General features: G+C 34.2%; 56 protein-coding genes and 1 tRNA gene (2 of these 57 only partly in view). 42 read left to right on the top strand and 15 right to left on the bottom strand.

The features are described from left to right. On the top strand, positions 1-1,588 hold the 3' portion of the coding sequence (locus AC5ZCW_RS05450) for an amidophosphoribosyltransferase (protein WP_496118371.1). It extends 311 nt beyond the left edge of the window; 1,588 of the gene's 1,899 nt are visible here — the last part of the coding sequence; its start codon lies off the left edge, out of view; the stop codon is at positions 1,586-1,588. A gap of 843 nt (positions 1,589-2,431) precedes the next feature. Here the strand turns inward: AC5ZCW_RS05450 and AC5ZCW_RS05445 are convergent. The 4 genes from AC5ZCW_RS05445 to AC5ZCW_RS05430 all read right to left on the bottom strand — a co-directional run bounded on the left by AC5ZCW_RS05445 (position 2,432) and on the right by AC5ZCW_RS05430 (position 5,803). Beyond that, the gene (locus AC5ZCW_RS05445; RefSeq protein ID WP_091490394.1) at positions 2,432-3,043 is read right to left on the bottom strand and encodes a superoxide dismutase; all 612 of its coding nucleotides are present in this window, start codon (positions 3,041-3,043) and stop codon (positions 2,432-2,434) included. Positions 3,044-3,182: 139 nt separating this feature from the next. Next, a complete protein-coding gene (gene pth, locus AC5ZCW_RS05440; RefSeq protein WP_496118369.1) occupies positions 3,183-3,860 on the bottom strand; it encodes an aminoacyl-tRNA hydrolase in 678 nt (225 codons plus the stop codon). Positions 3,861-4,129: 269 nt separating this feature from the next. After that, a complete protein-coding gene (locus tag AC5ZCW_RS05435) occupies positions 4,130-4,741 on the bottom strand; it encodes a 50S ribosomal protein L25/general stress protein Ctc (RefSeq protein ID WP_111368498.1) in 612 nt (203 codons plus the stop codon). 120 nt (positions 4,742-4,861) lie between these two features. Beyond that, positions 4,862-5,803 carry a ribose-phosphate pyrophosphokinase gene (locus AC5ZCW_RS05430; protein ID WP_177211423.1) on the bottom strand — a complete coding sequence of 314 codons (942 nt, stop codon included), beginning with the start codon at positions 5,801-5,803 and terminating at the stop codon, positions 4,862-4,864. A gap of 288 nt (positions 5,804-6,091) precedes the next feature. On the opposite strand from AC5ZCW_RS05430, the gene AC5ZCW_RS05425 reads away from it, so the two are divergent. Beyond that, positions 6,092-6,171, top strand: a tRNA-Leu gene (locus tag AC5ZCW_RS05425). A gap of 37 nt (positions 6,172-6,208) precedes the next feature. Here AC5ZCW_RS05425 and AC5ZCW_RS05420 read toward each other — a convergent pair. From AC5ZCW_RS05420 to AC5ZCW_RS05385, 8 genes are all read right to left on the bottom strand, one after another. Then, on the bottom strand, positions 6,209-6,679 hold the full coding sequence (locus AC5ZCW_RS05420; protein WP_343540590.1) for an OsmC family protein: 471 nt from the start codon (positions 6,677-6,679) through the stop codon (positions 6,209-6,211). Positions 6,680-6,754: 75 nt separating this feature from the next. Then, positions 6,755-7,633, bottom strand: a complete 879-nt coding sequence (locus tag AC5ZCW_RS05415; protein WP_496118366.1) for an alpha/beta fold hydrolase — start codon at positions 7,631-7,633, stop codon at positions 6,755-6,757. A 169-nt stretch (positions 7,634-7,802) separates the two neighbouring features. Beyond that, positions 7,803-8,987, bottom strand: a complete 1,185-nt coding sequence (locus tag AC5ZCW_RS05410) for an aldose epimerase family protein (RefSeq protein WP_496118364.1) — start codon at positions 8,985-8,987, stop codon at positions 7,803-7,805. Between the two features lie 139 nt (positions 8,988-9,126). Then, on the bottom strand, positions 9,127-10,635 hold the full coding sequence (gene araA, locus AC5ZCW_RS05405; protein WP_111368490.1) for an L-arabinose isomerase: 1,509 nt from the start codon (positions 10,633-10,635) through the stop codon (positions 9,127-9,129). A gap of 153 nt (positions 10,636-10,788) precedes the next feature. Next, complete coding sequence (locus AC5ZCW_RS05400; RefSeq protein WP_133523616.1) at positions 10,789-11,490, bottom strand: L-ribulose-5-phosphate 4-epimerase; 702 nt, start codon at positions 11,488-11,490, stop codon at positions 10,789-10,791. Next, a complete protein-coding gene (locus tag AC5ZCW_RS05395; RefSeq protein WP_496118361.1) occupies positions 11,474-13,165 on the bottom strand; it encodes a ribulokinase in 1,692 nt (563 codons plus the stop codon). Before AC5ZCW_RS05395 ends, AC5ZCW_RS05400 begins: the two co-directional genes overlap by 17 nt. A gap of 307 nt (positions 13,166-13,472) precedes the next feature. Next, entirely contained in the window at positions 13,473-15,452 is a 1,980-nt protein-coding gene (locus tag AC5ZCW_RS05390) for a glycoside hydrolase family 127 protein (RefSeq protein ID WP_496118360.1), read from the bottom strand. 9 nt (positions 15,453-15,461) lie between these two features. After that, positions 15,462-17,000, bottom strand: a complete 1,539-nt coding sequence (locus AC5ZCW_RS05385) for an alpha-N-arabinofuranosidase (RefSeq protein WP_496118359.1) — start codon at positions 16,998-17,000, stop codon at positions 15,462-15,464. A 397-nt stretch (positions 17,001-17,397) separates the two neighbouring features. Between AC5ZCW_RS05385 and AC5ZCW_RS05380 the strand changes: the two genes are divergently transcribed. Continuing rightward, positions 17,398-18,087: an NUDIX hydrolase gene (locus tag AC5ZCW_RS05380; protein ID WP_343540598.1), complete on the top strand. Its 690-nt coding sequence runs from the start codon at positions 17,398-17,400 to the stop codon at positions 18,085-18,087. Positions 18,088-18,169: 82 nt separating this feature from the next. On the opposite strand, the gene AC5ZCW_RS05375 is transcribed toward AC5ZCW_RS05380, so the two are convergent. Continuing rightward, on the bottom strand, positions 18,170-19,162 hold the full coding sequence (locus tag AC5ZCW_RS05375; RefSeq protein WP_496118357.1) for a GntR family transcriptional regulator: 993 nt from the start codon (positions 19,160-19,162) through the stop codon (positions 18,170-18,172). A 107-nt stretch (positions 19,163-19,269) separates the two neighbouring features. Between AC5ZCW_RS05375 and AC5ZCW_RS05370 the strand changes: the two genes are divergently transcribed. The 5 genes from AC5ZCW_RS05370 to AC5ZCW_RS05350 all read left to right on the top strand — a co-directional run bounded on the left by AC5ZCW_RS05370 (position 19,270) and on the right by AC5ZCW_RS05350 (position 25,582). Next, the gene (locus AC5ZCW_RS05370; RefSeq protein WP_496118356.1) at positions 19,270-20,322 is read left to right on the top strand and encodes an aldose epimerase family protein; all 1,053 of its coding nucleotides are present in this window, start codon (positions 19,270-19,272) and stop codon (positions 20,320-20,322) included. Between the two features lie 29 nt (positions 20,323-20,351). After that, a complete protein-coding gene (gene galK, locus AC5ZCW_RS05365; RefSeq protein WP_496118355.1) occupies positions 20,352-21,512 on the top strand; it encodes a galactokinase in 1,161 nt (386 codons plus the stop codon). Between the two features lie 16 nt (positions 21,513-21,528). Continuing rightward, positions 21,529-22,590: a UDP-glucose--hexose-1-phosphate uridylyltransferase gene (locus AC5ZCW_RS05360; protein ID WP_496118353.1), complete on the top strand. Its 1,062-nt coding sequence runs from the start codon at positions 21,529-21,531 to the stop codon at positions 22,588-22,590. 250 nt (positions 22,591-22,840) lie between these two features. Then, on the top strand, positions 22,841-24,526 hold the full coding sequence (locus AC5ZCW_RS05355; protein ID WP_343540604.1) for a sodium/sugar symporter: 1,686 nt from the start codon (positions 22,841-22,843) through the stop codon (positions 24,524-24,526). 276 nt (positions 24,527-24,802) lie between these two features. Next, positions 24,803-25,582, top strand: a complete 780-nt coding sequence (locus tag AC5ZCW_RS05350) for an L-fucose dehydrogenase (protein WP_496118351.1) — start codon at positions 24,803-24,805, stop codon at positions 25,580-25,582. 147 nt (positions 25,583-25,729) lie between these two features. Here the strand turns inward: AC5ZCW_RS05350 and AC5ZCW_RS05345 are convergent, their stop codons facing one another. Continuing rightward, on the bottom strand, positions 25,730-26,626 hold the full coding sequence (locus AC5ZCW_RS05345) for an AraC family transcriptional regulator (RefSeq protein ID WP_496118349.1): 897 nt from the start codon (positions 26,624-26,626) through the stop codon (positions 25,730-25,732). 171 nt (positions 26,627-26,797) lie between these two features. Here AC5ZCW_RS05345 and AC5ZCW_RS05340 point away from each other — a divergent pair, with 171 nt between their 5' ends. The 4 genes from AC5ZCW_RS05340 (at position 26,798) to AC5ZCW_RS05325 (ending at position 30,716) form a co-directional block, all read left to right on the top strand. After that, positions 26,798-28,453, top strand: coding sequence for a UxaA family hydrolase (locus tag AC5ZCW_RS05340; RefSeq protein ID WP_496118347.1), 1,656 nt, complete (start codon positions 26,798-26,800; stop codon positions 28,451-28,453). Between the two features lie 39 nt (positions 28,454-28,492). Next, the gene (locus AC5ZCW_RS05335) at positions 28,493-29,257 is read left to right on the top strand and encodes an SDR family NAD(P)-dependent oxidoreductase (protein WP_111378815.1); all 765 of its coding nucleotides are present in this window, start codon (positions 28,493-28,495) and stop codon (positions 29,255-29,257) included. A 258-nt stretch (positions 29,258-29,515) separates the two neighbouring features. After that, complete coding sequence (locus AC5ZCW_RS05330) at positions 29,516-30,370, top strand: fumarylacetoacetate hydrolase family protein (RefSeq protein ID WP_111423052.1); 855 nt, start codon at positions 29,516-29,518, stop codon at positions 30,368-30,370. A 10-nt stretch (positions 30,371-30,380) separates the two neighbouring features. After that, positions 30,381-30,716 carry an L-rhamnose mutarotase gene (locus AC5ZCW_RS05325; RefSeq protein ID WP_496118344.1) on the top strand — a complete coding sequence of 112 codons (336 nt, stop codon included), beginning with the start codon at positions 30,381-30,383 and terminating at the stop codon, positions 30,714-30,716. Between the two features lie 226 nt (positions 30,717-30,942). On the opposite strand, the gene AC5ZCW_RS05320 is transcribed toward AC5ZCW_RS05325, so the two are convergent. Beyond that, positions 30,943-32,193 carry an NAD(P)/FAD-dependent oxidoreductase gene (locus tag AC5ZCW_RS05320; protein ID WP_496118342.1) on the bottom strand — a complete coding sequence of 417 codons (1,251 nt, stop codon included), beginning with the start codon at positions 32,191-32,193 and terminating at the stop codon, positions 30,943-30,945. A 101-nt stretch (positions 32,194-32,294) separates the two neighbouring features. Between AC5ZCW_RS05320 and flxA the strand changes: the two genes are divergently transcribed. The 30 genes from flxA to AC5ZCW_RS05170 form a co-directional block, all read left to right on the top strand. After that, positions 32,295-33,815, top strand: coding sequence for a flexirubin biosynthesis tyrosine ammonia-lyase FlxA (gene flxA, locus AC5ZCW_RS05315; RefSeq protein ID WP_496118340.1), 1,521 nt, complete (start codon positions 32,295-32,297; stop codon positions 33,813-33,815). Between the two features lie 40 nt (positions 33,816-33,855). Next, positions 33,856-35,064 carry a WG repeat-containing protein gene (locus AC5ZCW_RS05310; protein ID WP_496118338.1) on the top strand — a complete coding sequence of 403 codons (1,209 nt, stop codon included), beginning with the start codon at positions 33,856-33,858 and terminating at the stop codon, positions 35,062-35,064. A 95-nt stretch (positions 35,065-35,159) separates the two neighbouring features. Then, a complete protein-coding gene (flxB, locus tag AC5ZCW_RS05305) occupies positions 35,160-35,891 on the top strand; it encodes a flexirubin biosynthesis SDR family reductase FlxB (RefSeq protein ID WP_343540614.1) in 732 nt (243 codons plus the stop codon). Between the two features lie 181 nt (positions 35,892-36,072). Next, the gene (locus tag AC5ZCW_RS05300; RefSeq protein ID WP_496118336.1) at positions 36,073-37,308 is read left to right on the top strand and encodes a beta-ketoacyl-[acyl-carrier-protein] synthase family protein; all 1,236 of its coding nucleotides are present in this window, start codon (positions 36,073-36,075) and stop codon (positions 37,306-37,308) included. Then, complete coding sequence (locus AC5ZCW_RS05295) at positions 37,301-37,555, top strand: acyl carrier protein (protein WP_008465907.1); 255 nt, start codon at positions 37,301-37,303, stop codon at positions 37,553-37,555. The genes AC5ZCW_RS05300 and AC5ZCW_RS05295 overlap by 8 nt, the downstream gene beginning before the upstream one ends. Next, entirely contained in the window at positions 37,556-38,437 is an 882-nt protein-coding gene (locus AC5ZCW_RS05290; protein WP_496118334.1) for a lysophospholipid acyltransferase family protein, read from the top strand. It abuts the gene before it with no gap. Positions 38,438-38,721: 284 nt separating this feature from the next. Next, positions 38,722-39,624 (top strand): NADPH-dependent FMN reductase family protein, encoded by a 903-nt coding sequence (locus AC5ZCW_RS05285; protein WP_496118332.1) that lies wholly within the window; start codon positions 38,722-38,724, stop codon positions 39,622-39,624. Between the two features lie 17 nt (positions 39,625-39,641). Next, positions 39,642-40,775, top strand: a complete 1,134-nt coding sequence (gene darB / locus AC5ZCW_RS05280) for a dialkylresorcinol biosynthesis protein DarB (protein WP_496118330.1) — start codon at positions 39,642-39,644, stop codon at positions 40,773-40,775. Then, on the top strand, positions 40,775-41,203 hold the full coding sequence (locus AC5ZCW_RS05275; protein WP_496118328.1) for a hotdog family protein: 429 nt from the start codon (positions 40,775-40,777) through the stop codon (positions 41,201-41,203). The genes darB and AC5ZCW_RS05275 overlap by 1 nt, the downstream gene beginning before the upstream one ends. A 9-nt stretch (positions 41,204-41,212) precedes the next feature. Then, complete coding sequence (locus AC5ZCW_RS05270; RefSeq protein ID WP_496118326.1) at positions 41,213-41,680, top strand: hotdog family protein; 468 nt, start codon at positions 41,213-41,215, stop codon at positions 41,678-41,680. Continuing rightward, entirely contained in the window at positions 41,673-42,002 is a 330-nt protein-coding gene (locus AC5ZCW_RS05265) for a hypothetical protein (RefSeq protein ID WP_496118324.1), read from the top strand. The genes AC5ZCW_RS05270 and AC5ZCW_RS05265 overlap by 8 nt, the downstream gene beginning before the upstream one ends. A 2-nt stretch (positions 42,003-42,004) precedes the next feature. Continuing rightward, the gene (gene DarG / locus AC5ZCW_RS05260; protein ID WP_496118322.1) at positions 42,005-42,409 is read left to right on the top strand and encodes a flexirubin biosynthesis protein DarG; all 405 of its coding nucleotides are present in this window, start codon (positions 42,005-42,007) and stop codon (positions 42,407-42,409) included. Further along, positions 42,410-43,408: a BtrH-related acyltransferase DarH gene (gene darH, locus AC5ZCW_RS05255; RefSeq protein WP_496118320.1), complete on the top strand. Its 999-nt coding sequence runs from the start codon at positions 42,410-42,412 to the stop codon at positions 43,406-43,408. A gap of 63 nt (positions 43,409-43,471) precedes the next feature. Further along, on the top strand, positions 43,472-44,170 hold the full coding sequence (locus AC5ZCW_RS05250; RefSeq protein ID WP_008465897.1) for an ABC transporter ATP-binding protein: 699 nt from the start codon (positions 43,472-43,474) through the stop codon (positions 44,168-44,170). Then, positions 44,160-45,443, top strand: coding sequence for an ABC transporter permease (locus AC5ZCW_RS05245; protein WP_343540627.1), 1,284 nt, complete (start codon positions 44,160-44,162; stop codon positions 45,441-45,443). Before AC5ZCW_RS05250 ends, AC5ZCW_RS05245 begins: the two co-directional genes overlap by 11 nt. After that, on the top strand, positions 45,418-45,867 hold the full coding sequence (locus AC5ZCW_RS05240) for an acyl-CoA thioesterase (RefSeq protein ID WP_496118317.1): 450 nt from the start codon (positions 45,418-45,420) through the stop codon (positions 45,865-45,867). Before AC5ZCW_RS05245 ends, AC5ZCW_RS05240 begins: the two co-directional genes overlap by 26 nt. A gap of 102 nt (positions 45,868-45,969) precedes the next feature. Continuing rightward, a complete protein-coding gene (locus tag AC5ZCW_RS05235) occupies positions 45,970-47,121 on the top strand; it encodes a beta-ketoacyl synthase N-terminal-like domain-containing protein (RefSeq protein ID WP_496118316.1) in 1,152 nt (383 codons plus the stop codon). Between the two features lie 79 nt (positions 47,122-47,200). Further along, a complete protein-coding gene (locus AC5ZCW_RS05230) occupies positions 47,201-47,818 on the top strand; it encodes a 3-oxoacyl-ACP synthase (protein ID WP_496118315.1) in 618 nt (205 codons plus the stop codon). Positions 47,819-47,820: 2 nt separating this feature from the next. After that, positions 47,821-48,078, top strand: coding sequence for a phosphopantetheine-binding protein (locus AC5ZCW_RS05225; protein WP_111378796.1), 258 nt, complete (start codon positions 47,821-47,823; stop codon positions 48,076-48,078). A 138-nt stretch (positions 48,079-48,216) separates the two neighbouring features. Next, positions 48,217-49,416 (top strand): beta-ketoacyl-[acyl-carrier-protein] synthase family protein, encoded by a 1,200-nt coding sequence (locus AC5ZCW_RS05220; RefSeq protein ID WP_496118314.1) that lies wholly within the window; start codon positions 48,217-48,219, stop codon positions 49,414-49,416. Beyond that, entirely contained in the window at positions 49,416-50,477 is a 1,062-nt protein-coding gene (locus AC5ZCW_RS05215; protein WP_343540633.1) for a beta-ketoacyl synthase N-terminal-like domain-containing protein, read from the top strand. Before AC5ZCW_RS05220 ends, AC5ZCW_RS05215 begins: the two co-directional genes overlap by 1 nt. Positions 50,478-50,569: 92 nt before the next feature. Further along, positions 50,570-51,259 (top strand): polysaccharide deacetylase family protein, encoded by a 690-nt coding sequence (locus tag AC5ZCW_RS05210; protein WP_496118313.1) that lies wholly within the window; start codon positions 50,570-50,572, stop codon positions 51,257-51,259. An 80-nt stretch (positions 51,260-51,339) separates the two neighbouring features. Further along, complete coding sequence (gene lolA2 / locus AC5ZCW_RS05205; protein ID WP_496118312.1) at positions 51,340-51,966, top strand: flexirubin biosynthesis/transport protein LolA2; 627 nt, start codon at positions 51,340-51,342, stop codon at positions 51,964-51,966. Further along, positions 51,932-52,567, top strand: coding sequence for a flexirubin biosynthesis protein LolB2 (gene lolB2 / locus AC5ZCW_RS05200; protein WP_496118311.1), 636 nt, complete (start codon positions 51,932-51,934; stop codon positions 52,565-52,567). Before lolA2 ends, lolB2 begins: the two co-directional genes overlap by 35 nt. 37 nt (positions 52,568-52,604) lie before the next feature. Then, positions 52,605-53,201: a porin family protein gene (locus AC5ZCW_RS05195; RefSeq protein WP_496118309.1), complete on the top strand. Its 597-nt coding sequence runs from the start codon at positions 52,605-52,607 to the stop codon at positions 53,199-53,201. A 2-nt stretch (positions 53,202-53,203) separates the two neighbouring features. Next, on the top strand, positions 53,204-53,815 hold the full coding sequence (locus AC5ZCW_RS05190; protein WP_496118307.1) for an outer membrane beta-barrel protein: 612 nt from the start codon (positions 53,204-53,206) through the stop codon (positions 53,813-53,815). A gap of 5 nt (positions 53,816-53,820) precedes the next feature. Beyond that, the gene (locus AC5ZCW_RS05185) at positions 53,821-54,192 is read left to right on the top strand and encodes an ApeI family dehydratase (protein WP_496118306.1); all 372 of its coding nucleotides are present in this window, start codon (positions 53,821-53,823) and stop codon (positions 54,190-54,192) included. A 2-nt stretch (positions 54,193-54,194) separates the two neighbouring features. After that, a complete protein-coding gene (locus tag AC5ZCW_RS05180; RefSeq protein WP_496118305.1) occupies positions 54,195-54,680 on the top strand; it encodes a hypothetical protein in 486 nt (161 codons plus the stop codon). A gap of 16 nt (positions 54,681-54,696) precedes the next feature. Next, on the top strand, positions 54,697-55,869 hold the full coding sequence (locus tag AC5ZCW_RS05175) for a DUF2062 domain-containing protein (protein ID WP_496118303.1): 1,173 nt from the start codon (positions 54,697-54,699) through the stop codon (positions 55,867-55,869). A 79-nt stretch (positions 55,870-55,948) separates the two neighbouring features. Continuing rightward, on the top strand, positions 55,949-57,671 hold the start of the coding sequence (locus AC5ZCW_RS05170) for a 1-acyl-sn-glycerol-3-phosphate acyltransferase (protein WP_496118302.1). It continues 1,955 nt past the right edge of the window; 1,723 of the gene's 3,678 nt are visible here — the first part of the coding sequence; the start codon lies at positions 55,949-55,951; its stop codon lies off the right edge, out of view.

Below are 57,671 nucleotides of genomic sequence, written 5' to 3'. Positions count from 1 at the left end.
GAAAGAGCTAAAAGCAAATATTCCTTATGTTGGAGAATTGTTTTTAGGTCACGTTCGCTACGGAACTTTTGGAAAAAACAGCATCGAAAGTGTTCACCCATTTTTGCGTCAAAGCAACTGGATGCACCGTAACTTAATTTTGGCCGGAAACTTTAATATGACTAATGTTAAAGAACTTTTCGAAAATCTAGTTGAATTAGGACAGCATCCAAAAGAAATGGCTGATACTGTTACTGTAATGGAAAAAATTGGTCACTTCTTAGACAAAGAAGTAATGCAATTATATCAGGACTGTAAAGCTGAAGGATATTCTAAAAGAGATGCTTCGCCAGTAATTGCAGAACGTTTGGATATTGCTAAAATCTTAGCTCGTTCTGCTAAAAACTTAGACGGAGGTTATGCTATGGCAGGTTTATTAGGTCATGGTGATGCTTTTGTTTTTAGAGACCCGGCCGGAATTCGTCCAGCTTATTTTTATCAAGATGACGAAGTTGTCGTTGTAGCTTCTGAAAGACCCGTTATTCAAACTGTATTTAATGTTCCTTTTGAAAGTGTTCAGGAAATTGACCCAGGAAATGCGTTGATTATCAAGAAAAACGGAACAGTTTCTATGAATCAAATCTTGGAACCAACAATCAAAAAAGCTTGTTCGTTCGAAAGAATTTATTTCTCAAGAGGAAGTGATGCTGAAATCTACCAAGAGCGTAAAGATTTAGGAAAATTAATTTTACCTGCTGTACTTAAAGCAATTGACAGCGATACAGACAACACTGTTTTCTCTTATATTCCAAATACAGCCGAAACATCATTTTATGGTTTAGTGGAAGCTGCTCAGGATTTCTTAAACCAGAGAAAAAACAATTATATTCTTGAAAATAGAAATACATTAACAACAGAAACCCTTCAGGAACTTTTAGCTGTAAAGATTCGTACAGAAAAAGTCGCGATTAAAGATGCTAAACTTAGAACTTTTATTACTGAAGATAGCAGCCGTGATGATTTAGTAGCGCACGTTTACGATGTTACTTATGGTGTAATTAAACCAGAAGATAATTTGGTTATTATCGACGATAGTATTGTTCGTGGTACTACATTGAAAATGAGCATCATTAAAATGATGGATCGTTTAAAACCAAAACGTATTGTAATCGTTTCATCTGCTCCACAAATTCGTTATCCGGATTGTTACGGAATTGATATGGCAAAACTAGAAGGTTTAGTTGCTTTTAGAGCAGCACTTGCTTTATTAAAAGAAAGAAACCTTTATCATATTGTAGATGAAGTTTATGCAAAATGTAAAGCTCAAGAAAATTTCCTTGATAAAGATGTTGTAAACTATGTAACAGCAATTTATGACCAATTTACAGACGAGGAGATTTCAGATAAAATTGCAGAAATGTTAAGCTCGCCGGAAATTAATGCTGAAGTAAAAATCATCTTCCAAACAGTTGACGATTTGCATAAAGCATGTCCTAAAAATTTAGGTGATTGGTATTTCACAGGAGATTATCCTACTCCAGGTGGAAATCGAGTTGTAAATCGTGCTTTCATGAATTTTTACGAAGGAAAAGACGCTAGAGCGTATTAATAAAATACTAATAAAAGGTTAAATTGTGCATTTCATCGGTTTTTTTTGCCGTTCATCCTATTTCTTTGGTGAAGTTGAAAAGCTATGATACTTTTGAAATACCATAACATTAGTAGGTTAAGTTTATGGTAGATTTGGGGCAAAAAGGGTGGAAGCAATTCCACCTTTTTTATTGGAATAAACTCAAACTATTTATAAACAGCCGATTATATCTCTTCATCGGATTTACTTACCTTTTATCTGAAAATTTTTCTTCACAAGAATAACTACCATACATTTACTAGACCATAACATTAGTAGGTTAGTTTATGGTAGATTTGGGGCAAAAAAGGCGGAGTAACTTCCGCCTTTTTTATTTTTAATTGTAATTGATTGAAAAACAGCTGTTTAAATACTTTTCATCGAGTATAATTGCTTTTCATCTAAAAATTTTTCTTTATAAAAATTACTGCCATACATTTACTAAACCATAACATTAGTAGGTTAGTTTATGGTAGATTTGGGGCAAAAAAGGTGGAAGAAATTCCGCCTTTTTTATTGAAATAAATCTAGAAAATTTTAAAAACTAGCAACACAGGTCTTTTATCGGATATACTTGCCTTTTATCTGAAATGTTTCATTCAAAAAAATATCTGCCATACCTTTACAGAACCATAACATTAGTAGGTTAAGTTTATGGTAGATTTGGGGCAAAAAAGGTGGAAGAAGTTCCACCTTTTTTATTTTCTTTTTTTTTTCAGAAAAAAAGAAAATAGAGTGCAGAATAAAGACTTTTAAAAATTGAGCATAAAAAAAAGACGAACCTATGGATCGTCTTTTTTCTATATTCTATGCTCTATTTTCTTATTTATCTAAAGCAAATCTTCTAGCAACTTCTGTCCAGTTAATTACACTGAAAAAAGCTTCAATATAATCTGGTCTTCTGTTTTGGTAGTTTAAGTAGTAAGCGTGCTCCCAAACATCCATTCCTAAGATTGGAGTTCCACCGTGACCAGCAACTTCTGGCATTAATGGATTATCTTGATTTGGAGTACCTACAACTTCTAATTTTCCTCCTTTTTGAACTGTTAACCAAGCCCATCCAGAACCAAATTGCGTTGCTCCAGCTTTAGCAAATTTTGCTTTAAATTCTTCGAAAGATCCAAAAGAAGCTTCAATTGCAGCCAATAAATCTCCTGTTGGCAATCCTCCTCCGTTTGGAGACATTACAGTCCAGAATAAATTGTGGTTGTAGAAACCTCCACCATTGTTACGAACAGCAGCGTTAGATTTATCTAAGTTGATTAAGATGTTTTCGATTGTTTTTCCTTCTAAATCTGTTCCAGCGATAGCCGCATTAAGATTTGTAGTATAGGCGTTGTGGTGCTTTGTATGATGGATTTCCATTGTACGTGCATCAATATGTGGTTCTAATGCATCGTATGCATAAGGTAATTGTGGTAATTCAAAAGCCATGATATTCTAATTTTTATGGTTTATAATAATTTATTCCAAATTTAGACATTTAACTTTGGAATTGAAAATACTATTTCGTTATAATTGAATTAAATTCATTGATAATTTACATTTTTACAACATAAACACCTGAAAATCTTTATTTACCATTAAATGTTGTCATTGTGTTTTCTAAACCAGCTGTTCCAAAAGTTCTAATAATTTCTGCTGAAGTTTCTAAGCGTTCTGGAAGTTTTGCTTCTTCTTCAGCGGTCCACTCTCCTAAAACATAATCTACTTGCTGTCCTTTTTTGAATTCGTCACTGATACCAAATCTGTAGCGTGTATAATTTTGAGTATTTAAAACTAAATTAATATTTTTCAACCCATTATGACCACCGTCGCTACCTTTTGGCTTTATTCTAATAGTTCCGAATGACAGGTTTAAATCGTCTGTAATGACCAAAATATTCTCCAGCGGTATATTTTCTTTATCCATCCAATATTTCACCGCCTTACCACTTAAATTCATGTAAGTATTTGGTTTTAAAAGAAAAAAAGTTCTCCCTTTAAATTTGTATTCAGCCATTGAACCTAATTTTACGGTTTCAAAAGAAAGTCCTTCTTTTTTGGCTAAAAAGTCTAGTACTTTAAATCCGATATTATGTCTGGTGTTTACGTATTCGGCTCCGATATTTCCTAATCCTACGATTAAATATTTTTTACTCACGTTTTTTATATTGTTTTTTTGGCGTTCGTGAACCTCCGGTTTCATATTGTCTTCTATGTTCTCTTCTTTTGATGGCGATGAAAACAGTTTTGTTATCCATTTTATCATGATTACAAAAGTAACATTAATTAGAGAAATGTGACAATTGGATAATTAGATAATTTAAAAATGTGACAATTAGATAATTGACTGTTTGCCTATGATTTAACCGCAAAGATCGCAAGGGTTTTGCGCTAAGAACGCTAAGAAATAGCTTTTACTGAGAGTTACAAAGAACACAAAGACTTCGACAAAAAAACTCAGCATCTTAGAAACTTAGCACCTAAAAAAAAGCCCCAATCGTAAGATTGAGGCTTTTTGTATTGAGTTGAAAAAAATTATTTTTTCTTTCCTTTTGCAGGAGCTTTTGCAGCTTTTGCAGCCTCTTGAGCAGCTTTCATAGCAGCACGAGAGATTCTTACTTGACAAACAACAGTGTTGTCTGGGTGCATAATTTTGTACTCTGGTTTTCCAACTTTAGTAACGTATAATTTGTTACCCATTTCAAGTGGAGTGATGTCAGCTTCAACGAAATCAGGAAGATTTGCTGGTAAAGCTTTAACTTTTAATTTACGTTGGTTTAAACGTAAAACACCTCCCGCAAGAACACCTTTAGATGTACCAACGATTTTTACAGGAACTTCCATTGTGATTTCTTTATCATCAAATAATTGGAAGAAGTCAATGTGTAAAATTTTGTCAGATACTGGGTGAACTTGGATATCTTGCAAAATTGCATTGAATGATTTTCCTTTTCCAAGTTCGATCACAACAGTGTGAGCGTTTGGAGTGTAAACCAAGTTTTTGAATGCAGTAACGTCTGCTGAGAAGTGTACTGCCTGGTTTCCTCCGTATAAAACGCAAGGTACCTGTCCAGCATTACGTAAGGCTTTAGTTGACACTTTGCCCACGCTTTCTCTTTCTGATCCTTTAATTGTAATCGATTTCATTGTAAAAAAATATAGTTATTAATAAAATATTCTATTTTGCTGTAAGCTTTAAGCAATATGCTTTAGGCTTTTTATGCAAAGTATATAAGCTTACGGCCTAAAGCCTACAGCTTACTGCTTTTACATAATAAATTTTCCACTGATGGAATTGTTGTGGTGAACCATCTGCATAACCTCAGCAAATAGAGGTGCACAGCTTACCACTTTTATCTTTTTTGATTCTTTCTTTAACGGAATAGAATCTGTTACGATTAATTCTGTTAGTTTCGAGTTTTCAATTTTCTCGTATGCTCCGCCAGATAAAATAGCGTGCGTACAAATTGCTCTTACGCTTAGCGCTCCTTTTTCGATCATTAGGTCTGCCGCTTTCGCTAAAGTTCCTCCTGTATCGATCATGTCGTCTACTAAGATTACGTTACGTCCTTTTACTTCACCAATTAGTTCCATAGTGTCGATAACGTTGGCTGCTTTTCTTTGTTTGTAACAGATTACTACATCTGATTCTAAAAACTTAGAGTAAGCATATGCTCTTTTTGAACCTCCCATATCTGGAGATGCAATTGTCAGATTTTCTAACTTTAAACTTTCTACGTATGGTAAAAAGATTGTAGATGCAAATAAATGATCTACTGGTTTTTCAAAGAATCCTTGAATCTGGTCTGCATGCAAATCCATTGTCATGATTCTTGTTGCTCCTGCAGCTGTTAGTAGATTTGCTACTAATTTAGCTCCAATTGGAACTCTTGGTTTGTCTTTTCTATCTTGTCTTGCCCAACCAAAATAAGGCATAACAGCTGTAATATGTCTTGCTGATGCGCGTTTTGCCGCATCAATCATTAACAACAATTCCATCAGATTATCTGCACTTGGAAAAGTTGAACATACGATAAATACTCGTAAACCTCTAATTGATTCTTCGTAAGACGGCTGAAATTCTCCATCACTATACGTTGACATCGTTACTTTTCCTAACGGAATTCCGTAATCTTTTGCAATTTTTTCTGCAAGATAAACACTTTGTGAACAAGCAAAAATTTTAGCTTCTGGTTCTAGGTGCGACATTGTAATTTGTTGTTTTATCCCGTTACTTTTAAAAAAATTCAACTTTATATTTCAATAAAGCAGAATGTGTATAAATGTCTCGGATGTAGTTAGTTGTGTGTGCTTCGTTTTAACGAGCTGCAAATTTATAAAATTTATTGAACACTGAAAGCAAAAATTTAAGTATTTTTAGTAGTTCGTTTAAAATTATTTTTTACATTTGCACCGTGTTAAAGGAATGACGCCATTTATGACTTCATTCTATTGCGCTAAAATAATTGATTTATCATTTATTTTTTCGTCTGCTACGCCCGGATGGCGGAATTGGTAGACGCGCTGGTCTCAAACACCTGTGGGAAACCGTGCCGGTTCGACTCCGGCTCCGGGTACATAAAAACCTCTTCTTAACGGAAGAGGTTTTTTCTTTTATACTACTTCACAACTTGCATTATGCAAAACAGGAAAATTGCAGGAATTAGCAATAAAACACAATTGATTTGCTTTTTTATGAAGTTCTAAAGCTAATCCGATTTGGTCTGGATTTGAGATTTTTACTTTCGGATATAATCTTGCTTCTACAAAACGACCGCTTCCGTCTGGATTTACTTCTAATGTTGCTTCTGCATTGTCTGAATACTCCAAAACTTCTATTCCGTTTTGTGAGCAAACATATAAATACGACATCATGTGACAGGAAACTAAACTGCTTAACAATAAATCTTCTGGATTATATAATGAAGGATCTCCTTTAAAAGCTTTTGCTGCCGAAACAGGTAAAATTGGTTTTCCTTCAATTTTAATTTGATGACTTTTACTATAGAATCTTTTGGAAGAATCTATTGGGTCTTTTTTGGAAGTCCAATTTACTTCAGCTTTGAATAGGTGTTTGAAAGTCATTTTTTTGTTTTTTAGCCATGAATTACATAAAGTTGAAATTCATGGCTAAAATAATACAATTCTCTTGATCTAATTTTATTTACCCCATTTAGTAAAATCTGAATCTGGTCTTTTAAAAGGTTCTGATAAAAACTTATTTGCTATTGCATTAAATACTTCCGGACTTGAAGCCGGCGCAAAATGAGTTTCTCCAGGCATAATGCATAACTGTGCTTTTGGTATATTTTCGAAAATTTCAACTGTATGCTCATTTCTGATTACGTCTCTATCTCCTGCTATTACAAGCACTTTTGCTTTAATTTTTGATAAATCTTTTGCTACAATATTAGGCTGATCTGCTAAAAGTCCAGAAATTTGTTTCAATAGATTCCAGTTCTCGCTAGTGTCTTTTTCTTTAATTTTTGCACTAAACAGTTTTCTCTCGTTCTGCAGACCTTTTATCGCCCATGAATAAATAGCAGTAGAATCAGGTCGTAAATTGGCACCCATCGCTACAATTTTTTTTATTTTTGACTTCCCTGAAATACCCATTTGCAATCCAACAATTCCTCCATCACTCCATCCAATAATACTTATTGAATCCAGTTTTAAGTGATTAACTAATGCTTCAGTATCTTTTGTCATTTGGACAAATGTTAAAGAATCCGTTTTCAACTCTGATTTGCCATGTCCTCTACTATCGGCAGCAATGACTCTGTATTTATTTTTAAAATAATCAATCTGATTTCCCATTGTCTCAATACTTCCACTATTTCCATGAATCAATAACAAAGGTTCGCCTTTTCCGTATTCTTCATAGTAGATTTTAGCACCATTGAGTTCAACAAATTTTCCGACAGTGGAATTTTTACCATAAGGCGTATCAAATTTAAAATTCATCTGAACCTGAGCGTTTGCTATTACACATACAGAATAAGCTAATACGGCCATTAGCAATTTGACTGGTTTCTTCATAAGTAAGTTCTTTTTAGGATAGTTATTTCTCAAATGTAAGAAAGATTCTAAAAAATTAACAAAATACTTATCGAAAGCATTCACTCTAATATTTACAAAAAAAAAACCTCGAAAGCACAAGCTTTCGAGGTTTTTAGAGAATTACTAAACTAATTAACAGATTCTAAAACTATTTTTTTACTGAGAATTTAAAAGTAGTTTTAGTTTTATAATTTTCTCCCGGGTTTAAAACCGTTGTTGGGAAATTTTTCTGGTTTGGAGAATCTGGATAATGTTCTGTTTCTAGACATAATCCTGTTCTGTGTGCAAAAGTCCCTCCATTTGGCATTGGCAAAGTTCCGTCAAGGAAATTTCCAGAGTAGAACTGAATTCCAGGCTCGTCTGTTGTCATTTCCATAACTCTTCCGCTTGCTGCGTGGTATACCTTTGCAATAATTGTTTTTCCTTTTTCAGGGTTATTCAACACCCAGCAGTGATCATAACCTTTTCCTTTTTCTAATTGGTCATTTTTAGCATTGATGTCTTTTCCAATTAATTTTGGAGTTCTGAAATCGAAAGGCGTACCCGCAACATCTTCTAATTTTCCTGTCGGAATCAAATCTGCATCTACTGGAACTAATTTATCTGCATTTAATGTCAATTCGTGATCTAAGATCGTTTTAGTAAAATCTCCAGATAGATTGAAATATGAATGCTGTGTTAAGTTAACAACCGTTTTTTTGTCTGTTGTTGCCTCGTACAAAACTTCTAATTGATTATCATTTGTTAATGTATAAGTCACAAAAACTTTTAGGTTTCCTGGATACCCTTCTTCCATATCTTTACTTACATAAGATAATTTTAGAGAAGCGTTTTCGCCAGATTTAACCTCATCTGCTTTCCAAACCACATTAAAAAATCCTTGCGGACCACCATGTAAAGCATTTGGTGCATTGTTAATTGCCAATTGATATTCTTTTCCATCTAATGAAAATTTCCCTTTTGCAATACGGTTTCCGTATCTTCCAATTAATGCTCCAAAAAACGGATTTTCTTTTTCGTATTGCGCCAAAGAATTAAATCCGATTACTACATTTTCTGAAACACCTTCTTTATTTGGTACTTTCAAATCTGTAATTCTACCGCCAAAAGTGATGATGTCAACTTCCATCCCGTTTTGGTTTTTCAGTTTATAACTTTCGACTTTTTCTCCTTTTGCAGTAGTTCCGTATTCTGATTTTTCAATTGTAACTAAATCTTTTCCTTCAGTGGCAACTTTTTCTGTATCAGCTTTTTTATCGCTTTTACATTGAACTAAAACAATAGCAGTTCCAAGCAAGCTTAGTATGAAAAGAGAGCGTTTTAATACATTCATAAATGATATTTTTTGGTTTGTAAAAAGTTAAATGTTAGATGTAAAATGTTAGACGTGAAATTTAATCATTTTAAAAATGTAAAAATTACCTTTTTAAGTTTTTTCACATTTTACATCTTACAAATTACGTTTTACCGCCTTACAGGCCGTGTTGAAATAAATGAAAATATGCTTCGTTGGCGTTGATTTTATCTTTGAATTCTCTTACAGTTGTTTTCTCATCAATTACCAATAATTCGATTCCAGCGATGTCTGCGAAATCTTCCATATATTCTGTTGTGATAGACTGGCTGTAAACCGTATGGTGCGCTCCACCAGCCAAAATCCAGGCTGTTGCTGCAACTTCTAAATTTGGTTTACAATCCCAAAGAACACGTGCAACTGGCAATTTTGGTAATTCTGCCATTGGTTTCACAGCTTCCACTTCGTTTACAATTAAACGGAAACGAGTTCCCATATCAACCAAAGAAACATTAATTGCATCTCCTGCAGGTGAATTAAACACCAAACGTGCTGGATCTTCTTTTCCTCCAATTCCTAAAGGATGCACTTCACATGAAGGTTTTCCGTCAGCAATAGATGGGCAGATTTCCAACATATGAGATCCTAAAACGTATGATTTTTGTGGTGTGAAATGGTAGGTGTAATCTTCCATGAAAGAAGTTCCGCCTTCCAAACCAACACACATTACTTTTAAAGCTCTTACCATTGCAGCAGTTTTCCAGTCTCCTTCTCCACCAAAACCATAACCATCGGCCATTAATCTTTGTGTTGCAATTCCTGGTAATTGTTTCCAAACTCCAAGGTTTTCAAATGTATCTGTGAAAGCGCCGAATCCTCCTTCTTCAAGGAAAGCTCTTAATCCTAATTCGATTTTAGCAGCTTCAACTAATGAACTTCTTTGTGCTCCGCCTTCTTTTAAAGAATCTGTTAAGTTATAAGAAGACTCATAAACTGCCAATAAATCAGCTAATTGTTTGTCTGTTACTTTCTCGATATGTTTTGTAACATCTGAAGAATCATATCCGTTTACAGACATTCCGAAACGAATTTGAGCTTCAACTTTATCGCCTTCTGTAACGGCAACTTCACGCATATTGTCTCCAATACGAGCTACTTTTAAGTTTTGAAGTTCGTCCCAACCTAAAACCACTCTTGACCAGATTCCTAATTGTTTTTGAACTCTTTGATCTTCCCAGTGTCCAACCACAACTTTACGTTTTTTGCGCAATCTAGACATGATGAAACCAAATTCACGATCTCCGTGAGCCGATTGGTTCAAGTTCATGAAATCCATGTCAATGCTTCCCCACGGAATTTCAGCGTTGTATTGTGTATGCAAATGGCACAATGGTTTTTTAAGGATATTTAACCCGCCAATCCACATTTTTGCTGGAGAGAAAGTATGCATCCAAGCAATAATTCCGATACAGTTTTTAGCTGAGTTTGCTGCTAAACAAACATCTAAAATCTGCGAAGGCGATTTCACCACATCTTTATAAACTACTTTTACAGGAATTGAAGATGAAGCATCTAATCCTTTTGCAATAATTTGCGAATGTTCTGCTACTTTTCTAAGTGTTTCTTCACCGTATAATTCTTGGCTTCCTACTACAAACCATACTTCTTTTTGAGAAATGTCAATCATTTTGTTATTTTTTATTTCAAGTTTCAGGTTTCAAGTTGTTGGAATCTGAAAACTCGATTTGTTATTTTATTGTTTTTTTTGTTTGTTTCAGATTTCAGGTTTCACGTTCCAACAACTTGAAACAAAAAAAACCTGAAACTTGAAACAAAATTTCTATTGTCCGTAATACGAGTCTTTTCCGTGTTTACGGTTATAATGTTTCTTTATTAATGAATCTTTTAATCTTGGTGCGTTTGGATTTATTTGTAAAGTCAGGTATGCCATTTCTGCCACAACTTCTAAGACTTTACTGTTGTAAACCGCTTTTGCAGCATTTTTTCCCCACGCAAACGGACCGTGATTTCCAATTAAAACCATTTCTACTTCTTCGTATGAAAGATTTTTTTCTTTGAAACAATCTAGAATCTGAATTCCAGTATTGTGTTCGTAGTTTCCTTCAATTAAAGAATCTGCCATTGGCGGTGCGCACGGAATATCGGCTGTTAAATGATCGGCATGTGTTGTTCCAAAAATTGGAATATCTTGCTGCGATTGTGCCCAAGCCACAGAATAAGTTGCGTGTGTATGCGCAACACCTCCAATATTTGGCCAGTTTTTATATAAATAAGCATGCGTTTTAGTATCAGATGACGGGCGCATGGTTCCTTCGATAACATTATTGTCAAAATCGACAATTACGATATCTTCGGGTTTTAAATCTTCGTAAGGAACACCGCTTGGCTTAATGGCAAAAACACCATTTTTTCTGTCCACGGCGCTCACATTTCCGAAAGTATAAACAACCAAATTCAATGCATTTAACTGCATATTGGCTTCGTAACATTCTTGTTTTAAATCTTTATATTGAGAGCTCATGTTTCGATATTTTAAGGTTTGGATCTGCAAAAGCACTTAATTTTTCATATCCTAAAAGAAGCTTATGATACGCTTCAACTTTATCTGTCTGAGGGAAATATTCTCCATCAAAATCACTTCCGATTTTTTGGCTTGCTTCAATTACGTTTGGATAAATTCCGGCTGCAACCGCTGCGTAAATTGCCGCACCTAAAGCCGGAGTTTGGTCTGAAGCCGCAATTTTAATTGGCTTGTTTAAAACGTTAGCCAAAGTCTGCATGATAAAAGGAGATTTTCTCGCCACACCGCCAATTCCGATTACGCTGTCGATTTTTACACCTTCTTCTTCAAAACGGTCAACAATTTTCTTCGCTCCAAAACAAATTGCATTTACTAAAGCTTTAAAAATATGTGGTGCTTTTGTTCCTAAAGAAAGATTCGAAATCGCACTTTTTAATTCCTGATTTGCATCTGGAGTTCTTCTACCATTAATCCAGTCTAAAGCAATTGGAAGGCTTTCTGAAACTGGAATTTTCTCCGCTTCTTTAGTCAATTCAACAATTAATTTATCACTGAATTCTTCTCTTAATTGTTCTTTTTGAGCATCATTTAAAACAGAAGAGGTTTCTAATAAATGTTCTGTTGGCCACATTAATAATTCTTTGTACCAAGCCAATAAATCGCCAAAAGCAGATTGTCCTGCTTCTAAACCAATAAAACCAGGAATAACAGAACCATCAACCTGTCCGCAGATTCCGCGAACGGTTTTTGTTCCCACCTCATCATAAGAACCCACTAGAATATCACAAGTTGAAGTTCCCATTACACGAACCAAAGTATTTTCTTCGATTTTAGCTCCAACTGCACCAGAATGCGCATCGAAAGTTCCAACAGCTACAACTGTTTCTGTTGAAAGTCCTAAACGATCTGCCCATTCTTTGCTTAAATTTCCAGCAACTAAATCTGACGTATAAGTTTCATCATATAAATTGCCACGAAGCTGCGCTAAATACGGATGCAGTTTTTCTAAAAATTCAACTGGCGGCAATCCGTTCCAGTCTGTGTGCCACATTGCTTTGTGACCTGCTGCACAACGGCTTCTTTTGAAGGTTTTTAAATCTTTATCTTCAATTAACAAATACGTCATTAAATCGCAATGCTCCATCCAAGTGTGCGCTGCATTTCGAACCGCTTCGTCTTGTCTTGCGATATGAAGAATTTTTGCCCAAAACCACTCAGAAGAATAAATTCCTCCAACATATTTGGTAACATCTTCTCCGCCCCAGCTAACTGCTAGTTCGTTGATTTCGTTTGCTTCATTAATTGATGTATGATCTTTCCATAAAACCATCATGGCATTTGGATTCTCTTCAAAACCTTTTGTTAATGCTAATGGCGTTCCGTCTTTTGTAACTGGAACCGGAGAAGATCCAGTTGTATCGATACAAATTCCTTTTACTAATGAAGGATCTACTTTACTTTCTTTAACAACATTCTGAATTGTAATTTCCAATCCTTCAATATGATCCAAAGGATGTTGACGAAACTGGTTTATAGAAGCGTCACAATATTGTTTGTTTTTCCATCTTTTGTAATGAGAAACATTGGATGCCAATTCTTGTCCATTTTCAGCGTCTATCAGCACCGCGCGAACAGAATCTGTTCCGTAGTCCAATCCTATTACATAATTTTTCATTCTATTTTATTTTTAAAATATTGACAAATATAGATATAATTATTTTATAAGTGTATAAAAAACACTTAACTTAAATTGTATGATTCATTTTTGCTATAAATGCATTAAAACAGCATTTTAGCTTTCAAACAAAAAATAAATGTTAGCAATACATTTATAACGTTGCGATTATTTCAACTTAATCTTTAAATCGTTAATAAATCGTGCTTTAAAATTGTACTGAATTTTATTTTTTTTGCCACAGATTGAAAGAATTTAAATGATTTTTTATTCCTTTTAATCTGCAAAATATGTGACTCTAGAATTTTTATTGATTCTTATAATTCAACCAAACTTTCATTTTTCCAACTCCTCGATTCGACCAAGAATAATACGGAATCGCCTTCAATTTTGAGTTCTCAATTACATTTACTCCTTGCAATAAATTGGCTTCTTTTTTTACTTTGAAAGTATCAGAAGCGTTTACATCAATTTTATCGAAATTATTTTTGTTATCAATTTCTTCAACTGCATAAACTATTGGTCCGTATTCCAGAGAAACTTTGTTTGTATTGATTGCTGCTTTTGGATTTGTTATTACTTCTTGAACTTCCATTGGAAAATTGAGATTAATTCTGTCTCCTTTTTTCCAATTTCTAGTGATTGTGAAATATCCATTTTCTGGCTGAATTGCTAGAGTTTCTCCATTTAAACTTATTGTCGTCTTTTGATCTGAAGCCTTTTTATAACTGTATAAATCTCCTGGCAAAACCTCATTTCTAGACCAACCCGGAACGCGAAGTTTGATTGTAAAATGACTCTCTTTTTTTGGATTAACCGAAATTGCAATTTTTCCGTTCCACGGATAAGAAGTCTGCTGCGAAATCTGTAAATCTGTTTTTCCTAATTGAAAAGACGCATTGTTTGAAGCATATAAATTGACATACAAAACATCTTTTGTTTTTGAATAAATCAATCCTGGAATTGACGGAATAAAACGAATTAAATTAGTTGGACAGCAAGAACAGTCAAACCAGCCTTGCCTTGTACAAGAGCCACGATTCGATTTATAAACTCCGTCTGCTTCTAAGGCATTTGGATAAAAAAATTGTTTTCCGTCAAGCGAAATACCCGATATTAATCCGTTGTACATTGTTCTTTCGATGACATCAAAATATTTTGATTCTCCATATAAATTATGCAATCTATGATTCCAGTATACATCGCCAATTGCGGCACAAGTTTCATTATAAGCTGTTAAATTCGGAAGTTCATAATTTGCTCCGAAAGCTTCTCCATCATGTCTTGACCCTATTCCGCCGGTGATATACATTTTCTTGTTCACCATATTGTCCCATAGATTATTTACAGCATTTTCATAAGCTTTATCTTTTGTCAATGCCGCAATATCTGTCATTCCTGCATACATATATACCGCTCTTACTGCGTGACCTACAACTTCTTTTTGCTGTACAACAGGTATATGATCTTGGGCATTTTCTCCATATAATTTATGATTATTCGGATTGCCTCGATTGTCCAAATAATATTTTGCCAGTTTAAGATAATCTTTGTTTCCAGTAATTTGATACAATTTCAGCAATCCTGTTTCTACAATCTGATGTCCCGGAACACCTTTTACCTGTCCTGGGTTATCGCCAAAAGTTCGAACCAGCATATCGGCAGCTTTTATGGCAATTTCAAGAAAATTGGTTTTGCCAGTTGCTTCATAATGCACAATCGCGGCTTCAATTAAATGTCCCGGATTGTATAATTCATGACTAATCTGCAACGATTCCCAGCGTTTCCCTTCAATAACAGGAACCCAGCTCGCGGGTGGTTTTGCTGGATTTATAGTTCGCCATGTCGTAATATACCCATCTGGTTCCTGACCAACTTTTACAATAGCAATAATCGAATCCAGAACCCTTTCTAATTTCGGGTTTGGCGCGCTGATTAAAGTATTTGATGCTCCTTCTATAATCTTGTAAACATCGGTATCATCAAAAGGCATTTCTCCTCTTGTTGTACCGCTTTTTTGTTTTCCTGCAATTAAAAAATTCTCAAAACGGCCTTCTTCATCGCATTTTTTAATGGCATATTCTATAGTTATTTCCTGAACCCTCTTGATAATCGGAAGCCAAAAAGAATCTGTCAGTTTTACATTTTGAATGTTTACTGGCTCTATTTGATAGCCTCCTTTTAACACAGAAGTTTTATCATTTTGTACAATTTGACTTTTGGTTTCTTTACAGGAAATCAGAAGCAATAGACAAATACTCAATAAGTAAAATTGATATTTTTTCATTTTTCTACATTATTTCCCTTCCAAAACCAATACTGAGTAAGGCGGTAATGTTATTTCCAATTTTCCTTTTTTATTTTCGAATCCTTTGAAAGCCACAGGAACAATTTTGTTCGGATTTTCAAAAGAGTTATAGTCTTGTAGTTTTGAAGCTGTAATAATACTTCCAGTAAAGTTTTTTACCCCCAGATCTTTTACATCAATTTCTATTTTGTTCTTATTTACAGCATCAATATTTACAAGAGAAATATGAACCAATCCGCCTTGGTCTTTTGATGCAGAAGCTGAAACAGCAGGAATGGTTTCTCCATTAAAAGTATAAGATGGCGATTTAAAATCTATAGGAAGTAATTTTGCGTCTTGATGCACACTGTACATTTTCATTACATGATAGGTTGGCGTTGTAATCATTTTGGCTTTGTCTGTTAAGATTACGGCTTGAAGCACATTAACGCATTGTGCTAAATTTGCCATACGAACACGATCTGCATGATTGTTGAAAATATTTAAAGTTGCACCCGCCAAAACTGCATCGCGCATAGTATTCTGCTGATATAAAAAACCAGGATTTGTCCCTTTTTGCACATCATACCAACCTCCCCATTCATCTACAATCATCGCAACTTTTTTTTCTGGGTCGTATTTATCCATAACAGCAGCATGTTTGGTCACTAATTCTTCCATTTTTAAGGCCGACTGCATAGTTAAAAAATACTCTTTTTCAGTAAAATCAACATCAGAGCCTTTTTTATTCCAATTGATTACAGCATAATGATGAACACCAACACCACCAAGCATGCTTAACGGAATGTTTTTCATTAAAACTTCTGTCCAATTGTAATCAGAACTGTTTGCTCCAGACGCAATTCTTGTAATTCCACCTGTATTTCCCCAATCAGACATAAAAGTGGCAAACTTTTTATATTCGTTTGCATAATAATCTGCCGTCATATTACCGCCGCAACCCCAAGCTTCATTTCCAATTCCCCAATATTTCACCTTCCATGGCTCTGTTCTACCGTTTTTTTTACGCAAATCACTCATTGGACTTTTCCCTGCGAAATTTGTGTACTGAACCCAATCGGCTAGTTCTTGAACGGTTCCGCTTCCAACATTTCCAGACAAATACGGTTCCGCGCCAAGCAATTCACACATATTCAAAAAGTCGTGCGTTCCAAAACTATTGTCTTCTGTAACTCCTCCCCACCATTGGTTTACAATTGTCGGACGCTGTTCTTTTGGACCAATTCCGTCTTTCCAATGATACGTATCGGCAAAACATCCGCCCGGCCATCTCAAATTTGGAATTTTTAAATCCTTTAATGCCTTTATAATATCATTCCGAACTCCTTTTGTATTTGGAATTTTAGAAGTGTCTCCAACAAAAAATCCGCCATAAATACAGTGTCCCAAATGTTCTGCAAAATGACCGTAAATGTTCTTGCTAATAGTGGGTGAATCGTTGTTATTTTTTATCGAAATTGTAGTAACCTGAGAAAATGCAAACTGATAAAACAGTGCCATCATCAAAAGGAAAAGTGGTTTTTTCATAATGTGGTTTTTAATAGTAAGTAAGGTTTTCTGTAAGGAAATTTGATTTTTTTTAAGGTTAAAAAAAGATTCAAACAATAGTTAAGTGTGTTTTAAACATTTGTAAATGTAGTTAAAAAAATGACTAATAGTCAATTTAACCATAATTAAAAGCATAATTCTAAACAATTCCTTTAAAATAATTAGAAAGCAATATTTAGAAAATCTCTTCTAATAAAAAACTTTGCACTAAATTTGGTCACTTCTAAGCCGAGCAAAATTTTATCCGCACTCCCCCATAATTACAAAACAAAAAACACTTATTTCGTAACAAACCATAATTAAGTGTAAATCTTACATTAATAATTATGAAACCTTTTAAGAAGTTTATATATTTACCCATCCAAATTAATTATATATGCTAAATAGTTATAGCTCTGCTGATAAAGTTTTACTGGCGGTAGACTGCATCATTTTCGGTTTTGATAATGATGGTCTGAAAATCCTTTTAATTAAAAGAGATTTTGAACCTGAAAAAGGAAAATGGTCCTTGATTGGAGGGTTTTTAAAGCGTGATGAAGTTTTAGATGCTGCCGCAACCAGAATCTTAAATACGTATACAGGTTTGAACGATATTTATATGGAACAGCTGTATGCTTACAGCGAAATTGATCGTGACCCTGTAGAAAGAACCATTTCGGTTTCTTATTTTGCTTTAATTAATATCGAGAACCACAATGCTGAATTGATTAAAAATTACCATGCAGAATGGTTTCCAATTAACGACGCTCCAAACTTAATTTTTGACCACAACGAAATGGTTCAAAATGCTATAAAGAGACTTCGTTACAAAACTTCTGTAAAACCAATTGGTTTTGAATTGCTTCCTGAAAAATTCACCATGCGCCAGCTTTTGGAATTGTACGAAGCTATTCTAAGCAAAGAATTGGACAAGCGAAATTTCATCAGCAAAATTAATTCGCTTGATATTTTAAACAAACTTGACGAAAAAGACATGCAGTCCTCTCGAAAAGGTTCTTATTTATATACCTTTAATAAGGAGAAATACGAAGAAAAACTGCAAAACAACTTTGCACTCAATTTATAAGAGTTTTATTTATTCTCTCGCAGATTTAATGGATTTGACTGATCAATTTTCAAAAAAAATCTGCTAAATCTGCGGGAGAAATTTATAAAGAATTCCTCAATATAAGAGCAGATTTATTTTCGATCTGCTCTTTTATTCCTTTTAGAACCATATCGGCTAGAATTTTTCCCATCAATTCAAAATTGGTCGAAATCGTCGTGATTCCGTTTGCTGCAATTTTCTTCAGTGGAGTTTCATTATAAGATATAATACCAAAATCTTCTCCTAATTTTAAGTTTCTGCCCATTGCATTTTCTATAACCAAAAGCAAATCTCGATCATGAGGAATAATATATAAGTCTCCAAAATCAATAGATTGGTTGCTGAAATCTGAGATAATTTCATAATCGAAACTATAGGCTTGGCAAAATGATTCAAAACCTAATTTCATTCCAGCAGGTTCTCTAAAACCAGGAAAAATCAATATTAGTTTCTTGTATTTAGACAATCGGGATTTGCCTTTCATTAAGCCTTCATAAATATCTTTTTGGTGATTTTGATAAATCGCTGGAAACATTTTTAACTCCGGATTGGTCTGGTCCAAGATAATTACGTCGCTTACTGGTAGGGTTTTTATCGAATCGACGATATCGTTTAAGTTCGTTGGCATGATAATATATTTTGTATAATTCCCGTTGCTATCATTTATCAGTTTTTTAAAAACCTGAACATTAAAATGATGAAAGAAAATATCAACCTGCACATTTTTTCCAATGTTTTTTAAAAACGAATTATAAATATCTTCTTTAAAAATATTCAACTCATCAAAAAGTAAAAAAATCTTCTGAGTTATAGTGATTTCAACACTTTTAACATAATAACCCTTGCCCGGAATAGCATAAATAATCCCTCTTTTCTTCAATTCATCATAAGCCAATAAGACCGTATCTCGAGATAAAGAAAAAGCTAGGCAAACTTTATTGACTGACGGAAGTCGATCACCTTTAGTTAAATTCCCCTCTTCAATCGCTTTTTCGATTGAAAGAATTATCTGCCTATATTTTGGCAACCCAATATTATTTTGAATTGAAATCATGATTACGATAAAGTCATTTTGACTATTATAATTAAAAACTGGTAGGTACTGGTATGCAAATATAGAAAATGTTTCTATTTTTGGATTTCATTTTTGCTAAAAATTATATGGAAATAAAACACATATCGCATTTAAAAGAGACTCACAATTGCAAATTGTTTGGTTTAATGCCCAATAAGGAAGAAATTTATTCTTTTGATTTAGTTAATAAAAATGGAATGAAAGTTCAAGTCATCAATTATGGCGCAACGGTAACTTCGATCCAAATTCCAGTAGACGGAAAGTTAATCGATGTTGTATTAGGGTTTGATAATTTAGAATCGTATTTAGAATCCTATAATTTACCAAGCGCTCCTTATTTTGGAACAACGGTTGGCCGTTATGCCGGTCGTATTCATAATGCTACTTTCAGTCTTGACGATAAAAAGTTTCAGCTAGACGGAAACAATAACGGCAACACACTTCACGGAGGAGTAATGGGATTTGGAAGAAAAGCATGGAGTGTTGTTAATGCAACTTCTGGCGAAAACCCGTCAATTACTTTTGGTCTTTTGAGTGCACATTTAGACGAAAATTTCCCTGGCGAAATGACGGTTTATTTGACTTATACGTTAACTGAAGAAAATGAATTGAAGTTAGAATACAAAGCAACCTCAACAGAAGATACTGTTATCAATTTGACGCATCATAGCTATTTTAACCTTGATGGACACGATGGAAATGTGTTGGAACAGCAGATGTTTATCAAATCGGCAAAAATGCTGGAAACAAATCCAGACAATATTCCAACCGGAAATTATACCGATTTGAACAATCATGATTTTGATTTTAGAACACCTAAAAACTGTCCGTTTCCAATTGACAATTCTTTTGTGGTAAACTCTAAAACTGAAATCGTAGCACAGTTAATCAGTTTAAAAAACAAATTGAGAATGAATGTCTACACCGATCAGCCAAGCGTACATATATATGTTGGTGGAAACTGTTTCGGAAAATTGAAGGGAAAAGAAAATGTAGATTACAATGCTCAAAGCGGTATTTGTTTTGAAACGCAGAATTTTCCAGATGCTCCAAATCAAAATCATTTTCCAAATGCTGTTTTGAGAAAAGGAGAAGAATACACCCAAAAAACGCTCTACAAATTTGAAACCTTAAACTAACTATACAATACCACAATTACGCAACTATAATGAATGATATTTTAATACAAAATACCGTTGCTTTTTTTGAGAAATCTTTCGGATCTACTCCTCAGAAAACGGTACTTTCTCCAGGCAGAATCAACATTATTGGAGAACATATTGACTACAATGACGGTTATGTTTTACCTGCTGCAATTGACAAAGTGATTTGCTTTGCTTTTGAAAAAAACAACACTAAAACTTCCAAAATAATCGCTATCGATTTAAACGAAGAATTTGAAATCGATTTGACTCAAGAAGTAAAACTGAGCGATGTGGTTTGGACAAATTATATTCGAGGCGTTATTAAACAATTGCAGGACAACGGATTTTCGTTTGATGGTTTCAACTGTGCTTTCAGCAGTAATATTCCGGTTGGTTCCGGATTATCTTCTTCTGCGGCTTTAGAATGCGGGATGATTTTCGGAATTAAATCTCTTTTTGATTTAAAAATTGAGAAAAAAGACATTTCGTTATTAGGACAAAAAGCAGAACACTGGGTTGGTATCAACTGCGGAATTATGGATCAATTTTCAAGTGTTCATGGTCTTGAAAACAAAGTAATTCAACTAGACTGCAATACTTTAGATTTTGAATATCATAATGCCGACTTTAAAGATTATTCTCTGATTTTATTTGATTCTAATGTAAAGCACTCTCTTTTTACATCAGAATACAATACCAGAAGAATTGAATGCGAAGAAGGTTTATCTATTATAAAAAACCATTTTCCAGAAGTAAAAACTTTTAGAAATGCTACAGAAGAACAGGTTTTGAGCCTTAAAGATAAAATGACTGAAAAAGTGTTCAGCAGAGTTCATTTTGTGGTAAAAGAAATCAATCGTGTTATCAAAGCGTGCGAAGCTTTAGATCAAGGAAATATTGAACAGTTAGGAAAATTACTTTTTGAAACTCATTACGGATTATCAAAAGAATATGAAGTAAGCTGCGAAGAATTAGACATGCTTGTTGATACAGCAAAAGAAGACAATGCCATTATTGGTTCTCGACTTATGGGAGGCGGTTTTGGCGGCTGCACCATCAATTTAGTTAAAAAAGGACATGAAAATGAGGTTAAGCGTAAGTTTTCGAAGCTTTATTTAGATACATTTGGAATTGAATTAAAATTCTATGATGTAAAAATCTCTAACGGAACAACGCTACTTTAAAACCACACACAGTACAATGAAAAATTTTGACATTAACGAAGATCCGCACAGACGCTTCAATCCATTAATTAACGAATGGGTATTGGTTTCACCTCATCGTGCAAAACGTCCTTGGCAAGGACAAAATGAAACTATTTCTACAGAAGAACTTCCAAAATACGACCCAACTTGTTATTTGTGTCCAGGAAATGTTCGTGCCAATGGAGTCAATAATCCACAATACGAAAGCAGTTTTGTTTTTGAAAATGATTTTGCTGCCATGAAGCAGGACGAAATTATTTTTGAAGACGATATTAAACATACTTTTTTCAAAGCAAAACCAGAGCAGGGAATCTCAAGAGTGGTTTGTTTTTCACCAAGACACGATTTGACTTTGCCAGAAATGGAAATTGCTGATATTGAAAACATCATCAAAACCTGGCAGAAAGAATATACCGATTTAGGAAACATCAAATACATTAACCACGTTCAGATTTTTGAAAACAAAGGGAGTGTAATGGGCTGCAGCAACCCGCATCCGCACGGGCAAATTTGGGCGCAGTCTTCATTACCGACTCAGGTTGAAAAAACACAAAACAGCTTAAAATCATATTACGATAAAAACGAAAGAACATTATTGGAAGATTATGTTAAAGCTGAATTGAAAGCTGGTGAACGTATCGTAATCGAGAATGATCATTTTGTTGCACTAGTTCCGTTTTGGGCAATCTGGCCATACGAAACGATGATTGTAAGCAAAAGAGCCATAAACAAAATCACCAGTTTTACTGCCGAAGAAAGCACCGCTTTCGCGAAAATATTAAAACAGTTAACAACGAAGTACGACAATTTGTTTAATACTTCATTTCCATATTCTTCAGGAATTCACCAATCGCCAACAGATGGTTTACTGCATCCAGAATGGCATTTCCACATGCATTTTTATCCGCCATTGTTAAGATCTGCAACTGTAAAGAAATTTATGGTAGGATACGAAATGTTGGGCGAATCGCAACGTGATATTACACCTGAAAAAAGTGCCGAAATTTTAAGACAGCTTTCAGACGTACATTACAAAAGTCTAGTAAAAGCCCAATAACTTGTTTTTGAATAAAGCTTAAAACTAAAAAAATTTAACACAATTTCAATCAGATAAATGTAAAAAACACATTTACTGATGGTTGATTTATAAATTTTTATTTTACATTTGGCTTCTGCTTTTTTTTTCGCAAAAAAATAACAGAAATAAAACACATCTTGCATATTTAACAAGATTACACAACACAAAAACTGATTTAGAACCAAATAAACAAACAACCCTATAATAATTTTTTAAAATACTACTAACAATGAACCAAAACCTCGCTTTCGCAGATTATGCGGTTTTTATTATTTATTTTATCGTAGTCTCTGTCTACGGTTACACCGTTTATCGCAAACGTAAACAAGACGAACAAGATGCTAAAGCTTACTTTTTGGCTGAAGGAAATTTAACTTGGTGGGCAATTGGAGCTTCTCTTATTGCTTCTAATATCTCTGCAGAACAATTCATAGGAATGAGTGGTGAAGGTTTCTTTTTAGGAATCGCAGTTGCTGCTTACGAATGGCTTGCTGCTGTAGCCCTTATTATCGTGGCCGTATGGTTTATTCCTGTATATCTTAAAAACAAGATCTACACGATGCCACAGTTCTTAAAAACGCGTTACAACGAGTCTACTGCTTTGATTATGGCTGTTTTCTGGCTATTTTTATATGTTTTTGTAAACTTGACTTCTATTCTATATTTAGGGGCTGTTGCTATTAACGGTCTTGCGGGAGGAGAATATCTTCACGCTATTATGATCGGATTAGCTGTTTTTGCTTTATTTATTTCTCTTGGAGGAATGAAAGTTGTAGCTTATACAGACGTTATTCAGGTTGCAGTATTAATCATTGGAGGTTTGGTGACTTCTTATATTGCTTTAACAACTGTTGGACAATATTTTGGAGTGGGCGAAAATGCAATCGCTGGTTTCAAGGTTTTAATGAGAGAAGCTCCTGAGCATTTCAAAATGATTATCCCAAAACCAACTGCCGCATCTTCTCAGCTGGAAATCGATAAATATTTAACTTTCCCTGGATTGCTGTCTTACGCTGCTGGTATCTGGATCATCAATTTAAATTACTGGGGATGTAACCAATACATTACGCAAAGAGCCCTTGGTGCTGACTTACAAACAGCTCGTACAGGTATTTTATTTGCTGGTATGTTAAAATTATTAATGCCACTTATCGTAATGCTTCCTGGTATTGCTGCTTATGTTTTATACACAAACGGACATTTGCCTCAATTAGTTGGAGGAAAAGATGGAGCTTATTCTGCTGTTTTAACCTTCCTTCCAACTGGATTAAAAGGACTTTCTGTAGCTGCCCTAACAGCTGCAATCGTAGCGTCTTTAGCTGGAAAAGTAAATAGTATTTCTACAATCTATACCTTAGATATTCATAAAAAATACATTCAAAAAGAAGCTGGCGAAAAACAACAGGTAAATATTGGTAGACTTGCCGTTTTTGCTGCAATGCTTTTAGCTGTTTTATTTACTTGGAATGACGTTCTAGGAATTGGTGGTGTTGGTGGATTTACTTATATCCAAAAATATACTGGATTCATCAGCCCTGGAGTTTTTGCTATGTTCTTCTTAGGTATGTTCTGGAAAAGAACTACTGGAACAGCGGCAATCGTGGGAGTAATTTTAGGATTCTTATTATCTGTTTTATTCAACGAATATGCTCCAGCTTTATTTGGAAACGACACACTTTTATACACAGCATACTCTAATGGAAAAGGAGCTTTTGAAATTCCGTTCCACATCTGTATGGGATTATCATTCTTATTTACAATGATTGCCATGATTCTGATAAGTTTCGCTGGACCAAAAGTAAACCCTAAAGCATTCGAGACAGAACCTGGAATGTTTAAAGTTAAACCGCAAACAACAGTCTTAATCGTAATTACATTATTGATTATTGTTGCGCTTTATGTTAAGTTCTGGTAATAAATTATCAGTTCTATTCTCTCTATTTTTACAGCTGTTGTTTGTCATGAACAACAGCTGTAAATTTTTAAAAAAGTTTTAAAATAGAAATAAAAGCTACGGACTAAAATGATTCGCTTTATTTTGTCACCCTGAGCGAAGTCGAAGGGCGTTCCAATTGGAATCGGGCTTCGACTTCGCTCAGCCTGACAAAACAGGATTTAAAAAATCCTTTTAATCTTTATAATCTGTGGCAAAAAATATTAAACAGAATTTAAATTATAATATATTAATATCATGCAGTTATCATTAACCCAAAAAATCATTATCGTTACTGGAGGCGCAAAAGGAATCGGTTTAGGAATCGTTAAGGTTTTAGCCGAAGAAAATGCCATTCCGTTTATCGTTGGACGTAACGAAAATGACAACATCAAAGCCGTAGAAGAATTAAAAGCCAGTGGAAAAGAAGCGCACCAAGTTGCCGCCGATTTAACAAAACCAGAAGACTGCAAAAAAGCCGTTGAAGCCGTAATCGCAAAATTCGGCCGCATTGACGGACTAGTAAACAATGCCGGCGTTAATGACGGTGTTGGATTAGAAAACGGAAATTATGAAGATTTCGCTGCTTCACTTCACAAAAACTTAGTGCACTATTATTTAATGGCACAGCACGCACTTCCATACCTTAAAGAATCTAAAGGAGCAATTGTAAACATCGGTTCTAAAACTGCCGAAACAGGTCAAGGTGGAACCTCAGCTTACGCCGCTTCAAATGGAGGAAGAAATGCTTTAACCAGAGAATGGGCAGTTGAATTATTGAAATATAGCATCCGTGTAAACGCAGTAATTGTGGCAGAATGTTACACGCCCCTTTACGAAACGTGGATCAATACTTTTGAAAACAAAGAGGAAAAATTGGCTGCAATCACCAAAAATATTCCGCTAGAAAACAGAATGACAACCGCAGAAGAAATTGCAAATATGGTGGTTTTCTTATTGTCTGAAAAATCAAGCCATACAACGGGACAGATTATTTATGTTGATGGTGGTTATACACATTTAGATCGATCTATTTAATTTTTTTTGCCACGAATTCCACAAATTAACCCGAATTTTTATTTAGAAAATTAATTCGTGGAAATTAGTGCAATTCGTGGCAACTTTTTAATTTTCACGCAGATTTGGCAGATCAAGCAGATTTAATTCTAAAAATCCTTCTAATCTTTATTCCCGATAGCTATCGGGAGTGGCAAAATTAACCTTCGCATTGTTTTTAAAATCTGAAGGCGTAATTCCTTTAACTTTTTTGAAGAGTTTATTAAAGTTTGAAGCTGTTTTATAACCGCATTCATAAGCAATCTCAGACATACTTTTATCCGTTTCCAGCATCAATTTGCAGGCATTCGAAATTCGGATTTCGTGCAGATAATCCACAAAATTCTTTTTCGTTTTTATCCTGAACATTCTGCAGAAAGACGTTCTTGTCATATTTGCGACAGCGGCAATTTCTTCTAAGGAAATATTCTTTTTGTAATTTTTGTTGACATATTGAAAAACTTCCGAAAGACGATCTACTTTCGAATCTTTCTGCATCAAAGAGTAAATTTCGTCATTAATATAAATCGTATCCTGACTTTCGGAAAGAATAGACAAAATCTCAAAAAGTCCAACAATAACTTCGAAGTCTTTTTTAGAAACTAATTTCTCCAGTTTTTTAGCAATCTGTTTATTCGTTTTTCCGATAATCGAAATTCCCTTTCCAGCTTGAAGAAAAAGCTCGTTGATTTTTTGAGTTTCTTTTAATTCGTAAAAAGTCGGTCCAAAAATATCTTTATGAAAATATACGACAATCGAATTGGCCTTTAAATCTTCAATTCCCTGATAATATTTTTCATCATTCAGCCACACATGCGGAATATCAGAACCTAAAAAAACCATATCGCCAGGCGCAAAAGGCATTACCGAATTTCCTATAATTCGTTTGCCATAACTCTCTTTTACATACACTAATTCCAATTCGGGATGCGAATGAAAAGGCGCTTGAAAAAAAGGTTCAATACGATTCAGCACCGAAACTTTGGTATTGAGATAAGACGCTATTTTGGTTTGTTCCAATTTCATACTGCAAAGATAATTAAAGATTAGATACGGATAATATTAGACTATTAAGCAATATATAAAAAAGCTAATTTTATTTTTCGTTAACTGCCCTAATTCTATACAAAATCAGAGGATTAAATTGTATAAAACGAAAGCGGTGACATCAAAAAAAGAAAAAAAACAAACAACACAATGTCTGAGAATAACACAAAAAAACTGGTTGTAAAACTGCATCCAGATGATAATGTATTGGTTGCCTTAACCGATCTTCAAAAAGACGATTCGATTCATTTTGAAAACGAGACTTACGTTTTACAAGACCTCATCAAAGCCAAACACAAATTCTACATGCAGGACATGAAGCAGGGAGAAGAAGTGAATATGTACGGTGTTTTGGTTGGAAAAGTGCAAAACGATGTGGCAAAAGGAAGTTTAATGACGACTGAAAACCTTAAACACGCCGCAGATCCTTACGCCTATAGAAATGCTTCTTACGAATGGAATGCACCTGATGTTTCTAAGTTTGAAAACAGAACATTTAAAGGTTACAAAAGAAAAGACGGACGCGTTGGAACGGCAAATTACTGGCTTTTTATTCCGACTGTTTTTTGTGAAAACAGAAATCTTGATGTTATCAAAGAAGCCTTACACAAACAATTGGGCTATGCTGTAACAGACAAATACAACCAATTTACGCACGAATTACTGGAAGGTTATTTGAACGGAAATGACATTAATGATATTAATATTGAATTAAATCCGACTCCAAAAAACAAACGTGTTTTTGAAAATGTGGACGGAATTAAATTCTTAAATCACCAAGGCGGCTGCGGCGGAACGCGTCAGGACGCTTCTACTTTGAGTGCATTATTGGCTTCTTATGCCAATCATCCAAATGTGGGCGGAATCACGCTTTTGAGTTTAGGATGCCAGCATTTACAAGTTCAGGATTTTGTAAATGATGTAAAAAGACAAAATCCAGAGTTCGACAAACCGTTGTTTATTTTTGAACAGCAACAAACAGAAAGCGAAGAAGTTCTGATTACCAATGCCATCAAAAAAACTTTTGAAGGTTTAATTGAAATCAATAAATACGAAAGAACCGATGCTCCTTTGAGCGATTTATGCATTGGCGTAAAATGTGGCGGAAGTGACGGTTTCAGCGGTGTTTCTGCAAATCCTGCTGTGGGTTATACTTCTGATTTAGTCGTAGCTTTAGGCGGAAAAATTCTTTTGGCTGAATTTCCAGAATTATGTGGTGCAGAGCAAAACTTAATTGACCGATGTGTTACCGAGGACAAAGCTAGAAAATTCATAGATTTAATGGAATCTTATGATGAACTGGCGCATAAAGTGGGTTCTGGTTTTCATATGAATCCTTCTCCTGGAAATATTAAAGATGGATTAATTACAGACGCCATCAAAAGTGCTGGAGCGGCCAAAAAAGGCGGAACTTCTCCCGTTGTTGATGTTTTAGATTATACCGAATTGGTTACAAAACCAGGTTTAAGTTTGGTTTGTACGCCAGGAAATGACGTTGAAGCGACAACAGGAAAAGCAGCTTCTGGAGCAACTTTAATTTTGTTTACTACAGGATTGGGAACTCCGACAGGAAATCCCGTTTGTCCTGTAATTAAAGTGGCAACAAACTCTGTTCTAGCAACAAGAATGAAAGATATTATCGATATTGACTGCGGACCAATCATTAGTGGCGAAAAATCTATTGAGGAAATGGGCGAGGAAATTTTAGAATATTGCATCAAAGCGGCAAGCGGCGAAATTATTCCGAAAGCGGTTCAATTAAACCAAGACGATTTTATTCCGTGGAAACGCGGCGTATCTTTGTAAAAGACTCAATTAAAAATAACTTATAAAAATTTATATAAAATGTTTTCATTACAAAATAAAAAAGCAATTATCACTGGCGGTGGAAGCGGAATCGGAAGAGCGATTTCGGTTTTATTTGCTAAACAAGGAGCTGAAGTTCATATTTTAGAATTGACTGAAGAAAGTGCAAAAGAAACGGTTGAAGAAATCAAATCAAATGGCGGAAATGTTTTTGCTCATGCTTGCGACGTTTCAAACCATGAACAAGTAAATTCAACTTTCCAAAAAATCGGAAATATCAATATTCTGGTAAACAATGCAGGAATTGCGCATGTTGGAAAAGTAGACACAACTTCAGAATCTGATTTTGACCGTATTATGAATGTAAACGTAAAAGGGGTTTACAACTGTCTTCATGCTTCTATTCCGGCATTAAGAAATTCTGGCGGAGGTGTGATTTTGAACTTAGCTTCAATCGCGTGTTGGGTTGGAATTCCAGATCGTTTTGCTTATTCTACTGCAAAAGGCGCTGTAATGGCCATGACTTTATCGGTTGCAAAAGATTATTTGAATGATAAAATCAGATGTAATTCTATTTCTCCTGCGAGAGTTCATACACCTTTTGTAGACGGATTTATCGCTAAAAATTATCCTGGAAAAGAAGAAGAGATTTTCGAGAAATTATCACAATCACAACCAATTGGTCGTATGGGAAAACCAGACGAAATCGCAACTTTAGCATTATTCTTATGCAGCGACGAATCATCTTTCATCACAGGTTCAGATTATCCAATTGATGGTGGATTTATTAAATTGAATAACTAAAAATTATTTAGCCACAGATTTAAAAGATTAAAAGGATTTAAAAAATTCTGCTCGAGCTACAAAATCTGCGTGCAAAAAAATAAGCCACGACCCGAGCGATAGCGAATAGGCGAAGCAATTTCACCAATTTCCACAAATTAAAATTCGAGAAAATTAGTGTAACTCGTGGCAAAAAAAATTAAACACAGTTAAAAAAAATCATTTTAATCCTTTTAATCTGTGGCAAAAAACAATACACATTACTAAAAAAATTAAAATATGAAACTTATTAGATTTGGAGAAGAAGGAAAGGAAAAACCAGGAGTTTTACTAAATGAAAAAAGATACGATGTTTCGTCTATCGTTACAGATTACAACGAAGCTTTTTTTGAAAATGATGGTTTAGCAAAATTAGAAGAAGCCTTAAAAAATAATCCTTCTTTACCAGAAGTTAGCGATTCAGTACGTTTAGGTTCACCAGTAGCGCGTCCATCAAAAATTATCTGCATCGGATTAAATTATGTGGATCACTGCGAAGAAACAGGCGCTGCAATTCCAGAAGAACCAATTATTTTCTTCAAATCTACGACTTCTTTATGCGGACCAAATGACAATTTGATCATTCCAAAAAACAGCGAAAAAACAGACTGGGAAGTTGAACTAGCTTTTGTTGTAGGTAAAAAAGCAAGTTACGTTTCTGAAGAAGATGCACCAAACTACATTGCAGGATATTGCCTTTTGAATGATTATAGCGAAAGAGCATTCCAAATCGAACGTGGTGGACAATGGGCAAAAGGAAAAGGTTCTGACACTTTCGCTCCTCTTGGACCAATTATGGCAACTCCAGACGAAGTTGGCGATGTAAATAATCTTAAAATGTGGCTTACAGTAAACGGGAAAACGTTCCAAAACAGTAATACTTCGAACTTGATTTTCAAAATTCCTTTCTTGGTTCATTATTTAAGCCAGTTTATGACCTTGCTTCCTGGTGATGTCATCAGTACAGGAACACCTCCAGGAGTTGGATTAGGAATTAAGCCAGATCCAATTTACATTAAAGCGGGTGACGTAATCGAATTAGGAATTGAAGGTTTAGGTACAAGCAAGCAAACTGCTGTAGCTTATCAAGGATAAATTTTAGATTATGGCAACACAAAAATTCTATCTGGCTTTAGACTTAAAAGACGATGCAGATCTGATTGCAGAATACAAAGAACTGCACGAAAATGTTTGGCCCGAAATTAAAAAAAGTATTCAAGATTCTGGAATCGAAGTTCTAGATATTTACTGCACAGGAAACCGATTGTTTATGATTATCGAAGCTAATTCCGATTTTACTTTCGAAAAGAAAGATCAAGCCGACGCAGCAAACGAAAAAGTTCAGGAATGGGAAACCTTAATGTGGAAATTCCAGCAAGCTTTACCTTGGGCAAAACCAGGACAAAAATGGATTTTAATGGATAAGATTTTTGGATTGTAATTCATAAATATTCCGTAGGAATATCTCGTCGGTAGAAAAAAAATATTATTGTCGTTTTATATTATGTCCTGTAGGGACATCTGATTTTTTTTTAATAATCTAAATCAATTAATCAAACGTTCCTACGGAACGTGTTATCGCAATTCAAATTTCATATTCTACCGACCAGACATTCCTACGGAATGAATATACAAAATGAATTGTTTTTTTATAAAAAAAGCCCTGATTATTCAGGGCTTTGTTCTTTTTGCATATTTAATAAATACGCCATATTCGCAATTACGTGATCATGTTTTTTGACAAACGAATTTTCTTCGTTCCAGACATAACCTGCTAAAACCGCGCATATTTTTTCTTTTACTTCTGGATTTTCAGGTTGGTGGAAAAACAGCGTCTGAAGATTTCCTGTGTACCATTCTTGAACATAAGTCGTGAAAACGGCAATTCCGCGTTTCATGTATTGCGTGAATTCCACTTCCCAATCTACCGGAATTCCATGTGATTCTTTTAAGTATAATTTTGCGGCCAGCATTCCAGATTCGGTTGCAAAAGCAACTCCCGAAGAGAAAACTGGATCTAAGAATTCTGAACTGTTTCCTGTCAAAGCAAAACCATCGCCATACATTCTTTTTACCGCTCTTGAGTAATTTTCTAATTTAACTGGCTCAAATAAAAACTCTGTTCCAGCAAATCTTTTAATATAATAATCAGACTTCTGAATAGCATTTCGCAAAGCCTCTGCATTGTCTTTATTTTCAGAAAGTGAATTGATAAAATCTGTCGGACCAACAACACCCAAACTTGTATTTCCGTTAGAAAACGGAATTACCCATAGCCAAACTTGAGTTTCCAGAATGTCAAATGAAATTTGAGTCCCCTCAACTCCTTCTTCCCTATTAATATCTTTAACATGTGTAAAAATCGAAGAATGCGGATCTAATTTAGACGGAGTATCCAAATCTAAAAGCCTCGGCAAAACGCGTCCGTAGCCGCTAGAGTCGATAATAAATTTAGCGTGAATTTCTTTTAGGTTTCCGTCTTTGTCTTTTACGATAGTTTTTGAATTTTTTCCTTCAAAAGAAACTTCCAAAACCTCGGTTTCAAATTCCAGATCAATTCCTTTTCTAACAATTTCCTGAGCCATTGTATTGTCAAAATCAGCTCTTGGAACTTGCCAAGTCCAATCCCACCCTTCGCCAAACTTTACACTAAAATCAAAATTGCAGATTTCTTCTCCTCTGATAAAACGAGCTCCTAATTTTTTTTCGAAATTCATCGCATCTAGAGCGTCAAACAATTCTGCCTCAGCAAAATGATCCATTACACGCGGAATAAGGCTTTCGCCTACTACAAGTCTCGGAAACTTCGTTTTTTCTACAACCTTGACCTTTACGTTGTTTTTAAAAAGATACGATGCCGAAACACATCCAGACGGTCCTGCGCCAATCACTAAAACATCAACAAACTCCTTTGTCATATTAGAATTATTATCATTAATTAACCTACATTTGCCATCATCAAAATAACTACATTTATTTTGATAAATAAAATTAAATTAGCGCAATCAAAATCGATTTAATGAATACAATAAATGAATATTTAAGTTTAGCAGAATTTGAAGCTATAATCTTTGGAAAAAGCAAAGTTGCCATAAGCGATGTGGTTTTAAATCGAGTAAACGAAAGTTTTAATTTCTTAAAAGAATTCTCAGGAAACAAAGTAATTTACGGCGTAAATACAGGGTTTGGACCAATGGCTCAATACAGAATTAAAGAGTCTGACCAAATCCAGCTGCAATATAATTTAATTAGAAGCCACTCTTCTGGAACAGGAAAACCATTAAATGCAGAGTGCGCAAAAGCGGCAATTCTAGCTCGATTAAATACACTTTCTTTAGGAAATTCGGGAGTTCATTCTTCTGTAATTCATTTAATGGCAGAATTAATCAACAGAGATATTACGCCTTTAATTTTCGAACACGGCGGTGTTGGTGCCAGTGGAGATTTAGTACAATTATCACACTTAGCTTTAGTCTTAATTGGCGAAGGTGAAGTTTTTTATAAAGGAGAAAGACGCGCAACTGCAGGAGTTTTCGAAATCGAAGGTTTAAAACCGATTCAAGTAGAAATTCGAGAAGGTTTGGCGTTAATTAACGGAACTTCTGTAATGACAGGGATTGGAGTTGTAAATGTTCATTATGCAAAAAAATTATTAGACTGGTCATTAAAAGCTTCTTGTGCGATTAACGAATTGGTTCAAGCTTATGATGATCATTTTTCTGAAGAATTAAACCAAACCAAGCGCCATAAAGGACAGCAAGAAGTTGCGGAAAGAATGAGAAAAAATCTTTCTGATAGCACTTTGATTCGTAAAAGAGAAGATCATTTATATTCTGGTGAAAACACTGAAGAAATCTTCAAAGAAAAAGTTCAGGAATATTACTCATTGCGTTGTGTTCCTCAAATTTTAGGACCAGTTTTAGAAACTATAAATAATGTAGCTTCTATTCTAGAAGACGAATTTAACTCGGCAAACGATAACCCAATTATAGACGTAAAAAACAAACATGTTTACCATGGCGGAAATTTCCACGGAGATTATATTTCGCTTGAAATGGATAAACTGAAAATCGTTATTACGAAATTAACGATGCTGGCAGAACGTCAATTGAATTATCTTTTGAACTCTAAAATCAACGAAATTCTTCCTCCATTCGTAAACTTAGGAACATTAGGATTTAATTTCGGAATGCAGGGCGTTCAGTTCGTAGCGACTTCAACAACGGCAGAAAACCAAATGTTGTCTAACCCAATGTACGTACATAGTATCCCAAACAACAATGATAATCAAGACATTGTAAGTATGGGAACCAATGCTGCGGTTATTACATCAAAAGTAATTGAAAACTCTTTTGAAGTTTTGGCAATCGAATTAATCACAATTGTTCAGGCAATCGATTATTTAAAACAAAAAGATCAAATTTCGTCTACAACAAAAAAATGGTACTACGATATCAGAAATATAATTCCAGAATTTAAGGAGGACCAAGTGATGTATCCTTTTGTTCAAAAAGTAAAAGATTATTTGATAAACAGTTAAAAATCTTTAATTTACAGTATTAATATTGAATCTTAAAATCATGAAAAAGTCTCTTGTTTTTTTATTGCTAAGCTGCATTCAATTTGTTAATAGTCAAGAATTAGCATTAGTTAAGAAAAATTCTAAAATTGGATATATCTCTAAGGATGGATCTTTCAAAATCGAACCTCAATATAAATCTGCTAAAAGTTTTTCTGAAGGCTTAGCTGCTGTCGAAAATGGTGGAAAATGGGGATTTATCGATGCAAAAGGAACTTGGGTAATTCCAGCCGATTTTAAAGATGCTAAAGATTTTAATAGCGGAATTGCAGTTGTACAAAAAGACAAAGACTGGGTTTACATTAATACAAAAGGAGAAATCCAAAAAGGGCCAACTACAGATAAAGTATTTGATTTTAATGATGGCGTTGCTTTTTTCAGACAAAACAATAAAGTGGGATTAATCAACAACAAAATGACTGTTGTTTTAGAACCAAAATACGATCAGATCAAACCTTTTGAAAATGGTTACGCCAGAGTGGAACTGAACAAAAACTGGGGAATTATTGATACTAACGGAAAAGAATTGGTTGAACCAGTTTATGCCGAAGTTGGAAACTATTTTAAAGGAACTACTTGGGCAAGAAAAGATAAAACTTTCGGATTGGTAAACAGCGGAAAATTTGTTCCAGTTGATGGAGCAGAAAAAATCTGGGATTTTGAAAGTCAAGATTTGACGTTTGCTAAAAAGAATGGAAAAATTGGTTACATCGATTTAAAAGGAAATTGGGCAATTCTTCCTATTTATGATAAAGGAAAAGCGTTTTCGAAAAATCTAGCTCCAGTTTTGGTTGGAAAAAAATGGGGATTCATTAACCCAGAAGGAAAATTTGTAATTGAACCAACTTACAGTGATGCAGAAGTTTTTAGCACAAACGGTCTGGCTCCTGTAAAAGAAAGCAATTGGGGATTTATCAATGAATCTGGAAAACTGGTAATTCCAACTCAATACGGCATTACTGCAAATGCTATAATTGCAATGTTTGTGCAACAAGACAAAGGATTTATTGATGGCATTGCTCGAGTAAAAAACGAAGGAAAATGGGGATTTTTAAGACCTGACGGAACTGTATTGGCTAACCAATGGTTTGAAAATGCTGAATTGTTTTCTAAAAGTGCCGAAAAACCACAACCAGTAGCTGCTCCTGCTGAAAAACCAAAACAGGAAACTAAACCTGCGGCAAAACCAGCACCAAAAAAAAAGAAATAATATTTATCTCCAAATAAATTAGACATTTGCATTAATGAAATCGCATGCTATAAAGCGGTTTCATTTATGGCGAATAAAAAATAAACCCTACATCAATGAAGTGTGTATTAGTAACAGGCGGTTCGAGAGGAATTGGAAGTGCGATTTGTAAAAAACTGGCCGTAGAATCCGATTATCATATTCTGATTAATTATCATTCGAATAAAACAGCTGCCGAAGAAACATTACAAGAAGTACAAAAATTAGGCGCAACAGGCGAAATCTTAGGATTTGATGTTTCTAATTTTGAAGAAGTACAAAATGTTTTAACTGCTTGGCAGGAAGCAAATCCTGAAAAATTGGTTGAAGCAATTGTAAACAATGCCGGAATCACAAAAGATGGTCTTTTTATGTGGATGACACCAGAAGACTGGAATGGCGTTATGAATACAAGCGTAAACGGTTTCTTTAATGTTACGCAGTTTTTTATTCAAAAAATGTTACGTAATAAATACGGCCGAATCGTAAATATGGTTTCTGTTTCTGGAGTAAAAGGAACTGCAGGACAAACCAATTATTCGGCTGCAAAAGGTGCCATTGTAGCAGCGACCAAAGCTTTGGCTCAAGAAGTTGCCAAAAGAAATATTACTGTAAATGCTGTCGCTCCAGGTTTCATTAGAACTGACATGACAAGTCAGCTGGACGAAAAAGAATTATTAAAGCTAATTCCGGTAAACCGTTTTGGCGAAGCCGAAGAAGTAGCAGATTTGGTAAGCTTTTTGATTTCTAAAAAAGCAAGCTATATTACAGGAGAAATTATCAATATTAACGGCGGAATATATTCTTAAAGAATACTATGTTTGCGAGATTATTTAAAGATTTTTAAACATAGAAAATTGCTCGCAATCCCGATGGCTATCGGGAGCTAAGTCGCAAAGTTTTAGCAGAAAGACTTTAAAAAAACTTAGTGCCTTTGTGGCAAGATTAAAAAATTACACTTTAAGGATAAAAAATTACTTTTGAAAGACGATGAATAGACGAGTTGTAATTACTGGAATGGGAATTTATTCTTGTATCGGAACTTCTTTAGACGAAGTAAAAAATTCGTTATACGAAGGAAAATCTGGTATTCAGTTTGATTCTGAACGTAAAGAATTTGGTTTCCAGTCGGCCTTAACAGGAATGGTTCCGAAAGCCGATCTTAAAAATTTATTGACGCGCAGACAACGTATGAGCATCGGTGAAGAAACCGAATATGCTTATATGGCAACTATGGAAGCTTTAAAAAACGCTAATATTGATGATGCTTTTTTTGATGAACGCGAAGTAGGCATCATGTATGGAAACGACAGCGTTTCTAAAGCAATTATTGACGCAACAGATATTGTACGCGAGAAAAAAGACACTGCGCTTATTGGTTCTGGTGCTATTTTTAAGTCGATGAATTCTACGGTAACGATGAATCTTTCTACGATTTTTAAACTTCGCGGAATCAATCTTACCGTTAGTGCGGCCTGTGCCAGCGGCTCTCACTCAATTGGTTTAGCATATTTTTTAATTAAAAGCGGTTTCCAAGATATTGTAATTACTGGTGGAGCTCAGGAAATTAATAAATATGCCATGAGCAGTTTTGACGGATTAGGTGTTTTTTCGAACAGAGAAGGCGATCCTACAAAGGCCTCAAGACCTTTTGATACCGGTCGTGATGGATTAATTCCGAGTGGCGGTGGTGCAACTTTAATTTTAGAAAGTTACGAATCTGCCATTGCGCGTGGTGCCAATATCATTGCAGAAATTGGCGGTTACGGATTTTCATCAAATGGCGGACACATCTCAACACCAAACGTAGAAGGGCCAGCAACTGCAATGAAACGCGCACTTGATGATGCAAAATTAGAAGCTTCAGATATTGAATATATAAATGCTCATGCAACCTCAACACCTGTTGGAGATGCTAATGAAGCCAAAGCTATTTTTGAAGTTTTTGGAGAAAAAAATCCTCCAGTAAGTTCTACAAAATCAATGACTGGCCACGAATGCTGGATGGCAGGAGCCAGCGAAATCATTTATTCTATCTTAATGATGCAGCACGATTTTATCGCGCCAAACATCAATTTGGAAAACCCAGATGAAGATGCGTCAAAATTAAATTTAGTTAAAACTACGTTAAACAAAAAATTTGACATATTTTTGTCCAATTCTTTCGGTTTCGGAGGAACCAACTCTGCGTTGGTGGTTAAAAAGTTTAAATTGAACAATGAATAAAGAAGAGATTATAGCAAAAATTAATGGTTTTTTAGTTGATGAATTTGAAGTAGACAATGATGATATTGAACCAAATGCTAATTTAAAAGATACACTTGGGTTAGACAGTCTGGATTATGTTGATTTGGTTGTTTCAATAGAGGCTAACTTTGGTGTAAAACTAGTTGAAGCAGATTTTGTTGGAATTTCTGATTTTCAAAGTTTTTATGACTTAATCGAAACTAAAATCAAAGCCAAATCAGCTTAAATGAGTCAATGGGATGGTAAATCCAAAGGAACTGTTTTAGGTTATAAAATATTCGTTTTTTTAATTCAAAAAGCGGGTGTCAAAGCTGCTTATGTCTTACTTTATTTTGTTGCTTCTTATTATTTTTTATTTCTAAGAAAAAGCAACAGAGCCATTTTCTATTATTTTAAAGAAAGACTTCAATACTCCTATTTCAAATCCAAAAAAATGGTTTTCAAAAGTTACTATACTTTTGGGCAGACTATTATTGATAAAGTTTCTATTTCGGCAGGAATGCGAAACAAATTTACTTATGAATTTGACGGAATTGAAACGCTTAAAAAATTACTTGCCGAGAAAAAAGGTGGTGTGCTAATTAGTGCTCATGTTGGTAATTTTGAAATTGCCGAACATTTTTTGGGAGATATTGATCTTAATTTCCAAATCAATCTTGTTACAACAGATTTAGAACATTCTGCCATTAAGAATTATCTAGAAAGCGTTTCTCAAAAACCAACCGTAAAATTCATCATCATCAAAGAAGATCTCTCTCATATTTTTGAGATCAATGCTGCTTTGGCCAATAATGAATTAATCTGCTTTACAGGCGATCGTTATTTTGAAGGAACCAAATCGCTTTCTGAAAACCTTTTGGGCAAAGAAGCCAATTTTCCTGCAGGTCCGTTTTTAATTGCTTCAAGATTAAAAGTTCCTGTAGTTTTTGTTTACGTAATGAAAGAGCCAAATCTTCATTATCATTTGTACGCAAGAGAAGCCGAAGTAAAACATCGTGACGAAAAAGCGCTTTTGAAAGAATATGTAAAAAGCGTAGAAAGCATCTTGAATCGTTATCCATTACAATGGTTCAATTATTTTGATTTTTGGAACGACATAAAATCTTAATTTTTTAGCCACGAATTCACGAATTTCGCTAATTATTTGTACCGAAATTTTAGCTGTGAATCTCACTAATTTACATTAATCTATTTTTTGTAAAATCATAACTTTTGCACGAATGATAATTCGTGAAATAAACGTCATTCATAATTTAAACAAAGTCATTCATAACAGCTGTATTTTGAATAATTCGTGAATTCGTGGCTAATAAAAAAACCTTGGTCGAAATAAGAAAATTCGTTTAAATAAATTTACTTATTTTTGCTGACCACCAAAGCCAAAAAACCTAAATGAAAAATGTTCTCGTAATTTATTATACCCAATCTGGACAGTTGGAATCTATTGCAAGAAATATTGCAAAACCGTTTCTAAATTCAGAAGAAATAAATCTTACTTTTCACGAAATACAATTAGAAAAACCGTTTCCTTTTCCTTGGAACAAAGAATCATTTTTTGATGCATTCCCTGAATCGTTTTTACAGATTCCAACCGCATTAAAACCAGTTCCTGAGGAAATTTTAAATACAAAATTTGATTTAATATTATTTCATTATCAGGTTTGGTATTTATCGCCTTCTATTCCGATTAATTCATTTTTGAAAAGCGAAGATGCCAAGAAAATTTTGAACAATACGCCTGTTATTACCATCAGCGGTTCGAGAAACATGTGGATTATGGCTCAGGAAAAAATCAAAGTTTTGCTGAGAAAAGCCAATGCTAATTTGGTTGGAAACGTAGCTTTGGTAGACCGCGTTGGAAATTTAATCAGCGTTATAACAATTGTAGAATGGATGTTTTCTGGGGTTAAGAAAAAGTATTTAGGTATTTTTCCGCTTCCTGGAGTTTCAGAAAAAGACATACAAGAATCGAGTCAGTTTGGAGAAATCATGCTTGATTCTTTACAGCAAAATAATTTGGCTCAATTACAGCCGAAATTGGTCGATGCTGGCGCGGTAAAAATAAGTTCATATCTGGTAACGGTTGACAAAACGGCCAACAAAATTTTCAATAAATGGTCAAATATCATTTATAAAAATCAAAAAAACCGAAAACAGCTGCTTAAAGTATTTAATGTTTATTTATTCCTTGCGATATGGTTAATCTCACCAATAGTGTATATATTGCACCTTATTACCTATCCGCTTAAGTTAAAATCTATAAAAAAGGAAACTCAATATTATCAGGGAGTTTAGAAGACGAAATTTAAATTATGTTTGAAGTATATATTACAAAAGCTGCAAAATATTTGCCAAACGAAGCCGTTTCAAATGACGAAATGGAAGCCTACTTGGGCCTTATCAATGATACTGCTTCTAAAGCAAGACGCATTATTTTGCGCAATAATAAAATTACAAGCCGATATTACGCAGTTGACAAAGAAGGAAAAAGCACTCACAGCAATGCCGAATTAACAAGAAATGCAATTTTACCGTTATTCGACGAGAATTTTACGCCTCAAGATGTAGAAGTACTTTCATGTGGAACTTCGACTCCTGACATATTTCTGCCTTCGCATGCTGCGATGGTTCACGGTCTGCTAAAAAACAAATCAGTAGAATTAAACTCTTCAACAGGAGTTTGCTGTGCCGGAATGAACTCTCTTAAATTTGGTTTTCTTTCTATAAAATCAGGAAATTCAAAAAATGCAATCTGCACAGGATCAGAAAAAGTTTCGACCTGGCTGAATGCTCAAAAATACAATCGCGAGGCTGACAATTTAAAAAGCCTTGAAGAACAGCCTATTATTGCTTTCAAAAAAGATTTTCTTCGCTGGATGTTATCTGACGGTGCTGGAGCTTTTCTTTTGGAAAACAAACCAAGAGGGCCAATTTCACTTAAAATAGAATGGATGGAAGCTTTTTCGTATGCATACGAATTGGAAACTTGCATGTATGCGGGAGGTGATAAATTGGAAAACGGAGAAATTAAAGGTTGGAGCGATTATTCGCCAGAACAATGGTTAAACGAATCTGTTTTCTCAATCAAACAAGACGTTAAATTATTAGATGAATTTATTCTGTCAAAAGGTGTCCAAAGCATGAAAGACGCCATGGATAAAAACAATATTAAATCGGAAGATATTACGTATTTTATTCCTCACGTTTCTTCTAACTTTTTTGTTGAAGGATTGAAAAAAGGATTAAATGAAAAAGGTATCGGAATGAGTGATGACAAATGGTTCATGAATCTTTCTCGAGTTGGAAATGTAGGCTCTGCCTCTATTTACTTGGCTCTTGAAGAATTGATGAGTTCAGGAAATTTGAAAAAAGGAGATAAAATTTTATTATCTGTTCCAGAAAGCGGAAGATTCTCTTTCGCGTATGCCTATTTAACTGTTTGTTAATGGAAACAATGCTTTTAGAAAAAGAAATGGTCGAAAATTTACTGCCACAAAAGTTCCCTTTTGTGATGGTAGATGCTATGCATTCTTATTCTGAAACTTCTTTGGTTTCGGGTTTAGAAATTCAGCGCGAAAATATTTTTGTATCAAACGATGTTTTTCTTGAAGCTGGATTAATCGAACATATGGCACAGTCTGTAGCATTGCATACTGGATATCAATATTTCTTGAAAAACGAAATTGCTCCAACGGGCTATATTGGTTCAATTAAAGAAATTGAAATTAAGAAACTTCCAAAGCTTAGCGATACTATTCAATCTGAAGTTACGATTCTGCAGGAATTTGCCGGAATTACTTTGGTGGATATTGTTACGACTTTAAATAATGAAGAGATTGCCAGAGGACAAATGAAAACCGTTTTGGCAAAATAAAAGCAATCGATGAAAACTACTTCTGCTGTTGACATACAAAATTATTTACCACACCGAGCTCCAATGCTTATGGTGGATTTGATTTTGGATATCGATGCCAACTTTGTAGAAACCATATTTTTGATAAAAGAAGACAATATTTTTGTTCAGAATACTGTTTTTATCGAAGCAGGATTAATCGAAAATACAGCACAGACTTGTTCTGCAATTGTTGGAAAAAAATATTTCTTCGACGACAACGGACTGGAAAATGAAAACGTAAATGTAATTGGATTCATTAGCGCTTTGAAAAACGTAAAAATTCATGCACTGCCAAAAGTTGGTGACACCATTATAACTAAAGCCGATTTGGTTTCAAAATTTGTTGGCGACGACTATACTTTATGCACAATGAGCTGTAAAAGTTTATTGGAAGACCAGATACTCTTAGAATGCGAAATTAATTTGTTTATTCAAAAGACGGTTTCAGTTGGATAATTTTAAAAAAGTAATTTTACATTTAGGAATTCGAATTGGGATTTTATTGTCATTGTTTGGATTATTAGTTTTGTACTGGAACTTCATTTACAATCCGCATACACTTTGTGATCAGTACCAACATAGACACACAGATTCAGCTATGGGAATATTCTTTTTAGGATTTTTCATTGTTGTAGCTTTCTATTTTGGGCTATTAATTGAAATACCTTTTTTAAAAAGAAAAGGTGAAAAAAATCTAGCCAATCTAAATCTTGGCTTTATATTAATTAGCGTGCTTGCAGTATTAAGCTATATAGCCTTACTAAATTTAAATCGTTAATAATGGAAAAAGAAAATGTACCTCAGGATCAAAGCAACTTAACGAAAAACAACGTAAAAGAGCTTTTATACGCAACTGATGAAAACGGCAATTATACCACAACATTAAGTACAGGCTGGGAACCTAAAACAATTGCCCTTTCAAATTCTATTGACGAAATAAACGAACGAATTGCCGATGCCAAACAACAGGTTTTAAATGGCGAAGCAAGTCCGATTGTGTATTTTATGGAGGCCAATAAAATGGATCTAAACATCTTATCCAGCTACGTAGGCTTTTGGAAATGGCGTGTAAAAAGACATTTTAAACCTAGTGTTTTTGCCAAACTAAACGATAAAATCCTGAAAAAATATGCTGATACTTTTGGAGTATCAATCGAAGAATTAAAAAATAGCATTACCAAATAAATGGAATTAACTTTCACACATCATCAGTCTGCTCATTGCGAGAATGGAGTAGCGTCGAATCTGCTAAAAAATAGCGGACTAAACATTAGCGAACCGATGGTTTTTGGTATTGGCTCTGGATTGTTTTTTGTATATCTGCCTTTTATAAAAGTGAATCATGCACCAGCAATCAGCTATAGAACTTTGCCTGGACAGATTTTCAATAAAGTTGCTACTCGTTTAAATTTAAAAATAAAAAGACAAAAATTTTCTTCTATTGCAAATGCCAATAAAGCTTTAGACGAGAATTTAAAAAACAATATTCCAACCGGATTACAAGTTGGGGTTTACAATTTAAGTTATTTTCCTGACGAATATCGTTTTCATTTCAACGCACACAATTTGGTCGTTTATGGAAAAACCGAAACCGAATATTTAGTGAGCGACCCAGTAATGGAAACCGTTACGACTTTAACTTACGAAGACATGAATAAAGTACGTTTTGCCAAAGGAGCTTTTGCACCTCGCGGACAAATGTATTATCCAATTCAGATTCCAAAAGATGTCGATTTAAAAAGCGCCATCATTAAAGGAATCAAAAATACGTGTCGAGATATGCTCGCGCCAATGCCAATTGTTGGTGTTCGCGGCATCAAAATGGTTTCTCGCCAGATTCGTAAATGGCCTGCAAAACATGGTGTTAGAAAAGCCAATCATTACTTGGCGCAAATGGTTCGCATGCAAGAAGAAATTGGAACTGGCGGCGGAGGTTTCCGTTTTATTTATGCTGCATTTTTACAGGAAGCTTCGGTTATTTTGGGTAATGAAGAATTAAAAGATCTTTCTAAAGAAATGACCAAAATTGGAGATTCATGGCGTGATTTTGCTGTTGAAGCTTCGCGTATTTACAAAAACAGAAGTGCCAAAGAAGACGCCTACAACACTATTGCCGATGAACTTTTGGACATTGCCAATAGAGAAGAAATCTTTTTCAAAAAACTAAAAAAAGCGATCAGCTAAAAAACTATTTTGCAGTCTATCATTCAAATAGAATCCCTTTCAAAAAAGTACAAAAATGCAGAAATGTATTCTTTGAACAATGTTTCGCTAAATATTAATGAAGGTCAGATTTTTGGCTTGCTTGGTCCAAACGGTGCAGGAAAAACCACTTTGATTTCCATGCTTTGCGGATTGGTAAAACCAACTTCAGGACATTTTACAATTGATGGTTTAGACTATCAGCATCATGCTTCAAAAATTAAAAAAATTATAGGCGTTGTTCCTCAAGAATATGCTTTGTATCCAACTTTGACGGCCAGAGAAAATCTGCTTTATTTTGGAAGTATGTATGGTTTAAAAGGTTCTGATTTAAAAGATAAAGTAATCGAAACGCTAGATCTTTTAGGTTTATTGAAATTTGCCGATAAACAAGTTCAGACTTTTTCTGGCGGAATGAAACGCCGTGTCAACCTGATTGCAGGAATCCTTCATAATCCGAAAGTTTTGTTTTTGGATGAACCAACAGTTGGTGTCGATGTGCATTCTAAAACTGCTATTATCGATTATTTGAAAGTGTTGAACCAAAACGGAACGACCATTATTTATACTTCGCATCATTTGGCCGAAGCCGAAGATTTTTGTTCTCAAATTGCGATTTTAGATCAAGGACAGATTTACGCACAAGCAACTCCGTCGGCATTAATTGAGTCTACAAAAGATGCTCGAAATCTCGAAGATGTTTTTATTTCATTAACTGGTAAAGCGTTGAGAGATGATATATAAAATTTGGATGTCGGTAGTAAAAGAATTCCTTTTGCTAAAAAGAGATTTAGGCGGATTGATTATTTTATTTATCATGCCTTTGGTTTTGGTAATTGCCGTAACCTTAATTCAAGACAGTACTTTTAAAGCCGTAACCGATTCTAAACTTCAGATTCTTTTGGTCGATAAAGACCACGGATCTGTTTCTAAAACGGTTTTTGAAAATTTAGAAAAAAGCAAATATTTTACCGTTGTAACCCAAATTGACAATAAACCAATTACCGAAGAAATTGCCAAAGAAAATGTCTACAAAGGAAAATTTCAACTAGCGATTGTAATTCCAAAAAACCTAAGTTCAGATTTGCAGGAAAAAGTAAATCAGAATGTAGAGAAAATCGTGAGCAATTTAGGTTTGACCGATAGTACAACGGCTGCCGAACCTCAGCTCGTTATTAAAGAAAAAGAAGTAAAACTATATTTTGATCCAGCGGTGCAGATGAGTTTCAAAAATGCCGTGATGAGTTCGATCGACAAAATGATTTCGCAGATTGAAACCAAATCAATTTACAGCACTTTTCAAAAACAATTAGGAGAAGAAACCATCGATTTTGAACAAAAGAACTTTATTACTTTCAAAGAAATAATTCCAAGAATCAACAACAAAGAAGTTCGTCCCAATTCGGTTCAACATAACGTGCCGGCTTGGACACTTTTTGCGATATTTTTTATTGTCATTCCGTTATCTATCAATATTGTAAAAGAAAAATCGCAAGGAACTTTTGTCCGATTAAGAACTAATCCTGTTTCTAATCTGGTTGTTATTATTGGAAAAACCATCACCTACTCTATCATTTGTATGATTCAGTTTTATATGATGGTTGCTGTTGCGGTATTCTTATTTCCATCCATCGGATTGCCTTCTTTAAATATCGAAGGTCATTTCTTGCTGACAAGTGTAGTGGCATTATTTTCAGGTTTTGCAGCAATCGGCTTCGGAATTTTATTAGGAACTGTGGCGAGCACGCAAGAACAATCTGCTCCATTTGGTGCTACAAGTGTAATTATTTTAGCAGCAATTGGCGGTGTTTGGGTTCCTGTTTTTGCAATGCCAAAAATCATGCAATATATCGCAAAATCATCTCCAATGAACTGGGGATTAGAAGCTTTTTACGATGTATTGCTTCGAAACGTTTCTTTCGTCGAAATCATACCAAGAATAAGTTTGTTATTTTTGTTTTTCATTATTACCACTTCCATCGCATTATTTTATGATAAAAAGAAAAGAGCAGTTTAGAGAAGCTACAGATCTAACCGTTACACATGAAATCAGGATTCGTTTTAACGAAACAGACCCGCTTGGAATTGTTTGGCACGGCAATTACATTACGTATTTCGAAGATGGACGAGAAGCGTTTGGGCGTCAGCATGGGCTTACGTATCTGGATATTGCCAAAACTGGGTATACAACGCCAATTGTAAAATCGACTTGCGAACATAAACTATCTTTGCGTTACGGAGATGTGGTAACAATTGAAACCACTATTGTTGACACTCCCGCAGCCAAAATGATTTACCGTTTTAAAATTATTGACGACAAAGGAGAAGTGGCGTGCACAGGCGAAACGACTCAGGTTTTTTTAGATAAAGACGGAAATTTAATGCTGACTAATCCTCCTTTTTATGAGGAATGGAAACGAAAAGTTGGGTTGTTGAAGTAGCCACGAATTTCACAAATTTTCACGAATTAAAAATTGTAAAATCGGAATCTGCTTAATCTGCCAAATCTGCGAGCAAAAATTTCACGAAATTAAAATCATAAAATGTCAAGAGAAATATACATCACCGAAACAAATTGCATCACACCTTTAGGTTTTGATGTTGAATCTAATATCAGCGCCATTCTTCGTGGCGATTCTGGAATTCAGCTTCATAATGATGTTTCTTTGATGCCGAATCCGTTTTATGCTTCGATTATTTCTGATGAAAAAATAAACAGTGCATTTTCAAAAATCAGTGCTGAAACCAAATATTCTCGTTTAGAAAAAATGATGATTTTGGCTTTAGAGCCGATTATCAAAAATTCAAAAGTTGAATTAAATTCAAAAACGGCTTTTATACTTTCTACCACAAAAGGAAATGTTACCGCTTTGGCAAATGATTCTGAGGAAAGTTTCAACAACGCACATTTAGATGTTTTAGCAAAAAACGTTGCTGATTTCTTTAAGTTTCAAACACAGCCAATTGTAGTTTCGAATGCTTGTGTTTCTGGAATTTTAACCGTTTCTATTGCCAAAAGAATGATTCAATCTGAACTTTATGACAACATTTTTGTAGTCGCTGGCGACGAAGTTTCAGAATTTGTTTTGTCTGGTTTTAATGCTTTCCAAGCGATGAGCGAACTGCCTTGCAAACCATATTCTAAAAATAGAACCGGTGTAAGTTTAGGCGAAGCAACAGCAGCAGTTTTAGTTTCGGCGGAAGCTAAAAACGCTAAAATAAAAGTAATTGGCGACAGTTCGATAAACGATGCCAATCATATTTCGGGTCCTTCAAGAATAGGTGAAGGTTTGTTTAGAAGTATTCAAAATGCTTTAAGAGAAGCGCAAATTGAGGCAAACAAATTAGATTATATCTCAGCACACGGAACCGCAACACCATATAATGACGAAATGGAAGCGATTGCTCTAACTCGTTTAGATTTACAAAATGTTCCAGTAAATAGTTTAAAGGGATTTTACGGTCATACTTTAGGCGCTTCGGGATTATTGGAAACGGTAATTGCCATAGAATCTGCCAACCAAAATAAACTTTTTGAATCGAAAGGTTTTGATGAAATTGGGGTTAGTGAAGCTATCAATGTTATTGAGAAAAACGAAGAAAAGAAAATTGATTATTTTCTGAAAACAGCTTCTGGATTTGGAGGTTGTAATACGGCGGTGGTTTTTGAGAAAGTAAAACACAAATTGCACTAATTTTCACGAATTAATTAGTGTCATTTAAACCCAATCAAAATCTGTGTTAATTCGTGAAATTAGTGTTTAAATTAAAACAATGACTCAAAACAAAACCTACATACAATCCTACATCACCATCCAAAACAACGAAATTGTTTTGAACGGAACTTCTGCATTCAAAATTGAACCAACCGATTTTGCTGATTTCTCGAAACAAGCCTATCGTAATTTTGAAATGCAATATCCAAAGTTTTTCAAAATGGATGCTTTAAGTAAGCTGGCTTTTTTAGGATCAGAATTGCTTTTGAGTCCGATAACCTCAACAGAGCAGGAAAATAATATCGCTTTGGTTTTGGCCAATAAATCGTCAAGTTTGGATACCGATGTAAAATATCAGCAATCTATTTCAGATAAAGAAAACTATTATCCGAGTCCAGCGGTCTTTGTTTATACGCTGCCAAATATTTGTTTGGGCGAAATAAGTATCCGTCATCAGCTGAAAAGTGAAAATTCTTTCTTTATATTTGACACCTTTAACACCGAATTTATGTCCAATTATTCGAATATTCTTCTGAATACGAATAAAGCAGATGTAGTTTTGTGCGGTTGGGTAGAATATTTTAACGACAATTATAAAGCTTTTTTATGTACAATTAGTACAGAAGAAAATGCAAAATATACAAACGAGACTATCAATACATTATACAATAAATAATCATGGAAGCATTAAAAGAAGAATTAAAAAATAAAATCATAACAACTTTAAACCTTGAAGATATTGCAGTAGAAGATATTGCTGATAATGATCCTTTGTTTGGAGACGGTTTAGGTTTAGACTCGATTGATGCACTTGAATTGATCGTGATTTTAGATAAAGATTACGGAATTAAATTAGTAGATCCGAAAGAAGGAAAATCTATTTTCCAGTCAATCGAAACTATGGCGGCGTATATCAGCGCAAACAGAACTAAATAGATTTCAGATTTTAGACTTTAGATTTTAGATTCCATCCTGAATCTAAAATTTTAAATGTTTAAAAATCCGTCAACTTTGTCAAAGTTTGAAACTTTGACAAAGTTCTAAGAATCTAAAATCATAAATCTAAAATCTAAAATGGCAAGAGGTGTTGCAATAACGGGAATGGGAATTATCTCTGCGATTGGTAATTCGGTTGAGGAAAACTACATTTCCTTGATTGAAAACAAAATCGGTGTTTCTCGTATTCAAAATATTTCGACTGTTCATGCAGATGTTATCAAAGTTGGCGAAATCAAAAAAACCAACGAAGATCTTGTTGATGAACTGAAATTAAATGAGGATAATAATTTCTCCAGAACCGCTATGATTGGCACTTTGGCAGCAAAACAAGCTGTTGAAAATGCTGGCATTACCGATATAAATGAATTTAGAACGGGACTTATTTCGGCTACAAGCGTGGGCGGAATGGACATGACGGAAAGACATTATTACGATTATTTCGAAAAACCAGAATTGACCAAATACATCACTTGCCACGATGGCGGCGATGTTGCCGAAAAAATTGCTGAAGAATTAGGTTTAAAAGGAATGGTTACAACTATTTCTACGGCTTGTTCATCTGCAGCAAATTCAATTATGCTGGGTGCGAGATTAATCAAAACGGGAAAATTGGATCGCGTAATTGTGGGCGGAGCCGATGCTTTGGCAAAATTCACCATCAACGGATTTAAGACTTTGATGATTTTGTCTGACGATTACAACAAACCTTTTGACAACACCAGAAAAGGATTGAATCTTGGAGAAGCTGCCGCTTTTTTAGTTTTAGAATCGGATGAAATTGTGGCCAAACAAAATAAAAAAGTGCTCGCAAGAGTTTCAGGTTACGGAAATGCTAATGACGCTTATCACCAAACTGCTTCTTCAGAAAATGGAGACGGCGCTTATTTGGCCATGAAAAAAGCGTTTGAAGTTTCAGGTTTAAAACCTTCTGAAATTGATTACATCAACGTTCACGGAACTGCAACTCCAAACAACGATTTGTCTGAGGGAAGAGCTTTGCTTCGAATTTATGAAAATGAAAAAGTTCCAGATTTCAGTTCTACAAAACCTTTTACGGGACATACATTAGCGGCTGCAGCTGCGATTGAGGCCGTTTATAGTATTTTGGCAATTCAGAATAATGTAGTTTATCCAAATTTGAATTTTGAAGTTCCGATGGAAGAATTTGATTTGAAACCGCAGACAACTTTAAAAAATAAAACTATCGAGCACGTTTTATCCAACTCTTTTGGTTTTGGAGGAAACTGTTCAACCCTTATATTTTCAAAAAGCTAATGACGAAGACATATATAAATGGAGTAGGCTGTATTTCGACTCAAAAAACATTTGATACTGTTTTTTTGGAAGAAGCTGTTGTAAATCATGAAGAAAATGTACTGGCAATTGTTCCGCCAGTATACAAAGAATATATTTCTCCTGCTGCCAGCCGTAGAATGGCAAAAGGTGTAAAAAACGGAATTGTAGCTTCGGCTTTGGCTATGAAAGACGCCAATATTGAAAAAGTCGATGCGATTATTACTGGAACTGGTTTAGGTTGCATCGAAGATTCTGAAAAATTCCTGAAAAGTATTTTAGATAATAACGAAGAGTTTTTGACTCCGACTTCTTTCATTCAATCTACTCACAATACCGTTGGTGCACAGATTGCACTTTTGCAGCAATGTAAAGGTTATAATTTTACGTATGTCAATGGTGCGGTTTCTTTTGAATCGGCTCTTATTGATGCTAAAATGCAGATTGAAGAAGCTGAGGCCAATTCAATTTTAGTAGGCGGTGTTGATGAAAATGGAGAATATACCACTTCGCTTTTTAAACTAAACGGTCGTATTAAAGCTGATAATACTGCTCCGTACGGCGTTTTAAATTCTACAACAAGCGGTGCTGTTTATGGCGAAGGTGCTAGTTTTTTTGTTTTAGAAAATGAAAGAAAAGAAAACACTTATGCAGAACTTCTAGATGTTTCTATTGTAAATACTCTGGAAGAAAATGAACTTGAAGCAGCAATTGTTTCGTTCTTAAAATCAAATAATTTAGAAATTTCGGCTATAGATGCCGTAGTTTTAGGTTTTGACGGAAATGTCGATTTTGAGAATTATTATAGAAATCTTGCTGAAAATACATTTGCTCAAACTCCGATTTTATATTACAAACATTTGAGCGGCGAATACGATACGGCTTCTGCTTTTGCTTTTTGGATGGCTTCTAAAATTTTGAAAACTCAGGAAATTCCTGAAATCGTAAAAGTAAATGCTGTCGAAAAATCAAGCTACAAAACGATTTTATTATACAACCAATTAAACGGAAAAAATCATAGTTTTACGTTACTGTCAAAATGATAACGCATAAAAACATATCATTGTTTTTTATTTTTTTATTGGTTCTGATAAATGTTCTAAACTTTTATTTGACAATAAATTTTCTGTGGTTTTTGGGAATAATTATAATCTGGATTGGAATAAATGCTTTTGGCTCTTCCAGAATTTCATCCAATTATCATGTAAAAGCTTTCTGCAATAATCCGTTAGAAACAGAAAAAAAAATCGCTTTAACTTTTGATGACGGTCCAAGTGAATTTACTTTGGAAGTTTTAGAGCTTCTGAAAAAATACAATGCCAAAGCGACTTTTTTCTGCATTGGAAAAAACATCGAAACACATCCTGAAGTTCTCCAAAAAGTGATTGATGAAGGGCACTTGGTTGGAAATCATTCCTACTCGCATTCTAAGTTTTTCGATTTTTATAATGCTGATAAAATAAGAGAGGAAATTCAGAAGACAGATAGGCTTCTGGAAAAATTCACTTCCAGAAAAATCAACTTTTTTCGTCCGCCTTACGGAGTTACAACGCCTTCTATCCGAAGAGCTTTAAAAGTAACCGGACATAAAACGATTGGCTGGAATATTCGTTCGCTTGATGGAGGAACCAAAAATCAAGACTTAATTTTCAATCGACTCATTAAACATATTTCTCCCGGAGGAATTGTACTTTTGCATGATACTAGAAAACATTCTGTTTTGGTACTGGAACAGTTTTTGCAATTTTTACAGCAGAATAATTATGAAGTGATTTCTGTTGAAGAATTACTGAAACTTAATGCTTATGAAATTGGACGCGGATAAAAACGGATTCTTATTAAATCAAAAATTCGTGGCAATTCGTGTAATTCGTGGCAAAAACATTAAGCACAATATTATAAAATATGAAAACTAAAATAGCGCTACTCATTCTATTTATTTCAGGCAATTTGTTCGCGCAGGAACAAAAAATGACCGATGCCGAAATTGCATCTTTTAAACAAGATGTAAATGTGGTAGCCAAAAAAATCAAAACCTTAAGTACCGATTTTGTTCAGTACAAACATTTAGATTTTTTATCGAAGGACATTGAAACTTCTGGAAAAATGGTTTTTAAGGAACCTGCTTTGCTTCAATGGCAATATAAAAAACCATACAATTATAGCATTACTTTTAAAAACGGAAAAATCCTGATTAACGACGAAGGAAAGAAAAGTGCGGTTGATATTGGAAACAGTAAAATCTTTGCCCGAATCAATAAATTGATTGTTGGTAGCGTAAGCGGAAATATGTTTGATGATAAAGAATTTACGATTTCTTATTTTAAATTGAAAGGTCAGAATCTGGCAAAATTTGTTCCGAAAGATGCTACGCTTAAAAAATACATCAAACAAATTGAATTGACTTTTGACAAAGAGGAAGCGACAGTTGTTCAGGTAAAATTATTAGAGTCATCTGAAGATTATACCCGAATTGTACTTAAAAATAAAGTGATCAATGCAAAAATCGACAATTCAGTTTTTACTAATTAATTGCTTTCTGGCTCTTATTCTAGTTTCTTGTGGCTCAGTCACAAAAAATTACACACCCAAAAAATTAGACAAAACGTCTTATACGGTTCCGTATTTTTCAGACTCAAAAACCGATTATGTTTATAAAACCAACATTAGTGTTTACGGAAACGAATTGTCTGGAATTTTCATCGCCAAGAAAATAAACGACACTACTCATCGAATAGTTTTTACAACCGAATTCGGAAACAAATTAATGGATTTTGAAATTTCAGATACCGATTTTAAAGTCAATTCTATTGTGTCTGAATTAGATCGAAAAATCTTGATTAATACTTTAAAAGAAGATTTTCGATTGCTTTTAAAGAAAGAATATTTGATTCAAGAGCAATTCGAAAATGAATCGGCAGACATATATAAATCAGCAGATGGCAAGCGTGACAATTATATTTTCATCTCCAAAAAAGATCAGAAATTAGAAAAGATCGTTCATGCTTCTCAAACAAAAGAAAAATTTACACTGTTTTTCAGTTCAGAAAACAATATTTTTGCCGAAAAGATTCAGATAATTCATCAGAATATTAAATTGAAAATTGAGCTGAATTATTTCAAATCAGAATAAAAACTTAAACTAATCCTAAACTTAAATCAAGCCCAAAATGAGAAAATTTGTTTTAATTGCATTTGTTTTATTAATCGGAATCCAAGCAGAAGCGCAAGTAAAAGTTAGTCCAGGACTAAGAGGTGGTTTGAATGTATCAACACTAACGAATATTGATGACAATAGTTCCAAGACAGATTTCTATGTTGGTGGATTGGTAAATATTAAATTCAATAAATTTTTCTCGGTTCAACCGGAGCTAAATTATTCAAGACAAGGCGATGAAGGAAGATATTTTGAAAACGGCCGCTATTATTCTGAAAAGTATGAGTTGAATTATATAACACTGGGTGCAGTTGCAAAATTTAACTTTGGAGGTGGAGGTTTTCATCTATTGGCAGGTCCTTCTCTAGATTTAAAAGTTAGTGATAATTATGTAAATAGTAACCCAGAAGATTTTGATCTTTCATTTGTTGGGGGTGTTGGTTATACTTTGCCAAATGGTTTAACTTTTGAAGCTCGACTTAAACAAGGATTAATTGATATTTATGGTTATAATGGATATGATTATGACAATAATGGATATTACTATAATGATGTAATCTTAAATCAAGTTTTCCAAATCGGAATTAGTTATACATTTAAAACAAAATAAAAATGAATAAAAGAATATTCTTCTTTATTGCTGTTTTTTTCTTGGTTTTAAGCATACAAGCACAAGTAGTCGTAAAGCCAGGTTTAAGAGCTGGATTTAGTTTTTCAACTATTTCTGAAATGCACGCCGATTATAAAACTGATTTTTATGCTGGTGGTTTTACAGAAATTAAAATAACCAAAGTTTACGCCCTTCAACCAGAGATTAATTACAGCAGACAAGGTTCTAATAATGTAGCTCGAAATTATTTTGATGAAAATACACAGACAAATAAAGTAGAACATTTAGATCTTGACATAAACTATTTATCTCTTTCTATGATAAATAAGTTTACGCTGCCCCAAGGAATTCAATTTCAAGCAGGACCAACATTAGATATTTTACTAAATGATAATCTTGCTGTGAGAAAAGCACAAAATGATCTTGGTTTGGTTTTAGGAGTTGCTTATGCCCTGCCTTCTGGTTTAACATTTGAAGCGCGATTTAAAAAAGGATTGCTTGATATTTTAAGCAGTGATTATTATCAAAATGACTCCAATAATTATTATTTATTTGGAGATTATAACACGAATATTAATTTTCAATTAGGGGTTTCCTATTCATTTGGAAAATAAAAAATATGATTTTACAAGATTTTTATAAAATACTATCAGAAGAAAAAGTATCTGATTCGAAATATATTATTACAATTTTAGTCAATGAAAAACATGAGATTTTTAAAGGGCATTTCCCTGGAAATCCTATTATGCCTGGTGTTTGCATGATTCAGATTATCAAAGAACTTACAGAATCGATTACCAAAAGTTCGCTGATGATTCAGTCTTTGGCAAATGTAAAATTCATGGCGCTGATTAATCCGGAGGTTACTCCTGAGTTAAGATTGGAACTGGATGTTACCACTACTGAAGACGGTTTGGTAAAAGTAAAAAACACGACTTACTTTAACGACACAACTGCTCTGAAATTGAGCACGGTGTACAAAAAAATATAATTATGAAACTGTTACTGACATTACTTTTATGGGTGAATTTTGCTGGAACGCCAGATTTGGCTTCAATCCGAAAAATGTATTCTGATGTAGCAAAATCAGAAAGCAATGCCAAAGAGTTTGTAGCCAAACTTGCAGGTGTTTCAAGCAATGATGATAAAATTTTGGTGGCTTATAAAGCGGCTTCTATTTTATTGGACTCTAAATTTGAAAAAAAATTAAGCCAGAAAATGGATCGTTTCAAAGAAGGTGCAAAATTGCTAGAAGCAACAATAAAAAGTGATCCAAGCAATATTGAAATGCGAATGATCCGATTGAGTGTTCAGGAAGATGTTCCTGGCATTACTGGCTACAAGAAAAACATTAAAGAAGATAAAAAATTCATAACGACGTATTATGCTTCGCAAAGCGCATCTTTGAAAGATTATCTTAAAGACTTTGTTTTACAATCTAAGAGTTTCTCCGAAAAAGAGAAACAATTTGTAAAGTAAGCTCAAAAAACTCCCCATGAAATCACAGCAAGAATTACTCAGTTCGACTAACTTTTGCGTTATTGTGCCCACTTACAATAACCAAAAAACACTGAAAAAAGTACTGGATTCTATTTTAGATTTCACCACAAATATCATTATTGTTAATGACGGTTCAACCGATTCTACGAGCGAAATTCTAAAATCATATTCGCAACTGACTCAAATTCATCATCCTAAAAATTTAGGAAAAGGACGAGCACTGAGAAATGGATTTAGAAAAGCATTGGAATTGGATTTTGAATATGCCATTACAATCGATTCTGACGGTCAGCATTTTGCTGTAGATATTCCTGTTTTTTTGGAAGCAATTCAAGAAGAACCAAATGTTCTCTTGATTGGAAGCCGAAATATGACTCAGGAAAATGTGCCGAAGAAAAGCAGTTTTGGAAACAAATTTTCTAATTTCTGGTTCAAGTTTGAAACTGGAATCAAGTTAGACGACACACAATCCGGATTTAGATTGTATCCTTTACGTTTACTTCCAAAACGTTTTTATACCAATAAATTTGAGTTTGAAATCGAAGTTATCGTGCGTGCGGCATGGAAAGGAATTGTGGTAAAAAATATTCCGATTCAGGTTTTATACGATCCTGCCGAAAGGGTTTCGCATTTTCGACCGTTTCAAGATTTTACCCGAATCAGTATTTTAAATACGGTTTTGGTGACCAATGCATTGCTGTATATAAAGCCGAGAGATTTTTTTAGAAGAGCTAAAAAAAAAGGTTTTAAAAAATTCTTTCTAGAAGATATTTTAGAAAGCAACGATTCTAATTTTAAAAAATCAGCCGCCATTGCTCTAGGTATTTTTATCGGACTTTCACCTTTTTGGGGATTTCAGACTATATTACTTTTTACTTTTGCTGCTTTGTTCAGACTCAACAAAGTCATTGCTTATCTTACTTCAAATGTAAGTTTTCCGCCTTTTATTCCGTTTATTATTTATGCTTCGCTACAAGTTGGAAGTATTTTTGTAACCACCGACACGCCTTTGGTTTTAGACAGTTCAATTACTCTCGATGATATTCAAAAAAATGCTACGCAATATATCGTAGGAAGTCTTATTTTAGCAACCGTTTCAGCGCTATCAGTTGGTCTTATAAGTTATTTGCTTTTAACGGCTTTTAGTTCTAAAAACAAACCGAATTAAAATGTTTATTCGCCACGAATTCACGAATTAGTTTAATAATAAATTCGTGAATTCGTGGCGAAAAAAAAATAAAATTACCATGCATCAATACTTCTACGCCATTCATTTATTTGTAAACCGAAGAAAATCTCTTTCGGTTTTTTTGGCTGTTTTGATGCTTCTAGTTTTTGGATTTTTCGCTTCAAGATTAAAATTTGAAGAAGACATTACCAAACTTATTCCAACAAACGACAAAACCGATGTTACTGCCAAAGTCTTAAAACAATTAAACTTTGCCGATAAAACCACCGTAATTTTTAGCTTGGATAAAAATGGTTCTGCCGAAGATTTGAAAGAAATGGCAACTATATTTTCAGACAGCGTTTCTAAATCCTGCAAACCGTATATAACAGGTATTCAAGGAAAAATTGACGAAGAAAATATTCAGGAAACGATTGATTTTGTTTACAATAATTTGCCTCTTTTTCTAGATGATAAAGATTATGTCGCTATAGAAAAGAAATTGCAGAAAGATAGTATCGCAGCAACCGTTCAAGGAAATTACAAATCGATTATTTCCCCGTCTGGATTTATTACCAAAGATTTTATTCTGCAAGATCCGTTTGGGATTTCTTTTATTGCTTTAAAAAAATTACAGCAATTAAATATTGGCGATGATTTTACGCTCGAAAATGGTTTTGTAATGACGAAGGATAAAAAGAAATTACTGCTTTTTATCACTTCGAATATTCCATCAAGCGAAACAGAAAAAAATACCATTTTTGCTGAAAAACTGAAATCGATTCAGGAAAATCTAAATACCCAATTTAAAGGAAAAACTTCTATTAGTTATTTTGGTTCTGCTTTAATTGCCGTTGCCAATGCCAATCAGATTAAAGGAGATATTATTTTAACGACATCCATTGCGATGTTTACTTTAATGCTCATTCTGATTTTATTTTATCGCAAAGTCTTAATTCCGCTTATTATTTTTCTGCCAACGGTTTTTGGAGGTCTGTTTGCGGTTGCGTTTTTATACTTTGTGAGAGAACAGATTTCGGCAATTTCTTTAGGAATTGGTTCTATTTTATTGGGAATTACGATTGATTATTCTATTCACATTCTCACACATTATAAGCATAATAGCGATGTCAAAACGTTGTACAAAGACATTACAATGCCAGTCATCATGAGCAGTTCTACAACTGCGGTTGCTTTTTTATGTCTGCTTTTTGTGAAATCGGATGCCTTAAACGATCTCGGAATTTTTGCTGCTGTTATAGTTATGGCAACTGGAGTTTTCTCGCTTTTAATTGTTCCTCATTTATATAAACCAACAGAAAATCCGGCAGAACATAAAAAGAATGTGATCGACAAAATGGCTCATTTTTCTTTTCACAACAATAAAATCTTAATCGGACTTTGCGTTATCATTACCATTATCTGTTGTTTTACTTATAATGATGTTGGTTTTAATAACGATTTATCACAGCTGAATTTTATTCCGAAAGAAATCAAAGCTGCCGAAAAACAGCTGGAAGAAAGCACGAGTTTAACTTCCAAAACTATTTATGTCGCTTCTTACGGAAAAACCATGGAAGAAGCTTTACAGCACAACAGCAAACTTTTTGATGATTTATCTAGAGAAAAAAAACAAGATAAAATTTTAAATTTCAGCTCCGTTGGCGGTATTGTTCTTTCGCAACAAGCTCAAATTGAAAAAATTAAAAAATGGAATTCGTTTTGGACTTCACAGAAAAAAGAATTCATAAAATCAGAATTAATTGCCGAAGGTTCTAAGCTTGGCTTTAAACCAACAACAT

It is taken from the genome of Flavobacterium sp. PLA-DH12 (assembly GCF_059511845.1).
The sequence above is the reverse complement of the archived record's forward strand: the minus strand, read 5'-3'. Positions and strand labels throughout refer to the sequence as shown.

What these genes read in the sequence shown, in the direction of transcription:
- AC5ZCW_RS05445 (WP_091490394.1), bottom strand. Translation starts at nt 3,043, where the DNA reads ATGGCTTTTGAATTACCACAATTACCTTATGCATACGATGCATTAGAA.
- pth (WP_496118369.1), bottom strand. Translation starts at nt 3,860, where the DNA reads ATGATAAAATGGATAACAAAACTGTTTTCATCGCCATCAAAAGAAGAG.
- AC5ZCW_RS05435 (WP_111368498.1), bottom strand. Translation starts at nt 4,741, where the DNA reads ATGAAATCGATTACAATTAAAGGATCAGAAAGAGAAAGCGTGGGCAAA.
- AC5ZCW_RS05430 (WP_177211423.1), bottom strand. Translation starts at nt 5,803, where the DNA reads ATGTCGCACCTAGAACCAGAAGCTAAAATTTTTGCTTGTTCACAAAGT.
- AC5ZCW_RS05420 (WP_343540590.1), bottom strand. Translation starts at nt 6,679, where the DNA reads ATGACTTTCAAACACCTATTCAAAGCTGAAGTAAATTGGACTTCCAAA.
- AC5ZCW_RS05415 (WP_496118366.1), bottom strand. Translation starts at nt 7,633, where the DNA reads ATGAAGAAACCAGTCAAATTGCTAATGGCCGTATTAGCTTATTCTGTA.
- AC5ZCW_RS05410 (WP_496118364.1), bottom strand. Translation starts at nt 8,987, where the DNA reads ATGAATGTATTAAAACGCTCTCTTTTCATACTAAGCTTGCTTGGAACT.
- araA (WP_111368490.1), bottom strand. Translation starts at nt 10,635, where the DNA reads ATGATTGACATTTCTCAAAAAGAAGTATGGTTTGTAGTAGGAAGCCAA.
- AC5ZCW_RS05400 (WP_133523616.1), bottom strand. Translation starts at nt 11,490, where the DNA reads ATGAGCTCTCAATATAAAGATTTAAAACAAGAATGTTACGAAGCCAAT.
- AC5ZCW_RS05395 (WP_496118361.1), bottom strand. Translation starts at nt 13,165, where the DNA reads ATGAAAAATTATGTAATAGGATTGGACTACGGAACAGATTCTGTTCGC.
- AC5ZCW_RS05390 (WP_496118360.1), bottom strand. Translation starts at nt 15,452, where the DNA reads ATGAAAAAATATCAATTTTACTTATTGAGTATTTGTCTATTGCTTCTG.
- AC5ZCW_RS05385 (WP_496118359.1), bottom strand. Translation starts at nt 17,000, where the DNA reads ATGAAAAAACCACTTTTCCTTTTGATGATGGCACTGTTTTATCAGTTT.
- AC5ZCW_RS05380 (WP_343540598.1), top strand. Translation starts at nt 17,398, where the DNA reads ATGCTAAATAGTTATAGCTCTGCTGATAAAGTTTTACTGGCGGTAGAC.
- AC5ZCW_RS05375 (WP_496118357.1), bottom strand. Translation starts at nt 19,162, where the DNA reads ATGATTTCAATTCAAAATAATATTGGGTTGCCAAAATATAGGCAGATA.
- AC5ZCW_RS05370 (WP_496118356.1), top strand. Translation starts at nt 19,270, where the DNA reads ATGGAAATAAAACACATATCGCATTTAAAAGAGACTCACAATTGCAAA.
- galK (WP_496118355.1), top strand. Translation starts at nt 20,352, where the DNA reads ATGAATGATATTTTAATACAAAATACCGTTGCTTTTTTTGAGAAATCT.
- AC5ZCW_RS05360 (WP_496118353.1), top strand. Translation starts at nt 21,529, where the DNA reads ATGAAAAATTTTGACATTAACGAAGATCCGCACAGACGCTTCAATCCA.
- AC5ZCW_RS05355 (WP_343540604.1), top strand. Translation starts at nt 22,841, where the DNA reads ATGAACCAAAACCTCGCTTTCGCAGATTATGCGGTTTTTATTATTTAT.
- AC5ZCW_RS05350 (WP_496118351.1), top strand. Translation starts at nt 24,803, where the DNA reads ATGCAGTTATCATTAACCCAAAAAATCATTATCGTTACTGGAGGCGCA.
- AC5ZCW_RS05345 (WP_496118349.1), bottom strand. Translation starts at nt 26,626, where the DNA reads ATGAAATTGGAACAAACCAAAATAGCGTCTTATCTCAATACCAAAGTT.
- AC5ZCW_RS05340 (WP_496118347.1), top strand. Translation starts at nt 26,798, where the DNA reads ATGTCTGAGAATAACACAAAAAAACTGGTTGTAAAACTGCATCCAGAT.
- AC5ZCW_RS05335 (WP_111378815.1), top strand. Translation starts at nt 28,493, where the DNA reads ATGTTTTCATTACAAAATAAAAAAGCAATTATCACTGGCGGTGGAAGC.
- AC5ZCW_RS05330 (WP_111423052.1), top strand. Translation starts at nt 29,516, where the DNA reads ATGAAACTTATTAGATTTGGAGAAGAAGGAAAGGAAAAACCAGGAGTT.
- AC5ZCW_RS05325 (WP_496118344.1), top strand. Translation starts at nt 30,381, where the DNA reads ATGGCAACACAAAAATTCTATCTGGCTTTAGACTTAAAAGACGATGCA.
- AC5ZCW_RS05320 (WP_496118342.1), bottom strand. Translation starts at nt 32,193, where the DNA reads ATGACAAAGGAGTTTGTTGATGTTTTAGTGATTGGCGCAGGACCGTCT.
- flxA (WP_496118340.1), top strand. Translation starts at nt 32,295, where the DNA reads ATGAATACAATAAATGAATATTTAAGTTTAGCAGAATTTGAAGCTATA.
- AC5ZCW_RS05310 (WP_496118338.1), top strand. Translation starts at nt 33,856, where the DNA reads ATGAAAAAGTCTCTTGTTTTTTTATTGCTAAGCTGCATTCAATTTGTT.
- flxB (WP_343540614.1), top strand. Translation starts at nt 35,160, where the DNA reads ATGAAGTGTGTATTAGTAACAGGCGGTTCGAGAGGAATTGGAAGTGCG.
- AC5ZCW_RS05300 (WP_496118336.1), top strand. Translation starts at nt 36,073, where the DNA reads ATGAATAGACGAGTTGTAATTACTGGAATGGGAATTTATTCTTGTATC.
- AC5ZCW_RS05295 (WP_008465907.1), top strand. Translation starts at nt 37,301, where the DNA reads ATGAATAAAGAAGAGATTATAGCAAAAATTAATGGTTTTTTAGTTGAT.
- AC5ZCW_RS05290 (WP_496118334.1), top strand. Translation starts at nt 37,556, where the DNA reads ATGAGTCAATGGGATGGTAAATCCAAAGGAACTGTTTTAGGTTATAAA.
- AC5ZCW_RS05285 (WP_496118332.1), top strand. Translation starts at nt 38,722, where the DNA reads ATGAAAAATGTTCTCGTAATTTATTATACCCAATCTGGACAGTTGGAA.
- darB (WP_496118330.1), top strand. Translation starts at nt 39,642, where the DNA reads ATGTTTGAAGTATATATTACAAAAGCTGCAAAATATTTGCCAAACGAA.
- AC5ZCW_RS05275 (WP_496118328.1), top strand. Translation starts at nt 40,775, where the DNA reads ATGGAAACAATGCTTTTAGAAAAAGAAATGGTCGAAAATTTACTGCCA.
- AC5ZCW_RS05270 (WP_496118326.1), top strand. Translation starts at nt 41,213, where the DNA reads ATGAAAACTACTTCTGCTGTTGACATACAAAATTATTTACCACACCGA.
- DarG (WP_496118322.1), top strand. Translation starts at nt 42,005, where the DNA reads ATGGAAAAAGAAAATGTACCTCAGGATCAAAGCAACTTAACGAAAAAC.
- darH (WP_496118320.1), top strand. Translation starts at nt 42,410, where the DNA reads ATGGAATTAACTTTCACACATCATCAGTCTGCTCATTGCGAGAATGGA.
- AC5ZCW_RS05250 (WP_008465897.1), top strand. Translation starts at nt 43,472, where the DNA reads ATGTATTCTTTGAACAATGTTTCGCTAAATATTAATGAAGGTCAGATT.
- AC5ZCW_RS05245 (WP_343540627.1), top strand. Translation starts at nt 44,160, where the DNA reads ATGATATATAAAATTTGGATGTCGGTAGTAAAAGAATTCCTTTTGCTA.
- AC5ZCW_RS05240 (WP_496118317.1), top strand. Translation starts at nt 45,418, where the DNA reads ATGATAAAAAGAAAAGAGCAGTTTAGAGAAGCTACAGATCTAACCGTT.
- AC5ZCW_RS05235 (WP_496118316.1), top strand. Translation starts at nt 45,970, where the DNA reads ATGTCAAGAGAAATATACATCACCGAAACAAATTGCATCACACCTTTA.
- AC5ZCW_RS05230 (WP_496118315.1), top strand. Translation starts at nt 47,201, where the DNA reads ATGACTCAAAACAAAACCTACATACAATCCTACATCACCATCCAAAAC.
- AC5ZCW_RS05225 (WP_111378796.1), top strand. Translation starts at nt 47,821, where the DNA reads ATGGAAGCATTAAAAGAAGAATTAAAAAATAAAATCATAACAACTTTA.
- AC5ZCW_RS05220 (WP_496118314.1), top strand. Translation starts at nt 48,217, where the DNA reads ATGGCAAGAGGTGTTGCAATAACGGGAATGGGAATTATCTCTGCGATT.
- AC5ZCW_RS05215 (WP_343540633.1), top strand. Translation starts at nt 49,416, where the DNA reads ATGACGAAGACATATATAAATGGAGTAGGCTGTATTTCGACTCAAAAA.
- lolA2 (WP_496118312.1), top strand. Translation starts at nt 51,340, where the DNA reads ATGAAAACTAAAATAGCGCTACTCATTCTATTTATTTCAGGCAATTTG.
- lolB2 (WP_496118311.1), top strand. Translation starts at nt 51,932, where the DNA reads ATGCAAAAATCGACAATTCAGTTTTTACTAATTAATTGCTTTCTGGCT.
- AC5ZCW_RS05195 (WP_496118309.1), top strand. Translation starts at nt 52,605, where the DNA reads ATGAGAAAATTTGTTTTAATTGCATTTGTTTTATTAATCGGAATCCAA.
- AC5ZCW_RS05190 (WP_496118307.1), top strand. Translation starts at nt 53,204, where the DNA reads ATGAATAAAAGAATATTCTTCTTTATTGCTGTTTTTTTCTTGGTTTTA.
- AC5ZCW_RS05185 (WP_496118306.1), top strand. Translation starts at nt 53,821, where the DNA reads ATGATTTTACAAGATTTTTATAAAATACTATCAGAAGAAAAAGTATCT.
- AC5ZCW_RS05180 (WP_496118305.1), top strand. Translation starts at nt 54,195, where the DNA reads ATGAAACTGTTACTGACATTACTTTTATGGGTGAATTTTGCTGGAACG.
- AC5ZCW_RS05175 (WP_496118303.1), top strand. Translation starts at nt 54,697, where the DNA reads ATGAAATCACAGCAAGAATTACTCAGTTCGACTAACTTTTGCGTTATT.